64 protein-coding genes, 5 tRNA genes, 1 other RNA gene and 4 pseudogenes (2 of these 74 cut by a window edge) are annotated in these 56,025 nt (G+C 37.8%); 57 read left to right on the forward strand and 17 right to left on the reverse strand.

The genetic code is table 11. The features are described from left to right. The 9 genes from MK805_RS02775 to MK805_RS02815 all read left to right on the forward strand — a co-directional run. On the forward strand, window positions 1–497 hold the end of the coding sequence (locus MK805_RS02775; protein ID WP_240873672.1) for an acyl-CoA dehydrogenase family protein. Its footprint begins 643 nt before the window's first position; the window shows 497 of its 1,140 coding nt (coding positions 644–1,140); the start codon falls outside the window, past its left edge; its stop codon occupies window positions 495–497. 328 nt (window positions 498–825) lie between these two features. Then, window positions 826–1,410, forward strand: coding sequence for a GNAT family N-acetyltransferase (locus MK805_RS02780; RefSeq protein ID WP_240873673.1), 585 nt, complete (start codon window positions 826–828; stop codon window positions 1,408–1,410). Window positions 1,411–1,633: 223 nt separating this feature from the next. Then, window positions 1,634–3,046 carry a M1 family metallopeptidase gene (locus MK805_RS02785; protein ID WP_240873674.1) on the forward strand — a complete coding sequence of 471 codons (1,413 nt, stop codon included), beginning with the start codon at window positions 1,634–1,636 and terminating at the stop codon, window positions 3,044–3,046. Between the two features lie 83 nt (window positions 3,047–3,129). Beyond that, the gene (locus tag MK805_RS02790; protein ID WP_240873675.1) at window positions 3,130–3,861 is read left to right on the forward strand and encodes a tRNA (adenine(22)-N(1))-methyltransferase; all 732 of its coding nucleotides are present in this window, start codon (window positions 3,130–3,132) and stop codon (window positions 3,859–3,861) included. Continuing rightward, window positions 3,834–4,937: a Nif3-like dinuclear metal center hexameric protein gene (locus MK805_RS02795; RefSeq protein ID WP_240873676.1), complete on the forward strand. Its 1,104-nt coding sequence runs from the start codon at window positions 3,834–3,836 to the stop codon at window positions 4,935–4,937. Before MK805_RS02790 ends, MK805_RS02795 begins: the two co-directional genes overlap by 28 nt. A gap of 107 nt (window positions 4,938–5,044) precedes the next feature. After that, an RNA gene (gene rnpB, locus MK805_RS02800) (RNase P RNA component class A) lies at window positions 5,045–5,461 on the forward strand. Window positions 5,462–5,594: 133 nt separating this feature from the next. Next, window positions 5,595–5,882: a hypothetical protein gene (locus MK805_RS02805; RefSeq protein WP_240873677.1), complete on the forward strand. Its 288-nt coding sequence runs from the start codon at window positions 5,595–5,597 to the stop codon at window positions 5,880–5,882. Window positions 5,883–5,884: 2 nt separating this feature from the next. Further along, window positions 5,885–6,952 carry a M42 family metallopeptidase gene (locus tag MK805_RS02810; protein WP_240873678.1) on the forward strand — a complete coding sequence of 356 codons (1,068 nt, stop codon included), beginning with the start codon at window positions 5,885–5,887 and terminating at the stop codon, window positions 6,950–6,952. Window positions 6,953–7,081: 129 nt separating this feature from the next. Then, on the forward strand, window positions 7,082–7,696 hold the full coding sequence (locus MK805_RS02815; protein ID WP_240873679.1) for a DedA family protein: 615 nt from the start codon (window positions 7,082–7,084) through the stop codon (window positions 7,694–7,696). A 56-nt stretch (window positions 7,697–7,752) separates the two neighbouring features. Here MK805_RS02815 and ftsW read toward each other — a convergent pair whose 3' ends face one another. Continuing rightward, window positions 7,753–8,868 carry a putative lipid II flippase FtsW gene (gene ftsW, locus MK805_RS02820; protein WP_240873680.1) on the reverse strand — a complete coding sequence of 372 codons (1,116 nt, stop codon included), beginning with the start codon at window positions 8,866–8,868 and terminating at the stop codon, window positions 7,753–7,755. Here ftsW and MK805_RS18105 point away from each other — a divergent pair. The 12 genes from MK805_RS18105 to MK805_RS02875 all read left to right on the forward strand — a co-directional run bounded on the left by MK805_RS18105 (window position 8,868) and on the right by MK805_RS02875 (window position 16,438). Next, window positions 8,868–8,915, forward strand: a complete 48-nt coding sequence (locus MK805_RS18105; RefSeq protein ID WP_420833048.1) for a hypothetical protein — start codon at window positions 8,868–8,870, stop codon at window positions 8,913–8,915. The genes ftsW and MK805_RS18105 overlap by 1 nt on opposite strands. 183 nt (window positions 8,916–9,098) lie before the next feature. Continuing rightward, window positions 9,099–9,761: a zinc metallopeptidase gene (locus MK805_RS02825; protein ID WP_240873681.1), complete on the forward strand. Its 663-nt coding sequence runs from the start codon at window positions 9,099–9,101 to the stop codon at window positions 9,759–9,761. Between the two features lie 6 nt (window positions 9,762–9,767). After that, window positions 9,768–10,205 carry a YhcN/YlaJ family sporulation lipoprotein gene (locus MK805_RS02830; RefSeq protein WP_240873682.1) on the forward strand — a complete coding sequence of 146 codons (438 nt, stop codon included), beginning with the start codon at window positions 9,768–9,770 and terminating at the stop codon, window positions 10,203–10,205. 203 nt (window positions 10,206–10,408) lie between these two features. Then, on the forward strand, window positions 10,409–10,681 hold the full coding sequence (locus tag MK805_RS02835; RefSeq protein WP_240873683.1) for a DivIVA domain-containing protein: 273 nt from the start codon (window positions 10,409–10,411) through the stop codon (window positions 10,679–10,681). Window positions 10,682–10,768: 87 nt separating this feature from the next. Then, on the forward strand, window positions 10,769–11,086 hold the full coding sequence (locus MK805_RS02840) for a DUF4190 domain-containing protein (protein ID WP_240873684.1): 318 nt from the start codon (window positions 10,769–10,771) through the stop codon (window positions 11,084–11,086). A 129-nt stretch (window positions 11,087–11,215) separates the two neighbouring features. Next, window positions 11,216–11,845: an O-methyltransferase gene (locus MK805_RS02845; protein ID WP_240873685.1), complete on the forward strand. Its 630-nt coding sequence runs from the start codon at window positions 11,216–11,218 to the stop codon at window positions 11,843–11,845. Further along, window positions 11,842–12,078 (forward strand): PGPGW domain-containing protein, encoded by a 237-nt coding sequence (locus MK805_RS02850; protein ID WP_240873686.1) that lies wholly within the window; start codon window positions 11,842–11,844, stop codon window positions 12,076–12,078. The genes MK805_RS02845 and MK805_RS02850 overlap by 4 nt, the downstream gene beginning before the upstream one ends. 50 nt (window positions 12,079–12,128) lie before the next feature. Continuing rightward, window positions 12,129–12,596 (forward strand): DUF6042 family protein, encoded by a 468-nt coding sequence (locus MK805_RS02855; protein WP_240873687.1) that lies wholly within the window; start codon window positions 12,129–12,131, stop codon window positions 12,594–12,596. A 43-nt stretch (window positions 12,597–12,639) separates the two neighbouring features. Continuing rightward, window positions 12,640–13,110 carry a peptide-methionine (S)-S-oxide reductase MsrA gene (gene msrA, locus MK805_RS02860; RefSeq protein ID WP_240873688.1) on the forward strand — a complete coding sequence of 157 codons (471 nt, stop codon included), beginning with the start codon at window positions 12,640–12,642 and terminating at the stop codon, window positions 13,108–13,110. A gap of 166 nt (window positions 13,111–13,276) precedes the next feature. After that, window positions 13,277–14,416: a cysteine desulfurase family protein gene (locus MK805_RS02865; RefSeq protein WP_240873689.1), complete on the forward strand. Its 1,140-nt coding sequence runs from the start codon at window positions 13,277–13,279 to the stop codon at window positions 14,414–14,416. Window positions 14,417–14,423: 7 nt separating this feature from the next. Then, window positions 14,424–15,590 carry a tRNA uracil 4-sulfurtransferase ThiI gene (thiI, locus tag MK805_RS02870; protein ID WP_240873690.1) on the forward strand — a complete coding sequence of 389 codons (1,167 nt, stop codon included), beginning with the start codon at window positions 14,424–14,426 and terminating at the stop codon, window positions 15,588–15,590. A gap of 209 nt (window positions 15,591–15,799) precedes the next feature. Beyond that, window positions 15,800–16,438, forward strand: a complete 639-nt coding sequence (locus tag MK805_RS02875; protein ID WP_240873691.1) for a TerC family protein — start codon at window positions 15,800–15,802, stop codon at window positions 16,436–16,438. A gap of 36 nt (window positions 16,439–16,474) precedes the next feature. On the opposite strand, the gene MK805_RS02880 is transcribed toward MK805_RS02875, so the two are convergent. Both MK805_RS02880 and MK805_RS02885 read right to left on the reverse strand, forming a co-directional pair. Further along, a tRNA-Gln gene (locus MK805_RS02880) sits at window positions 16,475–16,549 on the reverse strand. Window positions 16,550–16,748: 199 nt separating this feature from the next. Further along, window positions 16,749–18,062, reverse strand: coding sequence for a helix-turn-helix domain-containing protein (locus MK805_RS02885; RefSeq protein WP_240873692.1), 1,314 nt, complete (start codon window positions 18,060–18,062; stop codon window positions 16,749–16,751). 297 nt (window positions 18,063–18,359) lie between these two features. Between MK805_RS02885 and MK805_RS02890 the strand changes: the two genes are divergently transcribed. The 15 genes and pseudogenes from MK805_RS02890 (at window position 18,360) to MK805_RS02955 (ending at window position 28,158) form a co-directional block, all read left to right on the forward strand. Beyond that, on the forward strand, window positions 18,360–18,668 hold the full coding sequence (locus tag MK805_RS02890) for a hypothetical protein (protein WP_240873693.1): 309 nt from the start codon (window positions 18,360–18,362) through the stop codon (window positions 18,666–18,668). A 121-nt stretch (window positions 18,669–18,789) separates the two neighbouring features. After that, window positions 18,790–19,878 carry a GspE/PulE family protein gene (locus tag MK805_RS02895; RefSeq protein ID WP_240873694.1) on the forward strand — a complete coding sequence of 363 codons (1,089 nt, stop codon included), beginning with the start codon at window positions 18,790–18,792 and terminating at the stop codon, window positions 19,876–19,878. Continuing rightward, on the forward strand, window positions 19,871–20,878 hold the full coding sequence (locus MK805_RS02900; RefSeq protein WP_240873695.1) for a type II secretion system F family protein: 1,008 nt from the start codon (window positions 19,871–19,873) through the stop codon (window positions 20,876–20,878). The genes MK805_RS02895 and MK805_RS02900 overlap by 8 nt, the downstream gene beginning before the upstream one ends. Before the next feature lie 9 nt (window positions 20,879–20,887). Next, window positions 20,888–21,199 (forward strand): competence type IV pilus major pilin ComGC, encoded by a 312-nt coding sequence (locus MK805_RS02905; RefSeq protein ID WP_240873696.1) that lies wholly within the window; start codon window positions 20,888–20,890, stop codon window positions 21,197–21,199. After that, window positions 21,190–21,630 carry a prepilin-type N-terminal cleavage/methylation domain-containing protein gene (locus MK805_RS02910; protein ID WP_240873697.1) on the forward strand — a complete coding sequence of 147 codons (441 nt, stop codon included), beginning with the start codon at window positions 21,190–21,192 and terminating at the stop codon, window positions 21,628–21,630. Before MK805_RS02905 ends, MK805_RS02910 begins: the two co-directional genes overlap by 10 nt. Continuing rightward, window positions 21,623–21,697: pseudogene (locus MK805_RS18110) on the forward strand (prepilin-type N-terminal cleavage/methylation domain-containing protein); the annotation flags it as partial. The gene MK805_RS02910 and the pseudogene MK805_RS18110, both read left to right, overlap by 8 nt. A 128-nt stretch (window positions 21,698–21,825) precedes the next feature. Then, window positions 21,826–22,410 carry a ComGF family competence protein gene (locus MK805_RS02915; protein WP_240873698.1) on the forward strand — a complete coding sequence of 195 codons (585 nt, stop codon included), beginning with the start codon at window positions 21,826–21,828 and terminating at the stop codon, window positions 22,408–22,410. Further along, window positions 22,403–22,777: a type II secretion system GspH family protein gene (locus tag MK805_RS02920; protein ID WP_240873699.1), complete on the forward strand. Its 375-nt coding sequence runs from the start codon at window positions 22,403–22,405 to the stop codon at window positions 22,775–22,777. Before MK805_RS02915 ends, MK805_RS02920 begins: the two co-directional genes overlap by 8 nt. Then, window positions 22,774–23,337, forward strand: coding sequence for a shikimate kinase (locus MK805_RS02925; protein WP_240873700.1), 564 nt, complete (start codon window positions 22,774–22,776; stop codon window positions 23,335–23,337). The genes MK805_RS02920 and MK805_RS02925 overlap by 4 nt, the downstream gene beginning before the upstream one ends. Before the next feature lie 13 nt (window positions 23,338–23,350). Next, window positions 23,351–23,527 carry a YqzE family protein gene (locus MK805_RS02930; RefSeq protein WP_240873701.1) on the forward strand — a complete coding sequence of 59 codons (177 nt, stop codon included), beginning with the start codon at window positions 23,351–23,353 and terminating at the stop codon, window positions 23,525–23,527. Between the two features lie 226 nt (window positions 23,528–23,753). Continuing rightward, the gene (ispG, locus tag MK805_RS02935) at window positions 23,754–24,854 is read left to right on the forward strand and encodes a flavodoxin-dependent (E)-4-hydroxy-3-methylbut-2-enyl-diphosphate synthase (RefSeq protein ID WP_240873702.1); all 1,101 of its coding nucleotides are present in this window, start codon (window positions 23,754–23,756) and stop codon (window positions 24,852–24,854) included. Window positions 24,855–24,993: 139 nt separating this feature from the next. Beyond that, window positions 24,994–25,206 carry a DUF378 domain-containing protein gene (locus tag MK805_RS02940; protein ID WP_160801029.1) on the forward strand — a complete coding sequence of 71 codons (213 nt, stop codon included), beginning with the start codon at window positions 24,994–24,996 and terminating at the stop codon, window positions 25,204–25,206. Window positions 25,207–25,286: 80 nt separating this feature from the next. After that, entirely contained in the window at window positions 25,287–26,006 is a 720-nt protein-coding gene (locus tag MK805_RS02945) for a gamma-glutamyl-gamma-aminobutyrate hydrolase family protein (protein ID WP_240873703.1), read from the forward strand. A 274-nt stretch (window positions 26,007–26,280) separates the two neighbouring features. Next, complete coding sequence (locus tag MK805_RS02950) at window positions 26,281–27,225, forward strand: hypothetical protein (protein ID WP_240873704.1); 945 nt, start codon at window positions 26,281–26,283, stop codon at window positions 27,223–27,225. 27 nt (window positions 27,226–27,252) lie between these two features. Then, window positions 27,253–28,158 (forward strand): hypothetical protein, encoded by a 906-nt coding sequence (locus tag MK805_RS02955; RefSeq protein WP_240873705.1) that lies wholly within the window; start codon window positions 27,253–27,255, stop codon window positions 28,156–28,158. Window positions 28,159–28,185: 27 nt separating this feature from the next. Here MK805_RS02955 and MK805_RS02960 read toward each other — a convergent pair whose 3' ends face one another. Both MK805_RS02960 and MK805_RS02965 read right to left on the reverse strand, forming a co-directional pair. Further along, window positions 28,186–29,199, reverse strand: a complete 1,014-nt coding sequence (locus tag MK805_RS02960; protein WP_240873706.1) for a cytochrome d ubiquinol oxidase subunit II — start codon at window positions 29,197–29,199, stop codon at window positions 28,186–28,188. Beyond that, window positions 29,199–30,533, reverse strand: a complete 1,335-nt coding sequence (locus tag MK805_RS02965) for a cytochrome ubiquinol oxidase subunit I (RefSeq protein WP_240873707.1) — start codon at window positions 30,531–30,533, stop codon at window positions 29,199–29,201. Before MK805_RS02965 ends, MK805_RS02960 begins: the two co-directional genes overlap by 1 nt. A gap of 184 nt (window positions 30,534–30,717) precedes the next feature. Here MK805_RS02965 and MK805_RS02970 point away from each other — a divergent pair, with 184 nt between their 5' ends. The 12 genes from MK805_RS02970 to MK805_RS03025 all read left to right on the forward strand — a co-directional run bounded on the left by MK805_RS02970 (window position 30,718) and on the right by MK805_RS03025 (window position 37,502). Continuing rightward, complete coding sequence (locus MK805_RS02970) at window positions 30,718–31,029, forward strand: DUF1294 domain-containing protein (RefSeq protein WP_240873708.1); 312 nt, start codon at window positions 30,718–30,720, stop codon at window positions 31,027–31,029. A gap of 58 nt (window positions 31,030–31,087) precedes the next feature. After that, window positions 31,088–31,930 (forward strand): VanW family protein, encoded by an 843-nt coding sequence (locus tag MK805_RS02975; RefSeq protein WP_240873709.1) that lies wholly within the window; start codon window positions 31,088–31,090, stop codon window positions 31,928–31,930. A 206-nt stretch (window positions 31,931–32,136) separates the two neighbouring features. Then, on the forward strand, window positions 32,137–33,135 hold the full coding sequence (locus MK805_RS02980) for a 3D domain-containing protein (RefSeq protein WP_240873710.1): 999 nt from the start codon (window positions 32,137–32,139) through the stop codon (window positions 33,133–33,135). A 168-nt stretch (window positions 33,136–33,303) separates the two neighbouring features. Further along, entirely contained in the window at window positions 33,304–34,758 is a 1,455-nt protein-coding gene (locus MK805_RS02985; RefSeq protein WP_240873711.1) for a YecA family protein, read from the forward strand. Between the two features lie 100 nt (window positions 34,759–34,858). Next, the gene (locus MK805_RS02990) at window positions 34,859–35,026 is read left to right on the forward strand and encodes a hypothetical protein (RefSeq protein WP_240873712.1); all 168 of its coding nucleotides are present in this window, start codon (window positions 34,859–34,861) and stop codon (window positions 35,024–35,026) included. A 68-nt stretch (window positions 35,027–35,094) separates the two neighbouring features. Further along, the gene (locus tag MK805_RS02995; RefSeq protein ID WP_240873713.1) at window positions 35,095–35,934 is read left to right on the forward strand and encodes a PHP domain-containing protein; all 840 of its coding nucleotides are present in this window, start codon (window positions 35,095–35,097) and stop codon (window positions 35,932–35,934) included. Between the two features lie 96 nt (window positions 35,935–36,030). After that, the gene (locus tag MK805_RS03000) at window positions 36,031–36,567 is read left to right on the forward strand and encodes a phosphatidylglycerophosphatase A family protein (protein WP_240873714.1); all 537 of its coding nucleotides are present in this window, start codon (window positions 36,031–36,033) and stop codon (window positions 36,565–36,567) included. Between the two features lie 338 nt (window positions 36,568–36,905). Further along, entirely contained in the window at window positions 36,906–37,088 is a 183-nt protein-coding gene (locus tag MK805_RS03005; protein ID WP_240873715.1) for a hypothetical protein, read from the forward strand. A gap of 55 nt (window positions 37,089–37,143) precedes the next feature. Beyond that, window positions 37,144–37,220, forward strand: a tRNA-Met gene (locus tag MK805_RS03010). A gap of 5 nt (window positions 37,221–37,225) precedes the next feature. After that, window positions 37,226–37,302 (forward strand) — tRNA-Asp (locus MK805_RS03015). Between the two features lie 36 nt (window positions 37,303–37,338). Continuing rightward, a tRNA-Ile gene (locus tag MK805_RS03020) sits at window positions 37,339–37,414 on the forward strand. Window positions 37,415–37,427: 13 nt separating this feature from the next. Further along, a tRNA-Val gene (locus MK805_RS03025) sits at window positions 37,428–37,502 on the forward strand. Window positions 37,503–37,600: 98 nt separating this feature from the next. Here the strand turns inward: MK805_RS03025 and MK805_RS18115 are convergent. The 3 genes and pseudogenes from MK805_RS18115 to MK805_RS03040 form a co-directional block, all read right to left on the reverse strand. Continuing rightward, window positions 37,601–37,747: pseudogene (locus MK805_RS18115) on the reverse strand (site-specific integrase); the annotation flags it as partial. A 262-nt stretch (window positions 37,748–38,009) separates the two neighbouring features. After that, a complete protein-coding gene (locus MK805_RS03035; RefSeq protein WP_240873716.1) occupies window positions 38,010–38,336 on the reverse strand; it encodes a helix-turn-helix domain-containing protein in 327 nt (108 codons plus the stop codon). A 725-nt stretch (window positions 38,337–39,061) separates the two neighbouring features. Then, entirely contained in the window at window positions 39,062–39,484 is a 423-nt protein-coding gene (locus MK805_RS03040; RefSeq protein ID WP_240873717.1) for a GNAT family N-acetyltransferase, read from the reverse strand. A 355-nt stretch (window positions 39,485–39,839) separates the two neighbouring features. On the opposite strand from MK805_RS03040, the pseudogene MK805_RS03045 reads away from it, so the two are divergent. The 5 genes and pseudogenes from MK805_RS03045 to ltrA form a co-directional block, all read left to right on the forward strand. Continuing rightward, window positions 39,840–40,178, forward strand: a pseudogene (locus MK805_RS03045) (phage terminase large subunit family protein); the annotation flags it as partial. A gap of 28 nt (window positions 40,179–40,206) precedes the next feature. Further along, on the forward strand, window positions 40,207–40,638 hold the full coding sequence (locus MK805_RS03050; RefSeq protein WP_240873718.1) for a hypothetical protein: 432 nt from the start codon (window positions 40,207–40,209) through the stop codon (window positions 40,636–40,638). A gap of 67 nt (window positions 40,639–40,705) precedes the next feature. Then, window positions 40,706–41,797 carry an AbrB family transcriptional regulator gene (locus tag MK805_RS03055; protein WP_240873719.1) on the forward strand — a complete coding sequence of 364 codons (1,092 nt, stop codon included), beginning with the start codon at window positions 40,706–40,708 and terminating at the stop codon, window positions 41,795–41,797. Window positions 41,798–42,342: 545 nt separating this feature from the next. Next, on the forward strand, window positions 42,343–42,492 hold the full coding sequence (locus MK805_RS03060; RefSeq protein WP_240873720.1) for a hypothetical protein: 150 nt from the start codon (window positions 42,343–42,345) through the stop codon (window positions 42,490–42,492). A gap of 208 nt (window positions 42,493–42,700) precedes the next feature. Then, a pseudogene (ltrA, locus tag MK805_RS03065) lies at window positions 42,701–43,953 on the forward strand (group II intron reverse transcriptase/maturase). 97 nt (window positions 43,954–44,050) lie between these two features. Here the strand turns inward: ltrA and MK805_RS03070 are convergent. The 4 genes from MK805_RS03070 to MK805_RS03085 all read right to left on the reverse strand — a co-directional run bounded on the left by MK805_RS03070 (window position 44,051) and on the right by MK805_RS03085 (window position 47,901). Then, window positions 44,051–44,845, reverse strand: a complete 795-nt coding sequence (locus tag MK805_RS03070) for a COG4705 family protein (RefSeq protein ID WP_240873721.1) — start codon at window positions 44,843–44,845, stop codon at window positions 44,051–44,053. Window positions 44,846–44,994: 149 nt separating this feature from the next. Continuing rightward, window positions 44,995–45,795, reverse strand: a complete 801-nt coding sequence (locus MK805_RS03075) for a COG4705 family protein (protein ID WP_240873722.1) — start codon at window positions 45,793–45,795, stop codon at window positions 44,995–44,997. A 125-nt stretch (window positions 45,796–45,920) separates the two neighbouring features. Further along, window positions 45,921–47,237, reverse strand: coding sequence for a sensor histidine kinase (locus MK805_RS03080; protein ID WP_240873723.1), 1,317 nt, complete (start codon window positions 47,235–47,237; stop codon window positions 45,921–45,923). Beyond that, on the reverse strand, window positions 47,227–47,901 hold the full coding sequence (locus tag MK805_RS03085; RefSeq protein ID WP_240873724.1) for a response regulator transcription factor: 675 nt from the start codon (window positions 47,899–47,901) through the stop codon (window positions 47,227–47,229). Before MK805_RS03085 ends, MK805_RS03080 begins: the two co-directional genes overlap by 11 nt. A 770-nt stretch (window positions 47,902–48,671) precedes the next feature. Between MK805_RS03085 and mtnK the strand changes: the two genes are divergently transcribed. Then, window positions 48,672–49,886: an S-methyl-5-thioribose kinase gene (gene mtnK / locus MK805_RS03090; protein WP_240873725.1), complete on the forward strand. Its 1,215-nt coding sequence runs from the start codon at window positions 48,672–48,674 to the stop codon at window positions 49,884–49,886. 117 nt (window positions 49,887–50,003) lie between these two features. On the opposite strand, the gene MK805_RS03095 is transcribed toward mtnK, so the two are convergent. From MK805_RS03095 to MK805_RS03115, 5 genes are all read right to left on the reverse strand, one after another. After that, on the reverse strand, window positions 50,004–50,786 hold the full coding sequence (locus MK805_RS03095) for an alpha/beta fold hydrolase (RefSeq protein WP_240873726.1): 783 nt from the start codon (window positions 50,784–50,786) through the stop codon (window positions 50,004–50,006). A 148-nt stretch (window positions 50,787–50,934) separates the two neighbouring features. Beyond that, window positions 50,935–51,243, reverse strand: coding sequence for a hypothetical protein (locus tag MK805_RS03100; RefSeq protein ID WP_240873727.1), 309 nt, complete (start codon window positions 51,241–51,243; stop codon window positions 50,935–50,937). 92 nt (window positions 51,244–51,335) lie between these two features. Further along, entirely contained in the window at window positions 51,336–51,485 is a 150-nt protein-coding gene (locus MK805_RS03105) for a hypothetical protein (RefSeq protein ID WP_240873728.1), read from the reverse strand. Window positions 51,486–51,529: 44 nt separating this feature from the next. Then, on the reverse strand, window positions 51,530–52,045 hold the full coding sequence (locus MK805_RS03110; protein ID WP_240873729.1) for a tetratricopeptide repeat protein: 516 nt from the start codon (window positions 52,043–52,045) through the stop codon (window positions 51,530–51,532). Window positions 52,046–52,221: 176 nt separating this feature from the next. Beyond that, entirely contained in the window at window positions 52,222–53,436 is a 1,215-nt protein-coding gene (locus MK805_RS03115; RefSeq protein ID WP_240873730.1) for a tetratricopeptide repeat protein, read from the reverse strand. 446 nt (window positions 53,437–53,882) lie between these two features. Between MK805_RS03115 and MK805_RS03120 the strand changes: the two genes are divergently transcribed. The 3 genes from MK805_RS03120 to MK805_RS03130 form a co-directional block, all read left to right on the forward strand. Continuing rightward, entirely contained in the window at window positions 53,883–54,113 is a 231-nt protein-coding gene (locus MK805_RS03120; protein ID WP_240873731.1) for a hypothetical protein, read from the forward strand. 154 nt (window positions 54,114–54,267) lie between these two features. Further along, window positions 54,268–55,611, forward strand: coding sequence for a phenylacetate--CoA ligase family protein (locus MK805_RS03125; protein WP_240873732.1), 1,344 nt, complete (start codon window positions 54,268–54,270; stop codon window positions 55,609–55,611). A gap of 34 nt (window positions 55,612–55,645) precedes the next feature. After that, window positions 55,646–56,025: the 5' portion of a phenylacetate--CoA ligase family protein gene (locus MK805_RS03130; RefSeq protein ID WP_240873733.1), read on the forward strand. 856 nt of this gene lie beyond the right edge of the window; the window shows 380 of its 1,236 coding nt (coding positions 1–380); its start codon is at window positions 55,646–55,648; the stop codon falls past the right edge of the window.

The following is a 56,025-nucleotide window of genomic DNA, read 5'->3' on the forward strand; positions in this document are numbered from 1 at the left end:
ACAAGGTTCTAATACCGCTAGAAAATGTATTAGGGGAAGTGGGAAATGGATTTCGCCAATTTTTGGTCACGCTAGATGGCGGAAGAATTGGCATTGGTGCGATGGCTGTAGGTATTGCCCAAGGTGCTTTTGAACTAGCTAAAAAATATGCTGGGCAGCGTATTCAATTTGGACATTCGCTGTCTAAATTACAAGCAATTCAGCATAAACTTGCTGATATGGCAATGGAAATCGAAATAGCGAGAAATTATGTTTATAAGGCAGCTTGGCTAAAAGACAAGGGAAGAAAATTCACGAAAGAGGCTTCTATTTGTAAATTATTTGCTTCAGAAGTTGCAATGCGTGTTTGTAACCAAGCGATTCAAATTCATGGCGGTTGGGGATATATTCATGATTTTAAAGTGGAACGCTTTTTTCGAGATGCCAAGTTGACGGAGATCGGTGAGGGTACTTCTGAAATACAACGAAATATTATTGCCCGGGAAATAGGATGTTAATCAATCCAAGCCACAACTTTTTATAAGTTGTGGCTTTCTCTAAGGATTTTACGGTAGAATTTACTTGTCTGTATATGAGGCAATTTTTTGAAACTCTCAACCCTTTAGGTGATGAGAGTATTCATTTCACTAATAATGTAAAAATAAATTATTTGTTTATGAATAAGTTAAATAGAAGCAAAAGGTAGTAGACTTATTCAATTCTTCTTAATGTATGAAAGTATTCATTCTATAGATAAGAAAACTCTATTTATTTAGGTGGGCGCGGTTGATTGACAATTTCTCCTTGTGTATGTAGAATCACATATGAGGGAGAGAAGTTATCGAGATGTTACCTATATTGGAAAATTTTCCCCATTCATTTGAAACAGAGCGATTATTCATTCGAATGCCGCTGCCAGGTGATGGTGAAGTCGTTCATGAAGCAATGATGGAATCGATGGCTGAGTTGAAAGAGTGGATGCCATGGGCACAATCCTGTCCATCAAAAGAGGAAACAGAGGCGAATGTTAGAAAAGCCCATGCCCAATTTTTAGAACGGACCGATTTACGCTTTCACTTGTTTGAAAAAGATACTAAAAAATTTATTGGCAGCAGTGGATTACATCGTATGGATTGGTCTGCTCGAAAATTTGAAATTGGATATTGGTGCAGAACAGCTTTAACTGGAAAAGGGTATATTACAGAGTCTGTTCGGGGAATTTCTGTTTTTGCTTTCCAGATTTTAAATGCCAATCGAATCGAGATCAACTGTGATGAAAGAAACGTAAGAAGTAGAAAAGTTGCAGAACGTTTGGGTTTTCAATTGGAAGGTATATTACGAAATTATCAATTAGGTGTAGATGGTCAACTGGAAAATGTATGTGTTTATGCCCTAACAGATAATGATTTTAAACAACTGAGTGAAAAATAATAAAATTAATTTGGTCTTCATTATTGAATAGGTTGTTTTTTGTTGTGAATTATTTAAATTATAAGATTATTATAAAAGAGTGCATAGAAGGAAGCTGAAGTCAAGGTTTTTCATAACATAATTGTTAAAACATAATAATGCGCAGGAAGATGTTTCGTTTTCTACATGTTTTTCTTTCTTATTGGTAATCCTAATTTTTAGGTACCAGTGAAGGAGTGGAAAGATGAAACGTGAATTATTAGCTACTGCGCTTTTAGGAACAATAACACTACCTTTTTTATGTAATATAAACCAAACGTTTGCAGTAGAATCAGGAACAAATAGACCTACATATCAGATTGATGCTACTTACTTAGAAAAAAAAGATATAGTAAAAGGACATATGTCTGTGACATTGCCTGAAATTCGAAATGGAATTCAAAATGAAGTATATTTTCGTTTGTACCCAAATGTTTTTCAGGATTGGAAATATAATAAAGAAGCCAAACCATCAAAAGAAGGTCATATTGCCATTTCTCATGTAAAAGTGGATGGTGTAAAACAGAGCGCTACTATTAATGATACTGTAATGAAAGTAAGACTTCCTAAGCCACTACAAAAAGGAAGAAGTGCCAAAATAGAATTAGATTATAAGCTGTATCTGCCACATGGAGGTACACGATTAAACAAATATAAAAATACTGCTTTTCTTGCGCAGTGGTATCCGATGCTTGCTGTTAAAGATAAAGACGGGTGGCATACAGAGCCCTATACAACAACAGGTGATCCGTTTTATAGCACAATGTCTGATTTTGATGTTACATTTCATGTGCCGAAAGGTTATCAAGTTATTTCAACCGCGAAAGATATTCATCAAACAAAAGAAAATGTGCATTTACAACAGTATAATGTAAGAGATTTTGTTGCGGTTCTTACCAAAGACTATCAAGTTTTGAGCAGGGAATCAGGAACCACAAGAGTAAATTTATGGTATACCAATACTACAAAAGACGTTAGTGAGCCGTTATTGAATGCTGCAGTAGATGGATTGCGGTTTTATGGGAATCGATTTGGTCACTACCCGTATCAAGAAGTAGATGTAGTTTTAGGCGAAACTGGATATGGCATTGCAGGAATGGAGTACCCTGGTCTTGTAACTTCACTTCCTAAAGTTCCGACATCAAATGGGATTTCCCCCGCAGTAAATGTAGTGGTCCACGAATTAGCTCACCAGTGGTGGTATGGAGTAGTAGGTAATAATCAAGCAAAGGAACCTTGGTTAGATGAAGGTTTAACTACCTTTTCAGAGTTTCTCTATATGCAAAAGCGTATGAAACAAGATGATGCACCTTGGTTAAAGAGAGTGGCTATCAAAACAGACGAAATACATCGATCAGCAGGAATTACGTCAGCTCAGCGTTTGTATGATTATCCTGACGAACTCTATGGAATTATGGTCTATTTACGTCCAGCGGCGATGATGTTTGCTTTAATGGACGAAATTGGAGAAAAGAAAGTCATGAAAATCTTAAATACGTACTATCATCAATATCAGTTTAAAATCGCAACCACTTCAGATTTTCTGCGCATTGCAAATCAAGTAGCAGGGAAAAATTTAACTCCTTTTTTCGAGAAATGGTTGTATTTCAAAGGATGAGCAAAAAAACGAGCAACTTAAGTTGCTCGTTTTTTCAATAGGGTAAGATATAATAGAGTGAGGCAAATGGGGCAGGTGGAAATGTGAAAGGAAAATTGTCAAAAAGATTAAAGGAAGTAGCTAAGTTTGTACCTGTTGATACTACAGTTGCTGATATAGGTGCAGACCATGGTAAGTTATTGGTTTATTTAGCACAACGCAATAAAATTGCCAGAGGGATAGCGGGCGAATTAAACCGAGGACCATGGGAAAATGCTACTGATTTTGTACATAGAAATGGATTTCAAGAAGTCATCGATGTAAGGTTAGGAGATGGCCTTGATGTCATTCATGAAAAAGTAGATGTTATCGTAATTGCTGGCATGGGTGGTGCTCTCATTACTAGCATTCTAGAAAAAGGCCGTAATAAGTTAAATGGAGTAAGCAGGTTGATTCTCCAACCCAATATTGGTGAAAATCATATTCGCAAATGGCTAGATCAAAATAATTGGTATTTGGTAGATGAAGAAATCGTAGTAGAAGATGGGATCTATTATGAGATTATTGTTGCAGAACAAAATGAATCTGTGTTTGCATATCATCGGCTTCCCCTTCAAAAAGACAGTTTCTTTCAGATAGGGCCACTATTGTGGAGGAAAAAGCACGCCCTTTTGGTTCCAAAATTAAAATTAGAAGTGCAAAGAAAATTGGAAGTTCGCAAGCAGCTCAGTAATGCCAAATCAGAAGATGCAAAAGAAAAATTGGAGGAGATCGATTCTGAAATTAATGATAAGGAGCAGGTGATACGATGGCTATCAATGGACAACAGCTTATAGAAGTTTTCGAGCGGATGGTACCTCCAGATCTTGCATTGGATCAAGATCGAATCGGCTTCCAATTGGGAAGTTTAGAACGTAAAGTTACAGGAATTTTAGTAACATTGGAAATAACGGATGCTGTCGTCAATGAGGCGATTGCTTTAGGAGCCAACTGGATTTTTACGCACCATGCTCTTATTTTCCAGCCGCTTGATTCTGTTCGCATGGATCAGCCGAAGGGAAAATTAATTGAAAAATTGATTACAAACCAGATTCAAGTATATGTAGCCCATACCAATCTAGATACTGTAAAAGATGGTGTAAATGATGTATTAGCAGATGAGATAGGTTTGCTGGAAAAGAAGACATTTCTCGTCCATGGTAGTGATCCGTTATTAAAACTTGTTGTTTTTGTGCCTTCCAGCCATCTAGAAGCAGTAAGAACTGCAATTGGTAATAATGGAGCAGGGGCTATAGGAGCATATAGTCATTGTACATTTGCGGGAAAAGGAACGGGTACATTTTTAGCAGGTAAAGACACCACCCCTTTCGTGGGTATTCAAGGAGAGTTATCAAAAGTAGACGAATACCGATTAGAGACGATTATGCCAAAATCGTTAGAAAAGAGGGTGCTTCAAGCAGTTTTTGACGCTCATCCTTATGAAGAGGTAGCCTACGATATTTATCCACTTGCCCGAAGCGTTCCATATGGAATGGGTAAAGTCGGGAACCTCTTGGGAGAAATGACATTGGAAGATTTTGTCCTGCATCTGAAAAAAGCGTATCAATTGGATCATGTACATGTTGTTGGAAACGGAAATGAAAAAGTAAAAAGAATAGCTCTTCTAGGTGGAGCTGGAAGCCGTTATGTATTGGAGGCAAAAAGACACGGGGCTGATGTTTACCTTACAGGAGATATCGATTATCATACTGCGAAACTTGCTTTAGAGGAAAATATTTCGCTCGTTGATATAGGGCATGCCACTGAACAGCGAGTAGTTCCCCATGTTTGTCGCCAATTGGAAAACCTCTTAGAAGGCAATACTAAAGTTTTTCCTTCTAAAGTCAATCAAAATCCATTTCGAGTATTATAATTTAGATTCATTCTTCTTTCCTATCTATAGGAAATGAATAGAAATTGTTTCCAAGTTATATTTTGCTATTGATTATGTCTATTACTTCTGTTAAAATATCAATTCGTGGAAGTAAACAGAGCAATCGCCGGTGGATAACCGAAAGGTGCCACGGGAGGAAAGTCCGAGCTCCATAGGGCAGGGTGCCGGCTAACGGCCGGTGGGGGCAACCCTAAGGCTAGTGCCACAGAAATGAAGACCGCCGATGGAGGGAAACCTCACAGGCAAGGATGCAACGGTGCGGTAAGAGCGCACCAGCAGCATGGGAACATGCTGGCTAGGTAAACCCCACCTGGTGCAAGACCTGATAGAGAATCCGTATCTTTGGATACAGCTGTTGCCCGCAGTGATTCTGGGTAGGTCGCTTGAGCCAAGTAGCAATACTTGGCCTAGACAGATGATTGCTGCTCCATTTTGTGGGAGATATGACAAGCTATCGATTACCACTTGGAGAACAGAACTCGGCTTATTGGTTGCTTCCTATTAGCTTGTTTTAGATGCTTAGCGTCTTTTTATTATGAAAATACAAAGCAGAGACTAGTTCTTCGGACTAGTCTTTTTTATTAGTATAAAAGGTAAGGAAATGCTTATCCTATATAAAAAAAGGTAGGTACTTATATGGAGGTATTTTCTACATACGAAGCTTATCTTAATCGTTATAAGACATATTATGATGAAGAAGGTGATGAAAGGCCTGGTATGCTTACATCGGAAGAGTTTTATAAGCAGTTTAAACTATTGCGAGAAAGTTACCAAGCTTATCATGATCTGATTCAAATGGGTCAAACTACAGAAGCATCGCTATACTATACACAGATCATTAATCAACTTGAAAATCAGTTAGCAATTGCGGATGCATCTGATAATTTTAGACAGGAAATATACATCGGGTCCAAAGGAGAGTAAACATGCGATTGTTACAACGATTAACCGAAGCAAATGGTGTTTCTGGGTATGAACATGAAGTGCGAGATATAGTAAGGGATGAACTGCAACAGTTTGATGTCCATATTGTTGGAGATGGCTTAGGTAGTATTTTTGGAGAAAAAAAAGGCACATCAGAGAAACCTCGTATTCTGTTAGCAGGTCATTTGGATGAAGTTGGTTTTATGGTTTCAGAGATTACAAAAAGCGGTTATTTGCGCTTTACACCTCTAGGTGGCTGGTGGAGCCAAGTTCTTTTATCTCAACGTGTGATCGTCCTGTCTGGAAACCGTAAATTTACAGGTGTTATTGGTTCTAAAGCCCCTCATGTCTTAACAGTAGAAGAACGAAATAAAGTATATCCAATGAAGGAAATGTATATTGATATAGGAGCGCACAGTGATAGTCAGGTTAAAGAATGGGGAATTCGAGTTGGTGATCCAGTTGTTCCCACCTGTCCTTTTGAAATTTTGCCAGACCAAGACACAATACTAGCAAAAGCGCTGGATAACCGTATGGGTTGTTATGTAGCGTTAGAAGTATTGCGTAGATTACAAGTAGAGGATCATCCAAATACAGTAATAGCAGGTGCAACTGTGCAAGAAGAAGTAGGTCTTCGCGGTGCACAGACAGCAGCGTATGCAGTGGATCCAGACATCGCGTTTGCGATAGATGTAGGGATAGCCGAAGATGCACCAGGACAGGAAAATTTGTTGCATCCTAAAATGGGTGAAGGTCCAGTTATTACTTTTCTAGATGCCACTATGGTACCTAATATTGGTTTACGTGATTTAGTATTGGATACAGCTGCAGAAAATAGAATCCCTATCCAATCTGAAACCATGCTTGGTGGAGGAACTGATGCGGGAAGATTTCATATGAATCAACGTGGGGTTCCTTCTTTGGTAGTCGGAGTTGCCGCTCGTTATATTCATAGCCATGTTTCAATGGTGAGCAAAAAAGATGTTGAAAATGTAGTGGAATTAATGGTAAAAGTAATTCAAAAGATCGATGAGAAAAAATACAGAGAGCTTATATCTTTCTTACATTGAAAGAATGGATAGATGAAATAGTAAATGAAACTTGTCAATTGGCAAGTTTCATTTACTATTTTGTGCAACTGCATCATTTGTGGTATTGTATACTTTAGCTAATAAAGCATTGTTAAACGGGGTTGTACCATGGATCAATGGTTGGTTGAGTTTTTACAACACTATGGATATATAGGAGTTTTTCTTTTTTTTGTACTAGGTATTGTTGGATTACCTCTACCCGATGAGATTATGATGACTTTTTTAGGATACCTCTCTTCCATTGGGCAGCTGCATCTTATCTATACTTTCCTCAGCGCTCTTTTAGGCTCCGCGACAGGTATTACAATCAGCTATATTCTAGGTAGAAAGTTAGGATATCCTTTTTTACGAAAATACGGAAGTAAGATTTTTATCACGAGAAGAAGATTGCGGATTTCTCAGTTGTTGTTTCGTAAATATGGAAGTGCTCTTCTTTCTGTTGGTTATTTTATTCCAGGAGTTCGTCATGTAACAGCTTATCTTGCGGGAATTGCTTGTATGTCTATCACCAGATTTGCCATATTTGCATATACAGGTGCTATTGTCTGGTGTGCAACTTTCATCGGTTTAGGCCATGTACTTGGTTCCAATTGGGAGATGCTATTTGACTATATTCATCGTTTTGGGACGAAGGCACTCTACATCATAGTACCGCTAGCGGCTATTTCATTTGGTTACTACTTTTGGAGCCAAAATCGTTCCGTCAACAAAAAATCATCCTAGATAAATGCTTGCTATCTTAATAAACAAACCTGCTATCCACAAAAAATAGCAGGTTTTTATTTTTCATCCGAGGTTACTTTTTTTCGAGTGGTTTGGTACCGAGATATATTGAGTAGTATTCCAGTTGCAATTAGTTGAAACATTAAGGATGAGCCACCATAGCTAATAAAAGGAAGTGGGACTCCTGTAACAGGTAGTAATGCGGTGACTACACCGAGATTGAAAATCACTTGTATAGCAAAAAGACTAACGATACCAATGCCAAGCAGAGTACCAAAAAGATCTTGTGCACGGGATGCGATTCTTACTCCACGGATGACATATATACCAAATAAAACAATTAATGCTCCAGCTCCAATAAACCCAAGTTCCTCTGCAATAATGGAAAAAATAAAATCTGTATGTGCTTCTGGTAGATATGCCATTTTTTGAATACTGTTACCTAGACCTACGCCTGTTATCCCCCCTGGTCCAATAGCGTACAACGAATAGATAACTTGGTAACCATGATTCTGGGGGTCACTAAATGGATTAAAAAGAGCCATAACTCGATTAACACGATATTGATCTAAGAATAGAACACCAACTAAAATGGGTATTCCCGCACTGGCAAGAAGGAAAAGTTGCCTAAGTTTTGCTCCACCACAAAAAATGATGATCATACACGTGCTAAAAATAATGATTGTTGCACTATAGTGAGGTTGTATTACCAAAAACCCACAAAAAATAGTGATGACGGTAAGTGGAGGAAGGATTGTTTTCTTAAAACTGTCTAATACTTCTTGTTTTTTCACCATGATGGAAGAGGTATATAAGATCATTACAATTTTTACAAATTCAGAAGGTTGAAATGTAAATGATCCGATGCTGATCCATCTTCTTGCACCATTAGTCTCGCTGGCAAATAGCAAAACGAATATTAGCATAAACAAAGACACTAATAATAGCTTTCCTACATGCTTCCGATACCAATGGTATGGAATATTGGAAAAGATAAAAAAAAGAACTAATCCAATTCCAGCAAAAATCAATTGTTTGTTGAAAAAGTAATAGGCGTTTTGGTAATCCAGAATTCCTTTATAATAGCTTGTACTAAAGACCATCACAAGACCATATCCAACTAGAATAAACGTCAATAGGATAAGCCAGAAATCTGGCTTTGTTCGTTGCATTGAAAAACTCCTCATTTGCATGTTCTTGGATATCTTATCAAAAGTAAAACCAAAGCTCTAGTTTTTTGCTTAAAGTTAGGTTAATTCGTGAGGAGAAACGTTAGAAACTGCTCCGTGTTGGGAGTATTCATATACCCATATTTTCCATAAAGCATAAAAATCCTTCACCTGCACAAGATAGAAAGAGAAAGTAGGGGAAGGATATGTTTTTTGTATCGAACATTTTTGTTATGTTTGTTGCGGTTTTGATCACTATTTATGCTCAGATTAAAGTAAAAAGTGCTTTTCACCACTGGTCACAAATACCTGCTAGGTCTGGTTATACAGGCTTAGAGGTTGCCAGACACATATTAGATCGAAATGGACTCCAACATGTCCAAGTAGAACCTATTCGAGGCAGTTTTAGTGATCACTATGACCCAACAAGCAAAATAATACGCCTTTCGGAAGCAGTATATGACAAATCATCAGTTGCTGCGATTTCGGTTGCAGCACATGAATGTGGACATGCTTTGCAACATCAGGAAGATTATCAAGCTCTCGTTATTCGACATCGGTTGGTACCCTTATTAAATTTTACTTCTGGTGCTGCGCCGATTTTGTTACTTATCGGTTTTTTTCTGCAATTATCCAATCTAATTCTTGTCGGTATTTTGTTTTACTTAGTAACAGTATTGTTTCATCTTGTGACATTACCAGTGGAGTTCAATGCTAGTTCGAGAGCCAAACATATTATCTTTTCGGAAGGCATCATTGCCAGAGAAGAAGAAGTAGGAGTTCAAAAAGTGTTGAATGCTGCGGCTTTTACTTATGTTGCAAGTGCGTTAGTAGCAATTATAGAGCTAGCTCGATTTATTCTTTTGTATGTTTTATCTCAAAATAACGAGAGGTGACGGGTAATGCGGCAACTTTTATATGGTTTCCTAGTAATTCTATCTATAGGTGTGATGGGATGTGCGAGATATCATTCTCAGTCACCTGTACAAGAACAAAATATGCTGCCAACAAGATATCAAACAAATATAGATCGTACAAATTCACTGTATACCAGAAATGCCAATTTTGTTACACGAAAAACACCGACTACAGGTGTGAGGATTGAAAATGAAATAGCTAAAAAAATTTTAAAGGTATATCCTCAATTAAAGGCTGTTTCAGTTGTTATCATTAAAAATAGAGCTTATGTTGCCGTTATACCAAATTCTAAAATGTCTTCATTGGGTCATTTGAGAGTTGGTATTCCTGCACTTGTAAAAGATATGGATGCAGCTGTTGAAAAGGTATATGTTTCAGATAATCCTGGATTTCGAAAAATAGTTGAACAACATAAAAAGTAAAATACACGAGATGGCTTTATTAGCCATCTTTTTATACGATTAAAAAAATAATATGAATAACCTGAATTACAGGAAAAAAAGAACTCAAGCTTGATGTTTCAGTATGGTAAGGCTTTTCAATTGACAAGTTTACTTTACGATAACCAAAGAATTCGTATATAATAAAAAAATGAAACGTTGATGTTGATAGGAGTGTCTAGATAGTGAAACGTTTAACACCGATGGAGATTTTTAACAAAGACTTTAAACAATCGATGCGTGGGTATGATGTAAATGAAGTAAATGAATTTCTTGACCTTGTTATCCGAAACTATGAAGAAATACTCAAAGAAAACGAGTATCTAAAGGAACAACTAACAACATCGAAGAAATATAATACAGCTAGACAGAAAGCCATACCTAATATGAGTGAGTATGACGCTGTAATAAATGAAATATTGACAAGATTAGAACGAATTGAGAAAGTTATGCGGTAGGTAATAGATAACAACATAAAACATGCATGATTTCATCCTGATCTATAGAAACTAAGGATAGTTTCCATAAAGATCAGGAGGGTTATGATGGACAAAGAGAAAAAGAATCAAAATAAGAAACACCAAGACACAGAAACTGCCGCTGAATTAACTCCAACTGGGGTAAATCCTGTTGATGCTTCCAGAGAAGAAAGAAAAGAAAATGGTACAGGTATTGGTGTGACAGCATTAGTTCTGTCAATACTAGGATTTTTTCTGTATCCTTTCATCTTATCTGTTTTGGGAATAATACTGGGAATAGTTGGTGGGCTAAGAGGAAGTGCTGCTGGTTGGTGGGCAGTAGGAATTGGTGCTTTTATTCTTCTTATCCGTATACTTGCTTTTCCTATACTAGCTATATTTTAGTAGCCTCTCCATTTGAGAGGCTTTTCTTTCCACTCTAAATAATCTAGTATATAATAGGGAAACGATATAAAGCTATATCTCTATTCCTCTAACTTAGAGTTTAAATTTGTAATTTCTAAGGAGCATCTAATGGATCAAACTAAGTATATCCGTGATCTATTTGTTAACGAAGATGATGTTTTAGCGTCAATTGGTTCACGTTTAACTTCATTAGGAATGCCCCTTATCTCTGTACCATCAGAAGTAGGTAAGTGGTTGACAATGATGGTGCGGATGACTGGTGCAAAAAAGATATTGGAAGTAGGAACATTGGCAGGGTACAGTACCATATGCTTGGTGCGAGGTTTGAATAAGGATGGACACTGTACTACAATCGAACTTAAAGAAGAACACGCTAAATTAGCAAGGTATCATTTTGAGGAAGCGGGACTTCAAGATTGTGTAACGACTCTTGTAGGAGATGCTTCCTTACAATTAGCAAAATTAATTCAAGAAGAGAAAAAGTTCGATTTTATATTTCTTGATGCAGATAAAGTTAATTATCCAACATATTTGGAACAAGTTATTCAGTTATCTTTACCTGGTACTGTAATTGTTATGGATAACTTGCTTTTAGGTGGTAGAGTTCTTGATGGAGAAGATCAACATCCAGCTCCAATTGCTGTTCGAAAAGTAACAAAGATGTTGGCAAGTCATTCTCATTTAGAATCAATGTTGTTACCTGTCGGAGATGGGTTAGGGGTGGCAATAGTCCAATGAATCGATCTGCAAAACAAGTTATGATAATTATTGGTGGGTACTTTTTTTTAATTCTAGGTGTGATAGGAGCAATTTTACCTATTATGCAAGGATGGTTCTTCTTTCTAATTGGTTTAGTGATGTTATCCAAAACAACACCATGGGCGAGAAGGTGGCTTCATAAACTCCGGCTGCGCTTTCCAAAACTAGCGTCAAAAGCGGACAAATTGGTTTCTAAATGGCGAAGAAATTAAAACAGTAACAGAGCACAAGATGAAAGAATAGCGCTGCAAAGGGGAAAAAGATGCGCATTCAGACAATTCTCAGTACGGGCTGGTCAGCAGAATATATTCAAGTACCAGCAGTATTTTTTGAGTTTGGTTGGAACCTCTATCTGCCACAGGGAATGAATTCAGTTGTGCTGAGTGTTGTTGCTTTTATTTATCAAGGGTACTCCAAATCAGAAATATTTTTATATATGGAACAAGAGGCAGAAAAGTTAGCTATTCAACCTTTTCCACTAGCTGAAGCACAAAAAAAACAAATACATCATCACTTGTTTCTTCGTGAACAATGGTGTGAGTCTATATTGGTACGTTCTGATTTGTCTTATCCCACGACAGTAAAGGAAATGATTCAGTTATTAATTGATATCGGTATTTTAATCGAGGTAAAACATCGAGAAAAGACTTATTTAGATCTAATTTTAAAGCCTTTTCCACGTCCGGAAGAGTCTTTGTCACTAACACCTGAAGAAATGATCAAGCAATGAAACAAAAAGAATTTTACCGATTCTCATAAGGAGGATTAAATTCATGGCTAAAGCAACTTTTGGAGCAGGATGTTTTTGGGGAGTAGAAGAACTTTTTCGTAAAATCCCTGGTGTTAAAAGTACTTCAGTAGGATATACAGGCGGAACAACGGAAAATCCTACTTATGAGGATGTTTGTACAGATAAGACTGGTCATGCTGAAGTAGTTGATATCGATTTTGATCCAAGTGAAGTTTCTTTTCAAGACCTGCTAAAAATATTTTTTGAAAACCATAATCCAACTACATTAAACCGTCAAGGTCCAGACAAAGGCACTCAATATCGTTCAGCTATTTTTTACCATTCTGAAGAACAAAAACAACAGGCAGAACAGATGAAGAAAGAACTTGATCAGTCTGGGAAGTTCTCCAAACCAATCGTTACAGAAATTACAGCTGCGAAGCCTTATTACCCTGCTGAGGAGTATCATCAAAAGTATTTGCAAAAACGAGGCAAAGATTCTTGTCATATTTAGGCGAGGAAAATCGCCTTTTTTTTCTAAACAAAAAGATTTGTTTTTATCTGAAGCTATAGACTTGCCAGCAGGCAAGTTTTCTTTCATATAACAGAATCATTTTTTGTTTTTTTATCCTTATCTGATAAGATAGGATTTACTATATTTTTCGGGAAGGGTTAGTTTTATGCATTATCTTGATAACAGTGCTACTACTAAGCCATTTAAAGAAGTTATCGAACTGATGGGCCGGGTGATGGAGCATACTTATGCCAATCCCGCATCTTTACATGGACTTGGGTTTAAAGCAGAAAAAATAGTTGAAAACGCTCGCCATTTGATCGCTAAAGAGCTAAATGCTATTCCTTCAGAAATCGTGTTTACTTCTGGAGGGACAGAAGCAAACAATCTTGCAATTCAAGGAGTTGCAAAAGCCTATCAAAATAGAGGAAGGCATATTATCACAACCAAAATAGAGCATGACTCTGTTTATGAAGTTTTTCGTGACTTAGAAAAGCAAGGTTATTCTGTTACGTACCTGTCTGTAAACGAATCAGGTGAAATATCACTAGAAGAATTACAAGCCTCCCTTACCGATAAAACGATATTGGTATCGATTATGCATGTAAATAATGAAACAGGTTCTATTCAATCTTTGGAGGAAATTGGACAATTACTATCTTCCTTTCCAAAATTATTTTTTCATGTAGATGCTGTTCAATCTTTCGCTAAGTTACCAATTGATGTTAATAAGATGAAGATTGACTTACTCTCTTTATCCGCTCATAAATTTCATGGACCTAAAGGTATTGGAGCTTTATATTTGAAAAAAAATAAACTGATCCAACCATTATTGATTGGTGGCGGTCAAGAACAAGGATTCCGTTCTGGTACGCTTGCTGTTCCATTGATAGTAGGTATGGGGAAAGCTTTAGAAATAGCTTCAAACAACAGAGATGTTTTTTATCAACAAGCGAAATATTGGAAAAAAGATTTGCTTTTTGTTTTATCCAATTTAAACGGGATTGTTCTAAATGGAGCTAAAGGAGTCCCGTATATTTTGAATTTTTCTTGCCCGGGAATAAAATCAGAAGTACTCGTTAGGGCACTCGAAGAAAAAAGGCTATATGTTTCGAGTAAATCTGCTTGTTCTTCCAAAAAAGAAACTCCAAGTCGTGTACTTCTTGCAATGGGTAAAAAAAGAACGGAAGCAATAAGCGGAATACGGATCAGTATGGGTATGTTAACAACGCTCCAAGATATAGAAGCTTGCAGCCAAGCGATATCAAATGTCATACCTACTTTACAACAATGGATAAAGGTGTAGATGATTCATGAATTGGAATGTTATTTTAATACGATATGGTGAACTTTCGCTAAAAGGCAGAAATCAAAAGTTATTTGAAGATCGACTTGTTCAAAACATTAGAAGAAAATTAACAAATTTTGAAAGTGTTCATGTAACACGGGAACATGGGCGTATTTTTGTTGAACTTGGCGATCATCCTGCACCTCCTATTATCGAGACACTGAAAGATATTTTTGGAATCGTCAGTTTTAGCCCAGCTATTCGCATTCATTCTCAAATCGATGAGATAGAGCAGACTGCTGCTAAAGTTTTTGCGTCTTATCCAGGAATTACGACGTTTAAGATAGAAAGTAGACGAGCAGACAAGCGGTTTCCAATACGTACGGGTGAGATAAATCCACGAGTTGGACAATATATTTTGGATAGATTACCGCAAGCAAAAGTCGATGTTCATCACCCAGAATTAGAAATAAAAATAGAAGTTCGTATCAAAGGAACTTATATTTATGGAAAAGAAACTGCAGGTGCTGGTGGATTGCCAGTAGGTACTAGTGGAAAAGTGTTATTATTACTATCAGGTGGTATTGATAGTCCAGTAGCAGGTTATTTGGCTTTAAAACGCGGTGTAGAATTACATGCCATTCATTTCCATAGTTATCCATTTACTAGTGAAAGAGCGAAGCAAAAAGTATTAGATTTATCCAAAATTCTGACACGTTTTGGAGGGAAAATTCGACTTTACGTAGTTCCTTTTACCAATGTTCAGACAGAAATTCGGAAACATTGTTACGATAATTACAGTATTACTATAATGCGACGTATGATGATACGGATCGCTGAGCAAGTTGCACAAAAATTTGATTTAAAAGCACTTATAACTGGTGAATCTCTTGGACAGGTTGCGAGCCAGACATTAGAAAGCCTTCAAGCAATAAACGATGTGACAAATATGCCTATTTTGCGCCCCTTAATTAGCATGGATAAAACGGAAATCATGAAAATTGCCAATAACATTGGTACATATGAAACTTCTATTTTGCCTTATGAAGATTGTTGTACCGTATTTGTACCAGAACAACCAAAAACAAAGCCAACTGTCAAAGTATGTAATCGTGAAGAACAGAAACTAGAAGTTGAATCATTGGTAAATGAAGCAGTAGCAGGTATAGAAATCATTGATTTTCGATTTTAAACTTCTTAAGATCTAGCTGCTTTTGAAGTAGCAAGTTGAAGGGAAAGCTGTATGATGTGCAGCTTTCTTTTTCATTTTACAAAGTCAATAAATTATCCTATATAAAAAGCTTTCATTATTGGTTATACGATTTGAGTAATATACATAAATTGTCCATGAGGACAAACTGGGAAAGGAAGAAACAGATGGAATCTACGTTTTGGATTAGTATGTTTACCATTGTCCTCTCCGATCTCTTATTGAGTGGAGATAATGCTGTTGTAATAGGTATGGCAGCGAGGAGATTACCAAAAGAACAACGCAAACGTGCGATATTAATTGGTTCTGGTATTGCTGTTATCTTGCGTGCGTCTCTTACTACCATTGCAGTATATTTGTTGCACATTCCTTTTTTAATGACAGCTGGAGGATTGTTGTTATTTTTTATCGCAGGTAAATTAGTTGTTGGTGAAAATCATGATATGACGCACGTAGAAGCTGGAGGTACTTTTCGTAGTGCTATTAAAACCATTATTGTGGCGGATGTTGTGATGAGTCTGGATAATGTGATGGCAGTAGCAGGTGCTGCCCATGGAAATGTGTGGTTAGTGCTATTTGGTTTAGCACTTAGTATCCCACTCTTGATGTGGGGAAGTGGATTTGTTGCTCGATTTATTGCGAGATTTCCTTTTATTTTATATATCGGTGGGGCAGTACTCGGTTATATTGCGGGAGATCTAATTATTCATGACCCTTGGGTATTTCAATATGTGAGGGATGTTGAATTTCTAGAAATCTTGCCTTACGCAACTGCTATTCTCATCTTGCTGTCCTCTGTTCCAAAATTGGTTCCTCATGTAAAAAAATAAAAAGGCGCGGAAAACGCCTTTTGTATTACGTGCGAATGGCTGGGGAAGCAGGATTCGAACCTACGCATCACGGAGTCAAAGTCCGTTGCCTTACCACTTGGCCACTCCCCATCACTAAAACTAGTATGAGTTAGATACTTTTTTTTATGCATTTTGTTATAAAAAAAGTTTTTTATTTAAGTTTACTATTTTTTCAATCAGGAATAAAATAAAGCTAGCCCCTAACGGCTAGCTCAAATAATAGCAATTTTTACTTACAAAAAATAGTTCCTTTTAGGTATGGATTGGCTCGCTTGTTGTTTTTCGCATATTAATCACCTCCTCTTTGGAGTTGGATACTCACAGATACCAAGCTGTTAACATAGTTTTGATATTGTTCACTATCCAAGTAGGTCTGGCATTGGCACAGTTTGGTTAGTGATTCTCTTTCTTGTTTATACAGTTTGTGATCTTGAGCAATGTGCAGTGCTTTTTGTAGAGATAGAACAGCTTTCTCCGTATTATCTAATGAAAGATATAGATCACCTAGTGCATTGTATGCATCATATATTTGATCCATCCGACTCCCGTCAGAGGTCTTAACGGCTTCTATTAAATGAGACTCCGCCTTTGAATATTCTTTCATTTGCAGATAAATAAGTCCTAGTTGTAATCGAATATAAGTAAACCAGTTTTCATAACTTACTCTTGGTTTTAACCGTAAAGCAGTTTGGTAGCAGATAAGTGCAACAGAAAATTCTTCCTGTTCAAAAAATATATCGCCTAAGCTACTCCAAAGCTGAAATGATCGATCGTAACTCTGACTGATACGAGCAATCTCAATACCTATCTCGGCACTTTGAATTGCTTGAGTGTAGCATTTATTTTCTATCAAAGCATTTACTTCCACGTTGTAAGGGTAAATAAAACTTAGACCCGTTTCTTGTGATCCAAGGTTATGTTTGCAATTTTTGACCATTTCCAAACTCTCTTCCAATTTATCTTGTTTTAATAAGTAGAGAGAATGATTGGAAAGCAAAATGGCCTTGGTGTATTTTCTTGTGCCTTGTTCTACAAAAGAATCAATTCCTCGTTGATTATAGGCAATGGTTTCGTCATAATTTTTTTCTTGAAAAAAGATACGAGCAAGTTCTCCAAAACAAGATGATTTTAAATTGGTAGACTCCCAAACTCCTAGATTACGATCAATTAACTTGATTGCTTCTAGTAGAACATTTTTGGCTTTATCATAAGATTTTTTTTGATAATAAATCTTACCTCTTAAGAAGTTGACCATTGGTTTGACGTGAATTTTTTCATGCAATCCTGATGCTTTCAGCTGCCTCAAGCCTTCTTTTGCCCCAACCAAATCAATAATGGTCTCTATTGACTTTAATTGAAGATGTTCCACTTGGGCGATACTATTTTCTTCTTCCAGCAATTCTTGCAGTTTTTCTGTACTGTAGCCTAATTTTTCTAAGTAGTAAAACCGCTTGTGCTTGCTGACAGTAGGATCACCTCTTTCGATTTTACTAATCGTACCTTGGGAAATCTCTTTATCTTCAAAAAATTTCATAGGGAGACCGCGAGATGTTCTCAGTTTACGGACAATTTTGCCGAAGTCTAGCGAATTATATCGATCCATCTGGTTGATCCCTGCCTATAGATGTTATTTTGTTTGTTCAAAGATTCGATGTCAAATCCTGTTTTCCTTCTCCGAAACTTGGATTTTTCTGTCATTATTATGGAAAATATTAAATTGTCTCTTTTTGAGTATTTTTGGGCGAAAAATTGTAAATTATTAGCGAATGTACGGATGAAAATAGATTTTAATAATGATTGAGTACCAAGTTGTTGGGCTTTATACTTAATTATGGGAATAAAAAGTTGCGGATAAAATTCACTATTCCGATGATTTAAAAAATAAGGAGTGTCACCTATTATGTTGACGTTGCGAGTATCAGGAAATAAGGATCAGCTACAAGCTTTTATGAAACATTTTTCGGCACAACCCTATTACAAAATTATGTTGGATTCAGAATTAGGCACAGTATCCGTGGAAGAAGAAATGACAACACAATTCGAGTTTTTATCTTCATTACTTAAACCAAAAATACGTAAATCATTAACTGTTTCCCTTACTACTACTAATGGTAAAGAAATTAATATTGATTTGCTCGATGGACAGGTAATCCAAGTAGATGAAGAAACGACTTGCATCTATGGTAAAAACTACGACATATTTGCGTAATAAGGGGCCGAAATTTAGGCCTTTTTATTTTTGACTCAAAAATACTTTTTTTGACAAATAAAGAGGTTTAAGGGATATATAGGTCGAAATAGGTATATACGTTCTGTTTGGAGGTGATGCTTTGGATGTCATTGCATTTGTTAACAATTTATTTTTTGAGGCAACATCGAATCGAGCTAGTGATATTCATATAGAGCCAAGTTGCGAGAATCTGATTATTCGTCAACGTATTGATGGCTACTTAGTAGAGACAAACCGTTTACCGTTAGAAGAAGCAAACGCAGTCATATCTCGCTTGAAAGTGATGGGGCAACTAGATATTGGAGAAAAAAGGCTTCCTCAGGATGGAGCAATGACGGTCGAAATGGGAGAAAAAAAGATAGAAGTTCGTTTAGCTACTATCCCTGTTCTATATGGTGAAAAATTAGTATTACGTTTATTGCCTGGTCAATTGGCAGTAAGTAACTTAACACAACTTGGCATGGAGTTTGAAGAGGTCACACGAGTATCGAATTTATTAAAAAGAACCGGGTTAATAGTTGTTACAGGTCCGACAGGTGCTGGGAAAACAACAACACTTTATACATTACTTCGTCTGCTTGATCATCATCAGCGAAATATTGTCACCCTTGAAGATCCGATTGAGATACAGTTATCTGGCATCAACCAAGTTCAGGTACATCACAAGATCGGTTTTACTTTCGCTAAGGGATTACGGGCTATATTGCGGCAAGACCCGGATGTCATGATGATTGGGGAAATACGCGATCAAGAGTCTGCGGAAATTGCGATCGAAGCAGCACTGACAGGGCATCTTGTCCTTACATCTTTACATACAACGGATGGATCAAGTGTCATTACTCGATTGATTGATATGGGGATACCAGCTTACCTTGTTGCCTCTGCACTCAGTGGAGTAATTGCTCAACGGTTGATTCGATTATCTTGTACGAAGTGTAAGGGGAAAGGTTGTCCTCACTGTAATATGAGTGGCTATTATAATCGATCTGGAATATTTGAAGTGTTGTATTTAGATGAATCAGTGCAGAGTTTAATAATGAAAGAACCTACAGTCGGTCAGATTAGACAACATTTCCAAAGGAAAGGTGTGCATATGTTGGAACATGCACTCCGTAAAAAATATGATCATGGATTGACAACCGAAGAGGAGCTTAATTATTTGGCAATGGATGTGATGAAAAGTGGATAAATGGAGAGACGAAAAGATTGCGATGTTTAGTTACCATTTAAAAACAATGTTGGAAAACGGCATTTCCCTAGTAGAAAGTGTTCAAATGATTACATCCCAACAGATCATTCCAAAGAAGGAAGGTAACTTACTTATTCAGATGATTCAAACGGGGGAGAGTTTCTCAGCTGCATTACAAGCAATCAGGCTTCCAGCAATTTTTTGTGCTTTCATAAAGGCAGCGGAACACCATGGCGATGTTCTTTTTGCTCTAAAACAGTGTCATCGATATTATTTATCAAGATCAAAATGGTTTCGTAAGTTAAAACAAGTCACCTTCTATCCATTCTTTATTTTCTGTTCTTTATGTATAGGGTTAATTTTTTTATCATTGGTTATTTTGCCTACTTTCTCTGAGTTATTTCAATCATTTTCATTTGAGTTACCTTATACTACTAAATTAGTGTTTACCCTATCGCGGATATTTCCATATATTTTTTTATTTGGGTTTATTCTATTGCTTTTTTGTATCTTTGGAAGAAGAAATCCGAGATTTCAACTTGTTATGAAACGGATTCCCATTATAACTACTTATTATCGGTATCGGTATACGCAATATTTATCTTTGCAATTGGGATCATTTATGACAGCAGGAGTACCAATGCTATCTACTATTTCATTACTCGAACAGGTAACACCTTGGCCTGATTTATGCAAGTACTTAGAAAGCACGAAACGAAAACTCATCCATGGGGCTACTTTAAGCAATATTGTTCAAGAAAACTCATCTACTTTACTTCCTATCTTTTCTCAGACTGTTATTTTGGGAGAAGAGACTGGTAAATTAGGGGAGATGTTAGTACAACTTTCTACTACTACAGAAGAGTGGTTAACAGAAAGATTAGAAAGATGGATGGCTTATTTAGAACCGATTTTAACACTTTCTATTGGGTTAATTATGGCAGTCGTTGTTATCTCTTTATTTTTGCCAATGTTCGGTCTCATCCAAGCAGTTCAATAGGAGGAAAAAATGAAGAAAGAAAAAGGTTTTACATTAGTCGAGATGTTAGTCGTTTTATTTATTATAGGTATTATCATTGCGATCGCACTGCCTAATTTTATTGAAGCCAGCAAAAAGGCAAATGTTCAGGCAGATAGAGCAAATCGACGAATGATTGGTATGCAGGTAGATAATTACTACTTGGACCACGGTATCTATCCTAAAAGCATCCAAGATTTAGTTTCTCAAAAATACCTTCGCACTGTCCCAGACTGTCCAGGAGATGCTGGCAAATATAAACTAGTAAAGAAATCGGGAGAAATTCAAGTCGTATGCCAGTAAAAAATACTAAAGAGGCTGGCTATACTTTGGTTGAGTTGCTGTGTACGTTAAGTATTATGGGGATGTTAATCTCATTAGCAGTTCCAAATCTATCTACTGTAATAGCTAAAGCAACATATCTTCAACTTCGATATCAAATTATTTCACAGCTAGAAGATGCACAACTAACAGCTATGGCCAGAGAAATTGAAGTATCTGTTCAGTTTTCCAATAGGACAATAACTACATGGGTAGATGGAAAAACACAATATAAAACGATATTACCCGAAGATGTGAAAATATCCAGTAATTATAAGGAAAATCGAGTTTTATTTCGAAAAACCGGGCAAGTCCGAGGGGGAACGATCCACATAAAGAAGAATGAAAAAAACTGGATGGATGTTGTGATCCAAGTAGCCAGCGGCACAACAAAAGTAATATTTCATGTTTAAAAGAGAAAAAGGATTTACTCTTGTAGAGACACTTGTTGCACTGATGGTAGGAACTACGTTAATTGGTTTTGTTGTGCCATTATACATAACTGGGAAAATGTTTTTCCATGATCGAATGCTAGAAAACAAAGCCAGAATAGTAGCTCAAGAATTATTAGAAGAAAGGCTTAGCAGGTTACAGGTTCGTAATAAAACATGGAAAATGAGTACATATACCATACAGGAAGAGGTGACTTATTCACAACCATTATGGGATTTAAAGATATTTGTCAAATGGAAAAATCACCAGGGACTAAGCCGTATGGTAAAGCTCGAGACTCGTCGATTTCAGAATTAGGATTTACTTACATTGAAATGATTTTGTCTTTTGCAATCGTTACTACTCTATTTCCATTGTTCTTTGGATTATTCTACCAAGTATTCAACAGTATTCATTCTCAGCTTGCAACATATGCATTGTTTACCCAGTTTGATCGTTTTTCTTTACAATTGCAGAAGGACGAAGCCAATGGTGTTAAATTCTTGATCCATCAAAATCAATTAGAGATGATCATGAAAGATGGCTTACGGGTACGATATCAATGGAAACAAGATCAAATAGTGCGAAGTGTAAAGGAATCTTCATCTGCATTTTATCGTGGGAATACAATTTTGTTATATCAAGTAAGGCGGGTTTATTATCAGAATTTAAAAAATGGGGTGAAAATGACAGTTGTCCTCTCCCAGCAGGATGCTACGTTCACAGGATTTTCCTATATTTGGGGGCGTATAAATGAATAAAGAAAAGGGTTTTATTCTACCTGTTGTGATGGTATTGATTGCTTTGATGTCTAGTTTGTTTTTATTTGCTTCTATGGAATGGAGCAAATGGAAGCAGCAAGATCTTCTAAGATTAAAAATGATTCAAGCTGGGTATGCCGCCGAAAGTGGAATAGCAGAAAGACAAGTGGAACTACAAGATAGACCAGATGATTATCGTACAGAACAAACAAAGTATGGAGATTATACAGTAAATATTTCTGTCTGGGAATCAGTACCTGAGAGTATCTTTATTCAAGCCGTTGCCAAAGGAAAAGACAACATTCAACAGACAAAAACAGTGGAGATAGACAAAAAAACGATGCATATCTTGTATTGGTTAGAATGACAATTGTTCGTTATAATAATTTTACTATGAAAAAACATCTCATTATAGTCGGATTTATGGGTACAGGAAAATCAACTATTGGACAGCAAATAGCAGCTTTGACAAAAATGGAGCATATCGATACAGATGATATGGTTCAGCGAGATAGAGGCTGCACTATTCCAGAAATTTTTGCTAATTATGGGGAATTGACTTTTCGAAATGTAGAAACGGGAATTCTTGAACAATATGTACAAAATACGCATTCAAGTATTATTACAACAGGAGGCGGAATCGTATTACGTCCGGAAAACCGAATTACGATGAATAAATACGGGTGGGTTTTTGCGTTGGATGCTAAACCACAAGAGATTATTCGTCGTTTGAAAGAGGATACCACTCGTCCATTATTGCAAGGTGGATCTTTAGAAGAGAAGGTAAATCTATTGTACGGAACTAGAAAACCTTTGTATCAATTTGCAGATTTTCGAATCGATACGAGCCATAAATCAATCAAACTGGTTACTCAGGAAATCATGGATATTTGGTTTAATCTCGTTGAAAGCGGTGATGCTAAGTAACGAGGTGGTAATAATGTCTTTTAAGGATTGGATTACCTATGTAATTGAAAAAATGGTTTGGTTTATGGAAACACCGAAAAAAGATAGAAAAGCGATGAAGTATGCGAGTAGAGAACCATGGGCATATCGTTGGTTTGGTATGATTCCTATGTCGATGAAGATAGCTGCGAAAAAAGTACGAAAGAGATAAGGGTAAATGAAATATCCGTTAAAAAGGGGCATGAGCCCCTTTTTCGTTTGCTCGAATATGATATAATGTTAAACTGAACTTGTAGAAAACTTCCATCTACTAATACTTTTGTTGTAAAGATCAAAGTATGTATTTTTTGTTTTGAGAAATTTACCCATCTGAGTGTAACGTTTTGAGGAGAAATATATCTTCCCATTTGATTTAACTTCTTAAGGAGCGAGTGCTCATGATTCATCGTACGAAAACAAGACCAGTAAAAGTAGGAAACCTCCAGATAGGTGGCAATGATCAGGTTGTTATTCAGAGTATGGCCACTACAAAAACACATGATGTAAAGGCTACAGTAGCAGAAATCAATAGATTAACCGAAGCAGGATGTCAAATAGTACGAGTAGCTGTTCCGGATATGCGGGCTGCTGAAGCTATTCCAGAGATTAAAAAGAGGATTACGATTCCACTAGTAGCAGATATTCATTTTGATTACCGATTAGCTTTAAAAGCAATCGAGGGTGGAATTGATAAAATTCGTATCAATCCCGGAAATATTGGTCGACGTGAAAAAGTTGAAGCAGTTGTCAAAGCTGCTAAAGAACGTGGCATTCCTATTCGTATTGGGGTTAATGCTGGTTCTTTGGAAAAGAGAATTCTAGAAAAGTATGGTTACCCCACTGCTGATGGTATGGTAGAAAGCGCTTTGTACCATATTGGCATACTGGAAGAACTCGATTTCCATGATATTATTGTTTCCCTTAAAGCGTCTGATGTTCGTTTGGCTATCGAAGCCTATCAGAAAGCGTCTGCTGCATTTGACTATCCATTGCACCTTGGTATTACAGAGTCTGGAACATTATTTTCTGGTACAGTCAAAAGTGCAGCAGGATTAGGGGCAATCCTTGCTCAAGGGATAGGTTCAACTTTGCGTATTTCACTTAGTGCGGACCCAGTTGAAGAGGTAAAAGTAGCCAGAGAATTGTTAAAAACATTTGGATTAGCTGCAAATGCTGCTACTTTAATTTCTTGTCCTACTTGTGGAAGAATTGAAATAGACTTAATTTCGATTGCCAATGAAATTGAAGATTATATTTCCACCATTAAAGCACCAATCAAAGTTAGTGTGTTAGGCTGTGCTGTAAATGGTCCTGGAGAAGCAAAAGAAGCAGATATTGGTATTGCTGGAGCAAGAGGTGAGGGACTGCTTTTCCGTCACGGAGAAATTATCCGTAAAATTCCAGAAGCTCAAATGGTAGAAGAGTTGAAAAAGGAAATCGACAAATTAGCCGAAGAATATAAGCAGAAAGAAAATTCTACTACTATAACCTCTTTTTGAGAAAAAAGGTAAGTACAATTATGTGCTTACCTTTTTTGATGAGAACAAAAGCCAAAATAGCCCTCCTAGAGATTCTGTATGAAAAGGGAATTTAAGTACCATACTAACAGAAACAATCTGTCAAAGGAGGACCAAAATTGTGGGTAAAGTTGCTCTTACATTAGTAATTATTGGCGCTCTGAATTGGTTGCTTGTCGGCTTATTCCAATGGGATCTCGTATCTGCTATATTTGGTGGAGATGCAATCCGAGAATCATCTTTACTTAGTCGAATCATTTACACCATAGTCGGGTTATCAGGCATTTATGCGATCAAATATCTGTTTGAAGATCGTTCGCACGCTAGGGAATAAGGCCAAACTCCAGTTCTATAGAGCTGGAGTTTTTTGTTGCATAAGATATATTAAGAATTTTATGTAGCAAAGGAGAGATCATGTTGTACCCCATAATTGGAATTACCCTTGATCAAGATGATCAAAAATTTTTTATCAATCATGATTACGTTCAAGCCGTAATACAAGCCGGTGGAATCCCATTACTTATCCCATTTCTACGGGACCCAATCATGATACAAAAAATGGTCGAACAATGTTCAGGGTTACTTCTTACTGGTGGAAAAGATGTAGATCCATTTTATTATGGTGAAGAACCTTCGCCAAATTTAGGCGAAATTATTCCTGAACGAGATGAAATTGAATTGAAAGTTTTTGAATTATTCTTACAGCAAAATAAACCTATTTTAGCTATTTGTAGAGGATGTCAACTAATGAATATCGCTTTGGGGGGGGACCTTTATCAAGATATAGCTTCACAAATATCCTCAGCACTAAACCATGACCAACATGCACCACGTGGTTATCCAACTCATACGATTGATATTAAAAAAGAAAGCCTGCTTTTTGACATTATTGGAGAAAAGAAAATACGAGTAAACTCCTATCATCATCAATCTGTTAAAAATGTATGCCCTCCATTAACAATCAGTGCTGTTGCATCAGATGGTGTTGTAGAAGCTGTTGAAAGTATCAGTCATCCTTTTTTGCTGGGAGTACAGTGGCATCCTGAAGGGATGTCTGTCTTGCAAGATAAGCATGCAATGCAACTATTTTCTTCTTTTATAAATGCTTGTGATTTAGTAGAAAAAAATTATTAAATGACTAGTATTTCTCCTTTGAACAGTATATTATTTGTATATTCGATTTTTAAATGTCTCTTCATAATTTGATGGAGGGACATTCTTTGTGCGTTTCGTTTTGGATTTCAACTCTAAGGAGGTAAGCGTTTTCGTGATTCAACGCAAATACCTTTGGCGGTATGTTGCAACAAGTAGTTTCTTCCAATATAAAATGCGGAACAACCTAATTTTAATAATGTAACTGCAACTAGACAAATAATGCTAATTGGAGAAGGAATGGAAGGAGATTTGCATGTGTAAACTAAGTATTTATCTGGTGTTATTTATTTGTTTTATGGAAGTATTGGCGGGATGTTCCAATAACTCATCGAAATCAGACAACAGTAACTCTACTGCTAACCATTCGACAGATAATCAAGCAACAACAAATGATCCTTTAGAGATTCTTCAGAAACAAAACAATAATTACAAAAACCTAAAGAGTGTTTCCTATATAAAAAAAATGCATCTGGAGCATACCTTTACGACAGCGGAGTCAGATGGTTTCCGAGTGACACAAACGAATATAAGAAATAGTACTACAAAGACTGATTACGTAAACAATCCATATAAGAGTCATAGTACAACGGATATTGAATCCGCTTTTGTTACCCCTGGTGTAGACGGTCAAGATAAACCAAAACCTGGTGAATGGAACAAATTTAAGGAAGAAGAATATGAAATTGGCAATATGTATTATAGTAAAGTCGATAATCAAGCCTGGCAAAAAGTAAGTCAAAATGTAAATAATACTCCCTTCTCTTCTCAACTAATCGATAAAATCATCGCCAACAAAGATGCAACTGGAATAAAGATGACAGAGGAACATGGTGAATATAAAATTGTCATCTCAAAAAACTATTTTGATAAACATAGCGATCTCTTTGGATTTTATAAAAAGAATTTTCCTTTTATGCATTTGACCGATTACATTGAAAAGAGAATAAAAAGTGAGGCTGGAGAAACGATTCAATATGATCAAGCACAGTTTAAAGATCCAGAAATGATTTTAATTGTGAATAAGAACACCTTACAAAGGAAAGAGTTAATGTTTCATTCCAATCTTCGAATACCAACTGTTTCTTCAAAGTTTGATAAAAAAGGAAAACCTCAAATCTTCCCACCTGTATATATTGATGAAACAAGCACAATAGATTACAAAGGTGAATTTACTGGCACCATTCAAGCTCCACAATAAACTATTTGTTGTTATGAGGTGATTCAAATGAATAAGAAAACAGGAATTTTTATTGGTTCTTTGTTAATAATCAGTTCGATAGTAACGGCATGCTCTGGTGGAGTATCAAATGTTATTTCTACTGGAGGGGATCCAAAAGTTAATGAAATATTGAATAAAGCTCAAACAGTAATGAAAGAAAATTATTTTATGATTGACTATAAACTGCAAGTGAATTCCCCAGATACAAAAGATTTTGTTGATCGTGAATATAAATTGCATTATGTTGATGAAAACAATTTTGAAGCTCAATGGGTGTATGATAAAACTGCGGACCCTAATTTTAAATTTAATAAAGATATTGATGGACAGAAGCATATTTATATCAATGGATATCGATGGTGGTATGATTCAACTTCAGACCAAGTTTACAGTGAAAAAGCAAGTGATATAAAACAAGAGTTAGATGCTTCTTTACCAATGAATGCAGATAAGTTTCTAGTTCCAAAAACATATTTAATTGAAAGAGCAAAAAGTTTTGCTGAGAATTTAAGTGCTACATCAGAAGGCAATAGTAATATTATTGAAGGTGATATACCCATTACCGAAAAACAATTGAAAGGAAACAATGGTCTTTTTTCACACGAGTTTCCATACGCTACAGAATTAAAATTCACAGATGATAAATACGGCTGGAATGGGTTAAAAGAAGGTAGTCTTCACGTTAAACTGTGGATCGATAAATCTTCCAATCTTCTTACCAAGGCAGAATTAAGCGGTTCTTTTACAAATATCTATCCTTTGGAAATGGACAAAGATGGTTATGTTACAAAAGATACGACTCATGTCGTCCATACAAAAGAGATATACATATTTGAAAAATCAACATCAAAGATTCAAAAGCCCAAAAATGAAGTTACCGACTCTGAGAAAAGTGAGGCGGAATATCATTAAAAAATGCTGGGATTATCCCAGCATTTTTTATTTTTCATTCCGTATATATTTCGCATTAAATAAAAACAACCACATTAAGAGTACAAGAGACGGGATCAATAGAACAAGTCCGGCAATAAACGCTAGGACCAAAGCCCATCCCATCGTGGAATTAGTTAAACCGCTCTGCAATGTGATGTAGGGATAGAGTAAATAAGGTAAGTGAGAGTAACCATAACCGAAAAAGGCAAATGCAAATTGCATCATGACCGCGATAAATGAGAATCCAAGAAATTTACGTTTCCATATAAGGTACACGGCTGCTAAAAAACAAAGAAAGGAACAAATAAAAACCCAGCTGATGTTCCATGCCTTTTCAAAATGAATAGGATTATGATGTGATAACCCCCAAAAGACTAGGACACTTGCCAGAATAGTGGGACCACTCCAGAACAAAGAGTATTTCCTCAATTGTTCGCTCGCAGGTACATCACCAGCCTTATTAGCATAGTAAGTTAAAAAACTAGCACTGATATATAAGATACTTACAATTGCTAAGAATACTACTGTCCATGAATATGGACTACGAAATAATGCCCCACCTAAAAATTCGATTTTTTCTCCGTTTTTTACAATAAAACCACCTTCTGAAATTGTCAGACCAGTAGAGAGAGCCGCAGGAATAAACAATCCAGTCATGCCATAGAGAAATAAGAAAAATTTACTATCTCTTCCGCCATAATTAGCAAATGCATAAAAGGAGCCTCGAATGGTGAGCAGAATTAACGCAATGCCACCAGGGATAAGTAATGCAGTCCCATAATAATATGCAGTGTCAGGGAAAAAGCCGACGATACCAACAATGAAAAAAATGAGAAATACATTGGTAACTTCCCAAACAGGAGACAGATAGCGGTCAATTATTTTATTTACGACATGCTCTTTTTTCGTAAGATAGCTGTAATAGGAGAAAAAACCAGCTCCAAAATCGATCGATGCAACGATGATATACCCATAAAGAAATGTCCACAGTACACTTATACCTATCCATTCAAGTGGCACTAGGAGATACCTCCTTCAAAAGCTTTGAGTTCAGCTTCGGCAGGTTTTCCTTTGAATAATCGATACAGTACGATACAAGCAACAATTGCCAGTAAAAGGTAAAGTCCTGAAAATAAGAAATACATCAATTTCACATTTGCTGCTGTAGTCGCTGCTTCCCCGACTTTCATAATACCTGTAATGATCCATGGAAGACGTCCAGCCTCCGCGAATACCCAACCCAATTCCATCGCGATGAAAGAAAGTGGGGCTGCGATAACTACTCCACATAAGACAATGGGATGGAAAGGATTTCCCTTTTTCCACATCCAAAGGATTAAGAATACAGCAGTGATGAACAATAAATAAAAGCCTATACTTACTTTTGTATCAAATAAGTAATGAATATATAAAGGCGGCCACAAATTTTTTGGTATACTATCCAAACCAATCACTGTTCCATTTGGGTTATTTGTTGCTAAAATACTCAATGCTTTTGGAATTTCAATCGCATATTTTACTTCATTTGTTTTTGGATCTAATGATCCGAATAAGACGAGAGGTGCACCTTCCTTGGTTTCAAAATGCCACTCTGCAGCTGCTAATTTTGCTGGTTGGTGCTCCGCTAAAAATTTTGCAGATATATCTCCCATTAAAATGGTTGTTATGGACAGAATGAATGTGGTGACCATAGTTAATTTTAATGCTTTTTTATAGTAGATATGTTGTCTTCCACGCAATATAAAAAATGCTGCTAGACCTGCTAACAATAGACCTGATATCAAATACGATGAGGAAACAACATGTCCTACTTTTGAGGGCGTTGCAGGATTCAACATTGCGCCTATTGGGTCAATATCTATTACCTTTCCAGCTGCATCTAATTTAAAACCAGCAGGAGTGTTCATGAATGAATTTACTGTAGTTATAAATACAGCGGAGAGGGTAGAACCAATAATGACAGGGATAGAAGTTAACCAATGCCAATACGGATTTTTAAACCGATCCCAAGTATACAGATATATTCCCAAAAATATTGCTTCGAAGAAGAACGCGAATGTTTCCAAAAATAATGGCAGACTGATGACATTTCCAACTAACTGCATAAAAGTCGGCCAAAGCAAGGATAACAGTACCCCAATACATGTACCTGTTACTACTCCAACTGCAACCGTGATTACGAATCCACGTGTCCAGCGCTTGGCCATCATCGTGTAGTGCACGTCTTTCTTCTGGATACCTATAAATTCTGCTAAACTAATAAATATGGGAACTCCGACTCCAATGGCAGCCCAGATAATGTGAAAAGCAAGTGTCTCTTCAGTAAGCATTCGACTCCAAAAGACAGAATCCATTTTTAAGTCCTCCTTCATCAATGTCTAAATTGTATACAATTATCTTACTCTCTGTGAATAACTTTGTACACTGTTTCACATACTTATTATGGGTTTATATAGTGAAACGTCATTAATTGATCATAATTTGTTAAATGATTCACAATGTCTTGATGCGAGTTTATCTATCTGATAAAATAACTTTATGAATATTTTCGTTATCGTTTATATCTTGGCTGCCAATATTTTTGGATTTTCTCAAATGCTCTATGATAAAAAGCAAGCAAAGCTGAGTCAACAAAGAATTCCTGAAAAGAGACTTTTTCTCGTTGCTGCGCTAGGGGGAGCGCTTGGTTCATTTATAGGTATGCAAGTTGCCCGGCATAAGACGAAACATTGGAATTTTTTAATCTTTATTCCTTTCTTATTCGTATTGAATCTTGTAATTATTTACCCGATGGCGATTTTTGGAATAAATTATTGGATCACCTATGTAATTCATTTTCTAATTGCATAAATTTGTTTTGGTAAGTCCCGCCTTCTTTGTACAAACTATAACGGAAGGGGGGATTTTTTTGTTCACTTATTTATATGCTTGTTTTCTTCTCCTTTTACCCCCGATTTTTCAAAATGGGTCTCCTAATCCAGTCATGCATGTAACATATGGAGAAAAACAGTGGTATTTAGATTTACGTCATGCTGGCTTTGATGGCATTGATCCAACGACTTTAGATCGTCAGAAGTTACATCGTTGGTTTGCTAAAATAGCGAAACAAATCAATCACAACCCCACATCAGCACACTATGAAGATCGACAAATTGTACCGGAAAAATCGGGGAGAAAAGTCATCCTATCCGAAATGGATAGTTGGATGGATTTAATTCACTTATATATAGGGAAAAAAGTAAAAATTCCTGTTGAGATACAACGTCCAAAACTTACCATAAAAGAACTTCGCAAATTAAAACGAAAATTATTAGCATCATATACTACCTTTTATAATAATAGTATGGATAATCGATCTCACAATGTCGAACTTTCCGCTAAAGCTATTGATCATATTGTGGTGATGCCAGGAGAAATTTTTTCTTTCAATCAAACTGTCGGCAGGCGCACAATAGCCAGAGGATATCGAGAAGCCAAAATAATTGTAAAAGGCGAGTACAGTGAAGGAATTGGAGGAGGGATATGCCAAACATCTTCCACCTTGTTCAACAGTGTAGATCAGGCAAAGCTCACCATAATTGAACGTAAAAGTCACAGCAGGGATGTTCCATATGTTCCCAAAAATAAAGATGCAACTGTTTCGTGGGGAGGACCTGATTTTAAGTTTAAAAATCTCCGAAACAGCCCTATTCTCATCGTTTCTGAAGCGAAAAAAGGATATGTGACGGTGCAAATTTTTACCAGTAAATAAGAACTAGAAAAAAGAAAAAAAAAGGAACATTTTTCATTTGAATAGAATATCTCCAAAAGTCCTGTTATAATGGGCAACAACATAATAGGTACACCTAACAAGGAGGTGCGAAGCTGTTACTGAAAACTTCAGACAGTCTAGACGATACGAATTAAGTGTGCCTTTTCTTAAAAAATGAATTTTAAGTTTTTCGGTAGCAGTGGTCAATGAAGAAATTCCTAATATTAGGAGTAATAGCAATAGTACTTTTATCTGGTTCTTTTGTCGCTTACGCCGCAATGGAGACAAAAGTGACAGTGAACTTTAGTGATGGAAGAACTACAGTTGTGAGTGAGGGTTTACATAACACACTTGAAGAGGCTTTATCTGGTGCAGGTCAAAACGTGCAACAGTTAAAAGCTAATTATCAGCCGTCTATCCCATGGAATAAATCATTAGATGGAGATATAACAGTAGATCTAAAATGCAAATGTAAAGTAAATCTTGAGTTGGGCGGCAAAAATCTTGGTACTTTCATCACTACACAAACAACAGTTGGTTCCTTTCTGGAGGAAAGAAAGATTCAATTATCTGCTTGGGATGAACCAAATGTTTCGATGAATGAAGCTATTACCCAAAATATGAGGATCGTTGTGGACAAAGTAGAACAACGTGTAAAAAAAGAAACAAAAACCATTAAATTCACAACCAAAGAAGTAAAAGATGACAAGTTGGAAAAAGGAAAGAAAGAAGTAACAACCAAAGGAAGACCAGGAAAAGAAGAATATCAAATCGTAGCTCTTTATAAAAACGGAAAACTATTGATAAAAGATGGAAAACCTGTCCTCACCAAAACATTAATCAATAAAGTTGCTCCTGTTATGGAAGTGGTAAAACTAGGAACCAAAGAACCAGAAAAACAAGATGAAGGTTCTACTCCTGCATCTGGAATCCTTTCTGGCCAAGCAATGACCTTTGAATCAACTGCTTATACTTCTTATGGAAGTAAAACAGCAACTGGTACTGCCCCTCATAAAGGAACTGTTGCTGTTGATCCTGATGTAATCCCGCTTGGTACCAAACTTTATATCGAAGGATATGGATATGGTGTAGCAGAAGATACAGGCGGAAGAATCAAAGGGCATATCATTGATCTTTATTTTTCTAGTGAAGCTGATTGTGTAAAATGGGGCAGACGAAATGTGAAAGTCCATATTTTGAAATAATGGAAAAACCTTGCAATGAAATTTTATTGCAGGGTTTTTTGGTTTTTTATCGAACCTGATACATAACACAAATATTTTGTCTGTGGACTTTTTTTGAAATTTTCTTTGTCTTATATGCTTATTTCCGATATACTGGATTACAAGGAATTTTCCATCCGAGGTGTTAGTATGGTAGGTCGAAATCAACCCTGCACTTGCGGCAGTGGTAAAAAGTATAAAAAATGTTGTGAACGTGTAATCGTTTTTCACCAAGCTGAATTGACTAGAGAAAATCGAGAAAGAGGGCAAAAAGGGGAATTGCTCTCTGATCTAGATAAATGGTTTCATCGATATGCCAAAGTAGAAGATCAAGATAAATGGGCTACCAGATTTAAAGAACTATTGCAGTTACCTTTAGATCAACCTATTCCCAAAAGCTTTGCTTTCTCGTTTCATTATTATTTGCTATTTGATGCACCGTGCATGAACGGAAGACGGCCAGTAGAACTTTGGGCATCCACTATTCGACATCATCGAATGGATGGAGAAAGAGTGATTCAAAGCCTATCTGAATTAACCTTTTCTTGTTTTGAAATGTTGGACTCTGACCAAGAAACGATGACATTTCGCTCGCTCCAGACGAATAAAGACTATGAGGTGATGAAACAAGATGTTATACCAAGAGACAAGCTGGTGTTCGCCAGGCTCATACGGATAGGAAATCGCTATGAACTATTTGGCCCTTATACATCGTTTGTGCATGAGATGAGAGGGGAGATACTCGTGCAGCTAGAGAAATACAACCACCATGAAGAAGAACAACAAGAACTTACGATTCGAGAAACCAGCTGGAGAGTACTCGGTTGGTCAATCCAAAGAGCAAATGAATTAGAAACAATGGAGCAACAATTGACGAGTGCTCCAACTGAAATGCGTATAGAAAGTAATAAAGACTTCTTTTTATCTGCCATGGAACATCAAGCAGAAAGACCTGGACTACCAGTATCTGTCTTGAATCAATTAGAGCATTTCTACGTCTCAGAAGTTACCAAACTACAAAAAGGTACACAGGCTTGGTACTCACGTTCGTTAGAAACGCTATTCCAATATCTCTCCCTGCGTTTTGGACAATCATTTGAATGGTCTCTCCTAAATGAAGATGTATTAGCACGATTTTTCAGTGTCTGGTATATGGACCATCATCAATCTACTCCAATATCAGCGCGTATATTTTTAAACACATGTAAACATTTATTTCGTTGGTTGGAGACTGCCGGTCATGCCAATGTATTTCAAGCATTTAAGAAGGTATATGCACCATTCATTCGATTGATCCCAGAGACGATTGAAGCTCGTACTTGGATGATGGAAAACGGCGTTACGAAAAAAAATCAAGATGAAGCAGAACAACGTAATATGTTTTTGCTCCATGTCACCTCGGCTGGCCCTGTAATTTTAATTGGTGAGCAGTGGAGACCAATTCAACTGAGAAGTTTCCCCCGTATGTGGACGGAAAAAAGATTTTGGATCAAAGGAACCATCCAATCGGATAACAATCAGTATGCGTTTACACAGGTGGAGAATATGTATCCTGTTGTTTCTCTGGAAGAAAACGAGCATATCGAAGTTTTACTCCAAAAATAAAAAAGCAATCTCTCTCATTCAGAAGGGGTTGCTTTTTATGTTTAATTTTTGGATATTCCACACATACTAACCTTACACTCAGCAAAAGGGGGCGTTTTTCGTGGATAAGCAAAATCGTGTCGAACAAACCAAGAAAAACGATAATGTAGAACAATTAATGGTTGAAGCAGCAAATGAACTAGGAGTATCAGCAGATACACGTAATATTCAAGAAAACCCCGAAAAATTTGCTTCTAGATTAAAACGATTAATCCGTGCAGTGAAGTAGGTTGAAGTTGAGTGTAGGCACCCTTTCATGGGTGCCTTTTTTGGTATGATAGATGATGAGGTGATAGGATGAAAAGAGCAGATTTACATTCTCATACGATAATGTCAGATGGAACCCAAACTCCAACCGCAGTGGTGGAACTTGCAGCCAAACTGGGTTTAGAAGCAATAGCAATTACTGATCATGATACGGCAGGTGGATATCAAGAAGCGTTAATAGCTGGGCAAAAATTAGGAGTAGAAATTGTGCCCGCAGTGGAAATGAGTACAGTATTGGATGGACAAGCAATCGACATATTAGCATATTTTATTGATCCTAATCATCCTACTTTTCAAGGCCTTTTGGATAGACAAAGAAATATGAGAAAAGAGCGTAATCGCTTGGTTTTAGAGAAGTTAGAACAATTAGGAATCTCAATTACGATCGATGAAGTGGAGTCCAAACAAGAAAGTAACGCTGAACAAAAAAATGTAGGTCGAGTGCATATTGGTCAAATACTTGTTGAAAGGGGACTGGTCGGAGATCTAAATGAAGCATTTGATAAATATTTAGGTACAGATGGTGAAGCATTTGTTCGGCTAAATAATACATCCCCAGATGAAGCCATTCAAGCAATTAAAGAAGCTGGAGGGGTTGCGGTAATGGCTCATCCCGGTCTATATCATCGCGATGATCTCATCCCAACCATTGTCGAGATGGGACTTACAGGTATAGAAGTGAATCATCCCGATCATACGGAAGAAGATAAAATTCGGTATGAGGCATTTGCTGAACAATTTAATCTTATTCCAACTGCAGGTTCGGATTATCATGGTGTACGTAATGGTCAAATGCATCATGCTAATTTAGGTACATGCACCACACCTTATAGTACAGTAGAAAGACTCAGGGCAGCAGCGAATAAGTAAGTTTGGTATTCTCCTCCAGATGCAGCATTATTTTAATTTTTGGGTTTTCTTTCTAAAGTATTTCGTTTATGATTTGAAAACAGGGGGAGTAGGAAAATGAGAAAAGTTTTAAACAAGGAAATTAAAATGGCAGTGATGCAAAAGCTAAAAGATCGTGGTGTTACGATAGCCGCCATCGCAGATATTGTGTATCAGATGCAGAAACCTTATGCTCCAAACCTACAGTTGGAAGCTTGTGTGGAAAGTGTCCTTGCGGTTTTGAAAAAACGTGAAATTCAGCATGCTATTTTAGTAGGAATCGAATTGGACATTTTAGCTGAACAAAATATGCTGTCTGAACCATTGTTATCACTGGTTCGCTCTGATGAAGGATTATTTGGGTGTGATGAAACACTGGCTCTAGGTTCTGTTTTTGGATATGGAAGTATTGCAGTTACTACTTTCGGACACCTAGATAAACATAAAATTGGAATTATAAAACAATTGGACACAACAAAAAATGGACCAGTAAATACCTTTATCGACGATTTAGTTGCCAGCATTGCAGCAGCAGCTTCAGGGCGAATAGCTCATAGACTGCGGGATGAAGAAGAAGGCGAAGAAGAAATGGAAGATTTAGATGCTTATCTGTAGCAAACGAATGTAGAGGTTCCATCCATCTATCTAAATGGAACCTCTTTTTTATACAGAAAAACCGAGTGTCTAAACTCGGTTAAATGGAGGAGGGAACAGCTAACAAGCATCTGCCTGTAATAATAATGTATGAAAATAAAAATTTTTTGTATGTGCAGGAGTGGATCATGCTATCCATTTTATAAAAAATAGAAGTAGATAAAAAACAAATGAAATATATTTGTGTTTTTAACCTTGCATTTTTTTAATAAGAAATCATACATCCGAATCAGGATTACTCATAAAGCATGAAACGGACTGCAATTAGGTACACTAGAAGTAAGAGGTGATCTATCCAAATGTCAACAAATTGGGTTTATTGGCTTAAGTTGTATGAGACAAGATTTCAAGCGAGATGTTTGGCTGCACGTATGGAAGAAGACTGGTGGCTTTATGGATACGACAGCCCAGATCGTGTAGAAGTTTTTCGTTCTCGTAAGGGTCGATTCGGTGTAAAATATATATGGAGAAAAAATTTATAAATTTATACTTGCATGTTAGATGTGCCCGTAGTATAATAACAAATGTCGCCACTGACGCGGGGTGGAGCAGCTCGGTAGCTCGTTGGGCTCATAACCCAAAGGTCGCAGGTTCAAATCCTGCCCCCGCAACCAAATATGGGGCTGTGGTGTAGAGGCCTAACATGCCTGCCTGTCACGCAGGAGACCGCGGGTTCGAATCCCGTCAGCCCCGCCATTTTGTTTTACATTTATTAATTATTGCAAATATTCCGGGCCTATAGCTCAGTTGGTAGAGCAGTCGGCTCATAACCGATCGGTCACAGGTTCGAGTCCTGTTGGGCCCACCATACAGTTGCATAAGGGCGGTTAGCTCAGGGGGAGAGCGCTTCCTTGACACGGAAGAGGTCGGAGGTTCGATTCCTCTACTGCCCACCAATCAAACTCCTTAGAAATAGGGAGTTTTTTTGTTGTAGGCGGATGGGGTTTTAGCGGAGAAAATGCAGATTGCAAACAAATTGCAAACCTTTATTACACTAAAGTAATTTTGTCTTCGTTCGGCTATTTTCTAGGAACATTTTTTCAAACTTATCGACAGCTTCTTCTTGCATAGAAGGAAGGACATGGCTGTATATATCCATGGTTATTCTAGTGTTGGAATGTCCTAGTCGTTCCGACACTATTGTGTTTAGAAAAATAAAAGGATTTCCGTCGCTTTCGATGTACATTCCTTCGTAACCACAAATTTTGGGTATGCTTAAATAAACGACTTTAATACCTTCTTGAATCGCTAGTTGGTGTAGTTTATCTGTCATTGGAAAGTTCGCTCCAGTTTTATATCAAGTAGAAGTATTATTTGAGATAGAAAGCTGTATTGGCAGGTTCTATAATTTTAATATAAAAAAGCGAATATATGTTTCTGTAAACTAGCGTTTTCCATTTCCTTTATTTTCTTCCTTTTAATCTCCTTTCAATTTCTTTTTCCACAATTGGTTCAATCACCTTTTTAAAAAATTCTAATCCCTCTTCAGATAAATCACTCATGGGATCATTTGTCCGGTGAGCCGCTATGGTGTCTGTTCTACCTAGTAAATAGTCTGCTGAGCACTCAAACAAATCACACATTTTGATCAAGTATACATAGTCTGGTTGGTTTACATCTGCTTCCCATTTTGACACTGCTGTATTGTTGATCCCCATTATTTCAGCTAGTTCTTGTTGGGTTAGTTTTTTCTTTTTCCTCTCAGAACGTATTCTCTGTCCTATAGTCATCGTTTTCACCGCTTCTATTTGATTATAAATCAAAATATAGCATAGTTGTTTGGAAAAAGAAAGAAAGGAAATAAAAATAAATAGATCATATGTATGTATATTAGACTTATCGTCAAATATACAGTACTAGATTTGTTTTGCCAATAGGTAAAATGAATATTGTTGATTTTAGTGGGATATTAGTTGTTTATTTCTATAGGAGTGAGAAATAAATCGGAATTTATTGACTAAAAGGGGAAATAACGGTAGTCTAAGCGTAGTGGTAGTTTACTAAACATCAACTTGATCAAAAGGGAAAAAGGAGTGTGGATCGGTAAATGGCATTTCACCAGTTGCAATCTATATCGAACAAAGAAACTCACTTGTATCAGATGTTTTGTCGTCTGGTCGAACTATTAGAAGAAGAAAAAGAGGAGAACAGCCACTAGTTCTTACTAAGTCCGGGCGACACAATAGGTGTTCTCGAAGTGTCGGTAAAGCAAGGTATTTTGATCAAAACGATCCCATTGACTATGCTGTCTGTCAGCAATTGGGCTGGAGCCGGTCCGATTACTACCGAGTGAAAAAACGGGCAATTCAAAAGTTGGCATTGGCGATGAATATAATTTGATAATTGGGTGCTAGTTTAAGAATTGATTAGGTAAAAAGAAAGTGCTTTTGCATAGGAAGTTTTTCCTTATAATGCAGGTCGCACTTTCTTTTTGAAGGGATTTTCTTGTAAGAGATTAAACAAACAATTTCTTTTCTAAATAATACAGGTTGTATCCTTTTGGGTGATCTTCTACTATTCCAACAACTTTATATCCAAGTTTTTGATAAAAATCTGGTGCTTGGAAGCTAAAAGTATCTAGTAGTATTAGTCTGCACTTATGTTCTCTTGCCGTATTTTCCATATGATTTAATAACTCTTTACCATAACCTTCTCCTCTGAGAGAATCATCAACCCACAGATAATCAATATGTAGATGATACCAAACTATCGTTCCAGTAATCCCGCCAACAATTTCCTCATCATCATTTCTAAGCACATGGCTAACGTTTTTGGATGGTTGTTTTACTTCATCAGGTAGTAGCGAAAGGTTGTAATCTACTACTTTTTTACGAATATAATCACTATCTTTTTGAATCCATTGCTTAGAAATTTTCATATATTTACTCCTCTGATATATATTAATAATAATTACAATATAAATACTTAATAGGGGTAAGTCAATTGATATTCCCTCTCAGGTTAATTTTGAAATTATATGTGATTTTCTCATTTATAGTTGTTTTCTTTCAAAGAATATATTAACTAGAACCACAGGTTTTGATACTTTTGTGATACGAAACAGAGACTTATATGATCCCATTTGTTCTGGTTTATCAGATAAAATAGTAAGTGGAAAAGAATATTCATTTGTCGAATAGCGGGCAGAGCTCGCTAATTTTTATGCGTAAAAATAGGAGCGAGAAACATGGAGATTCAAGTAATTCCATCTTTCCCTCCATGCTTCTCCGGATGGTTGGGCACGTACTGCTGTCACTGCCTACTATGATTTTGAAGCGGATCGAATAGTTGCAAAAACGAATAATGGTGGGGATATGGTGGAGCATACGATTCGAACCGTAGACAAAACGGTGTCATACAAGAAGGTACATGCCAGCAGAGGAAAACTTACGCGAGCAGAACCTATCGCTGCGTTATATGAACAGAGGAAGGTACACCATGTGGGATGCTTTGGAACGTTAGAAGATCAGATGTGTACATGGGCTCCCGGTCAAATGCAGTCTCCGGACCGGATGGATGCACTGGTGTGGGCGTTTACCGAGCTTATGCTAAGAAAGACGAACCAACTGTAAAAGCAAGAGTGGTCTAGGAGGTGAACAAATGGACAAGCCAGCAGTTAAAGCCTATGTATTAAAGAGTGGAGATGTACTATCCACCAACTATCTGCAACAATATGCAGTGAAGCAATCCAAGCAAATACCAGAAGATGTATTTGGCTCAGAGTATGGTGAAACAGGGATCATTGCTCCTCTCTATCATCCAGAAGCTCTTGCGAAACTGATGGAAATGAACACCTATCATTATCGAACTGTCAAGACGAAAACACGAGATACCGTAGGGCTTGGGTGGAATTTGGTTCCCACATCAGAGAAACCAAATGAAACACAAAAAGAAAAAGTGTTATCTTTTCTTCAATCTTCTCATCCAGAAGAAACCTTGGAAGAAATCTTAACCAAGTGGATGGAAGATTACGAAGCGACAGGGCTAAGAGCTGATAAACAGTTCATATTTTTGCTAAAAAAAGAAAGATAAATCAAAAAAATATCAAATAGTATGATGTATAATTTATTTCCAATTTTTAAATAGAGGAGATTTAAATATGAAATTAGCTATGAGAGAATCTACCCTTTTTTTGTTCCTAGCTGGTTTAACGGGAGGGTATATCGGTTCTTGTACAGGATTGTCTGTTGGATGGCTTGTCGGTGCATTTATTGGTTCCATGCTATTTTCGTTTTGGGGCTCAAATAAATCATTCATTCAAAAAAATGAAAAAGGTGCATCCCAGATTTTTCGAGAGTTAGGGCAGTGGATGTTAGGGATACAATTGGGGCAAAAGATTACATTTGCGATTTTGGATACCATTGAAGATAATTCTTACATAATCGGTTCGGTGTTTCTTTTTTCGATATCACTTGCATTAATTTCAAGTTGGTTTTTAAAGCGATATGGCAATGTTAATTTAATTACAAGTTTATTTGCGACAACACCTGGCGGTACTACTGCGATGGCTTCTATAGCAGATGAAGCTGGGGCAAATACTATGATCGTTAGTATCATTCAATTGATGCGCATGTTATGTGTTATTGCTGTGATTCCAATCATGCTTCAATTTTTTCCGTCGGCAAATTTTCCTATCCCTACTCACCAAGTGAGTAGTTTTTCTCAGTCATCTTTATGGTTTACACTTTTGATGTTTGGTTTGGCTTGGATAGGAGGGAAATATGGACGGAAGGTATATCTGCCTGCTCCGTGGTTATTTGGGAGTATGTTAACCGTTGCTACGGTTGTCTCTATGTCAACCTTTTTGCATTTTCACTTTGTCATTTGGTATCCATTGTGGTTCTCTATACTTGCTCAAGTGTTGATCGGAATCAGTATCGGTTCCAAAATAAAAAAAGGGATGTTTTATGGAATAAAGAAACCTGCATTAATAGGAAGTATACTATCCTTTTGTTTTGTTCTTCTCATGAGCCTATGTTCCTTTCTATTATCAAAAGTTACAGGTATACCAATAGCAACTGCTTTATTAGCCTTTGCTCCAGGTGGTGTTGCTGAAATGGCTAGTACTTCTTTAGCTGTCCATGCGGATGTTATGTTTGTAGTTTCCGCACAGATCATGCGTCTAGTTGTTTCGTTGCTTCTACTTCCTCCTCTATTACGATTATTTGGGAGACAAAGTGCCCTAAAATGATACATATTGAGTAAATTACTGAAACATAAACAGAAAGCTGCTACAGGTAAAATTAAACCTCGTAGCTTTTTTGTATTTCTATTATTCTATTGTATTAATAATACTTTTCATGAGGGAACTCTTCATGAGTGTGATTTCCAAACGTTTTTTCTTATCTTTCATACAATCTTTATCCCAACAATAATGGTAATGTCAAAGTGATGTACCTTTTACAATAGAAATTACAGCGAAAAGAAATAAATTAGGTTGAGAGGATTAAAAGTCTCGAAGAGGAATAGGGTAAGGGAACTGAAGAAGAAATTTGTTGTTTCTTCTTCAGTTAGTGCGCCCGGCATGGGCCTATTCTATAGGGTGAAAGTCCCGAACGACGAAGGTAGCAGTAGTCGTTAGCTTAAGGCATCGGTGTCCACCGCGAGGTGGAATCGGAAGGAAGCCGGCGGCAAATCTCTGGCCTGAGGAACACGAATCTCATAGAAGGCTACCATTCCTTGGATGAGCCTGCTAACCAAGGTAAAGTCCCTGCTACCAAAGAGGAATGGGAGTAAATGAGACAGGTAGATGGGGAGAAAGAATACGCTCTTACCCGGGGAGATCTGCGTGGTAAGCCGTACACATATGGTAACCTTTCCCCTAAAGGGAAAGCTGAACATGCAGAAGTCAGCAGAAGCCATAGTACCAAAGTAAGGGACGCCTGAAATGGGAAGGGCTGAACATCGAAGGAGAATGGATCACTGGGAGTTCGACTCTTTATGCAGAAACAGACAACCCCAAGTTTTTTCAAAGTTTTCTTTTTTTCGGGGCTTACCTAGAGGAGGAAGTGGTGAATCCCACAAGGGACTCTAGGAGGGTGGAGTAAAGAGCGGTACAAACAGAGGAAACCATTCACGAGGAAGGTTGTAACGCATGGTAATGGAACAGTTATTGTCACGGAAAAACTTATTGGATGCCCTCCACCAAATGGAGAAAAACAAGGGAAGCCATGGGGTGGACGAAATGCCCGTAACATCCCTGCGTAGGCATATCCATGAAAACTGGCACACCCTTCGGGAATCCATCTTAACGGGAACCTATAAACCAATGCCTGTCCGCCGAGTCGAAATCCCGAAACCAAGCGGGGGTATTCGGTTATTAGGAATTCCTACTGTGACGGACCGTTTCATTCAGCAAGCCATTTCGCAAGTATTAACACCATTATTCGATCCAAGTTTTTCGGAACATAGTTATGGATTTCGTCCTAGAAGAAGAGGACATGACGCGGTACGAAAAGCAAAGGAATACATCGAAAGTGGTCTTCGTTGGACAGTGGACATCGATTTGGAGAATTTCTTTAACCGAGTCAACCACGACAAACTGATGAACCTAGTGGCGAAGAAAGTAAAAGACAAAGCAATCCTTCGTATGATTCGAAGATACCTAGAGTCAGGTGTGATGGTAAACGGAGTAAAGAGGGATAGCGAAGAAGGGGTTCCCCAAGGGAGTCCGCTCAGTCCGTTATTATCCAACATTCTCTTGGATGAACTGGATAAGGAACTAGAGAAAAGAGGGCACAAATTCGTCCGCTATGCGGACGATTGTAACGTCTATGTGAAGACCAAAAAAGCAGGTATTCGTGTACTACGCTCCATTACGAGGTTTTTAGAAAAGAAACTGCGGTTAAAGGTGAACCAAGAGAAAAGTGCAGTCGATCGTCCATGGAAACGGAAGTTTCTAGGTTTTAGCTTTACCTTTCATTCCTCGCCAAAAGTGAGAATAGCAAAAGAAAGTCTGAAACGAGTGAAAGAGAAGATACGTAAGATCACTTCTCGATCGAAACCCACCCCAATGGAGCAGAGGATAGAAGAGTTGAACCGGCTACTAGTGGGCTGGTGCAACTACTTTGCCTTAGCAGACACGAAAACCGCCTTTCAGGATTTAGATGGGTGGATACGAAGAAGGCTGAGGATGTGCCTATGGAAACAGTGGAAGAAACCCCAAACAAAAGTAAGAAGGCTTCTTGCCTTGGGAATACCAAAGCAAAAAGCCTATGAATGGGGAAATTCCCGTAAGAATACTGGCGAATAGCTGGAAGTCCTGTGCTGCATCGAGCACTAGGGAATTCCTATTGGAAATCCTTAGGACTAAAAAGTGTGGTACAACGTTACGATTTTCATCGTTAGACTAAGATGAACCGCCGTATACCGAACGGTACGTACGGTGGTGTGAGAGGTCAGGAGTTAGTCACTCCCTCCTACTCGATTCATGATTTATATTTTTTTAGTTAATGACAGAAGAAGCAATTTCGTTTTTTATATCTTTACGAGTGATGGACAGGAATCCAACAAGGACAATGATAATAATGGTCATTGCAAGACTGACTATATCTTCTCCCCATCCCAAACCTCCACGGCTTGGTGACACGGAAATCCAATCTGAAAACGAAGCGCCTACAGGACGCGTCATAATATAGGCAAACCAAAAGGCAAATATCTCATTAAAACCAAATAACCAATAGCCTACAGCTGGTATAATCAGAAAGACAGTGAACAGTACTCCTGAGGAAAAGTAGCCTAAGTGCATAGTAGACGCGGTCATATCTCCTGCGGCGGTACCAAGTGCAAATGTGATGAGTATGGTAGCCCAGTAAAAGACTTCACGTCGACGGGTATAGATACTGTGTATAGAGAGAGTTCTCTCTTTTGCATACCAGATGGAAAAAAGAGCGACCATCGCAACGATAAAAAAGATAGTGGATACCACATATGGTATGCCTATGACAACATGGACAACATCAGCGGCCATCGTCCCAAAAATACTTACCATCACAACAACTAACCAATAAATCCATGCTACATATTTTTTTACCGAAAACTGTAGGATCAAAGAAGCGACTAAGGCAATTCCTGTTAGCCCAACTGCAATCATAGGATCAATACTTTTGACTAGATAATCAGAGAACACTTCACCCATGCCGGTGGTCAACACTTTGGTTATCCAGAAGTAAGCTGTAATTTCGGGAACCTTCGTAAAGATTTCTACCTGATGTATGTTGTTAGATACAGACTTATTCATTTGTAACTTTTTCCTCCAAATCCATTTCTTGCATAACGAAATATAACATTGCAACTCAACATATAAAATATTTGTCCGTAAATTGTTGTTGAGAAATAAAGATGCAAGGTCGAGTATACCCTCTCCTGATGGACTGTATAGTCAACTGGTTAATGAGTTAGAAGTTGTTCTGTTTCATTGGAGTCATCTATTTTCGTCTTGGTTAGGTAGATGACTAAGATCAAGATGATAACAAGAAAGATGGCACTAGTTCCCGTTGTACCCAAACCAAGTCCACCGTCGCTTCGAGGCTGGGATAAAAAATCACCAACAGAAGCACCAAAGGGGCGGGTCAAGATGTACGCGATCCAGAAGGCTAACACTGCATTTAATTTAAAGGCATAGTGTGCAATGGTTACCACTAGAATTACAGCAGCGAACATCAGAGCTGATACCCAGTAACCTAGATCCAATCCTTCAGATATTAAATCACCAGCTGCAGTACCTAAAGCAAAAGTGAATAAAACAGCTAACCAATAAAATGCTTCGCGTTTCGTTGTATTTATGGAGTGAATGGATAGAGTCCTCTCACTCGCATACCAAATGATAAAAGTTGCTATCATGAGGACGAAGAAGAAGATTGTTGTTGTTTGTAGCGAGACTCCATAATTATCTGTGAGATTATCCGAACCCAGCGTACCAACGACACTGATCAATACGACAGTAAGCCAATAAATACTCGGTATATATTTTTTTGCTCGAAACTGAAAGAACAGGGTGATGAGTAATAACCCACCCATAACAAAAGTGGTGTTTGTCAAGCCAAAACCAAGAGTATCATTCAGGAAGTCTGCTGCAGTCTCACCAACGGTAGTGGCCATGATTTTTATAATCCAGAAGAAAATCGTAACTTCTGGAACCTTGTTCAACATCTGCTTCATTCGTAAGTTCGGTTGTATATCATTGGACATATTGTGTTATCCTCCTTTTTCCATCACATAATGCTGGTTCCTACTTGAGAGACTATAAAATACAAGTCTGAAAAACACATGAAAAAAAGTTAGACAAGACTGCTTGTCCAACTTTTTTTAAAATATTACCGATTTGGGAGTGGAATCATGATGAAAAATTTACTTCCAGCATTTAATTTGCTCGATACTTTAATTGTGCCATGCAGGGATTCGATAATCGATTTTCCAATGGATAGTCCTAAACCTGAACTTCCCGTTTGACGGGAACGGCTTTTATCTGCTCGATAAAAACGATCAAAAATATGTTGCTGTTGCTCTGAAGAAATGCCAATTCCATTATCTTGAACGACAATAGTTAGGATTTCATCTTTTTGTTCGTACGAGATACATACATTACCACCATTTGGCGTATACTTTAACGCATTGTCAATAAGAATATAGAGCAGTTGTTTTATATTTTCTTTGTCTGTATAAATGGGTAAAGGATGTAAGGTGAGTAAATCTAATTTTATATCTTTGGATTCTGACAAACGTTGGAAGGAACGGATGATCTGTTGCAACAGGATGAGGAGATCAAAGTTCTCTTTTTTCGTTGGTTGTTCACCAGAATCAGAACGGATTAAATAGAGTAAATGGTTCACTAGTTGTGTTGTGCTTCTCACTTCTTCTTGCAAATCGGATAAGATATTTTTAGCAATGGGAGAGAAGTGTTTGCCTTCTTCGAAATCGATTGCTTCGAGTCCCGATTGCAATACACTTAATGGTGTTCTCAGCTCATGAGAAACATTAGCAATAAATTCGGATTGAAGTGTATACGCTTTTATGATTGGCTTTATTGCTTGTTTGGTCATCGTGTGGCCGACAAGAAGGGCGATAACAAAAAAGATAAGTGAAATACCTAATAAGATAAATAGAAAATGGAAGTACATCGTGATCAAATAAGTAATATCTTTTCCTATGTATATGGTTCCTTTACGTTTGCCATTTTGGTAAATATTTTGTGAGACAAGAAATAGATAGTGAGAATCCTTTTCGGACAATTCTATCCTCAAAAATTTAAATCCCATTTTATCTGGTTTCCAATTTTTAACGTTTTTGAAGATAGGCTCACGGATTTTTGAGGAATATTCATCAATGATGATGAGTCTATGGTTGGGTTTAAGAAAATAGGTTAGAAAGATCCCTTTTGTTTTATTAATACTAGGAACTAGGGGATTTTCTTGGTTTTGTCCTCCGGGATATTCATCTATATCCATATTTAGTTCATTAATTTCTTGCTTCCCTATATCAAATAATTCCATTCGCTGTTCATGGTACGTGATAAGAAAGAGAACGAGACTTATCACAATATTAAAAAGTAATAAGAAAATAATCAGCATCCCACTATTATAGTGTGTAAGCTGTTTTCTAGTGGAGGCAAATAGATTCATATTATGTTTCAATTGAGTATCCTACTCCCCGAATATTACTAATCATTGTTTGCTTTCCAGGTTCATCGATTTTTTTTCGTAGTAACTTGATATAGGCATCAACTGAGTTACTTCCCACATTTGCATGATATCCCCATACACGATCAAGAATTACTTCACGGGTTAAAACTTGACCTTTGTTACGAATTAATAAATCTAGTAAATCGAACTCACGAGGAGTTAGTGGAGTTTCTATTCCATTTCGATATATTGTGCGCTTTGTGCGGTCGATTTTGATATTTCCTACTGTCACTGTGTCCTTATATAACGGTGCATAGTTTCTTCTGATCAGGACACGAATACGGGCAAAAAGTTCCTCAAATTCAAATGGTTTCGTCAGATAATCATCCGCACCTGAATCAAGCCCTTCTATACGATCCAGAACATCATCTTTAGCAGTTAACATCAATATCGCTCCGGAATAGTCATTTTGCCTAAGTTTTTGGCATACAGAGATCCCATCAATTTTAGGTAGCATCCAATCCAAAATGACAAGATCATAGTGAGAGGCAAGGGCATATTCGTAAGCTTCCAAGCCATTTGTATACCATTCTACGGTATACCCCTCCTTCTCTTTTAGCATATGTTCTAATATTTTGCCTAGACGAAGATCATCTTCAGCTAATAGGATTTTCATTAAGGACTCTCCAATCTTTGGATAAAGAGAAAGACAAGTGTAAGAAAGGTTGATTGATCATATCCAAATTACGAATTGTATTTACCATCCATTCTAGACTAAAAAAGAAACTTGCACATACTCATACCACTATAATCACACGTTTTTCTTTGATACGGAAGAGGTCAAAGGTTCGATTCCTCTTCTGCCCACTAAATTCACTTCTTAGAAATAGGGAGATTTTTTAATTGGGAAATAACAGAAAAAATGCAAACCTTTATTATATCCAGGAAATATTGTCTGCCATTTCAAGGAACATATACAGTCGACAATTTCTTGTTCTGAATGTTAGCCCTCTTCTCCTCAAAGTGAATATCTTTCCATTGAAGACTAAAATTTCCCTGTCTTTTCTGATTTTAATATCAGTTAGCTGTAAAACGAACTCGATCCTTTCTTCTGCTACAGTGAAATGATTAACTAATCAAAGCAAGATGTATTACAGATTGAATGCTGAGAGCAATTTTTCAAGTGGAGTGAGGAATCTCGCTGCCCATGCTTAAACAAGCATCCATCGAAAATGTTTTAAGCTAATGTCTAGGTAATCGAGAACACTATGCATATATTTTCAGCATAATAATATATTAACGAATTTACACTGCTTTCCATAGCGGGCTGTCGCCAAGCCACTTGTATTATGGTACGTCAATACGTTCTTGCTTCATGGAACAATTCCTGCCTGTGATTGATATAATGCCAGGCTAAATAGAATCGGTATTCGGAGGGATGTGGAAATGACAAATTATCACGCCTTAACGCAAGCGGAAGCGGTCGAGTATGTACACGGAATCGAGGGTGTATTTTCGGATGATGCGCAGCTGAAGTCACGTGAGATCGGTGACGGTAATCTTAATCTTGTGTTTCAAATATTGGACCCAGCATCAGGACGATCCTTAATTTTGAAGCAGGCGCTTCCATACGCAAAGGTAATCGGCGAATCGGTTCCCTTGACGCTGGACAGAGTAGGCATTGAATGCGAAGCATTGCGCATTCAAAGGGAGCTTTGTCCAGATCTGACGCCGAAGGTATATGCATATGATCCGGATTTGGCGTTGATGGTCATGGAGGATTTGGGCGATCACATTGTCATGCGCCACGGAATGATCGAGCGGGGCCGTTATCCGTTGTTCGCCGGGCATATCGGATCATTTTTGGCTCGGACATTATTTTTCACCTCAGATCTGACCATGGACCAACACGAGAAGAAACTGCGGGTGAAATCGTTCATCAATCCGGAGCTTTGCAATATTACCGAGGAGCTCATTTTATGCGCTCCTTATACAAGGTCCCGGATGAATATCGTGGAACCTTATATCCGTGATGCCGTTGAACGTATTTGGTCAGATAAGGAGCTGCATCTCGAGGTCATGCTGCTGAGGGAGAAATTTCTGACGAAAGCACAGGCTCTGTTGCATGGTGATTTGCATACAGATAATATCTTCATTAAGCAGGATTCTACGAAGGTCATTGATCCCGAATTTGCTTTTTACGGTCCGATGGGTTTTGATATCGGGACGGTTATCGCCAATCTTCTGCTGAACTATTCAGGCCAAGAGGGTTGGAGTACGGATGCGCTGGAGCGCACGGATTACCGTGGCTACCTGCTGAATACTGTGTACGACTTATGGACACAATTCGAGCTTCAGTTCCGCGATCTTTGGAACGGGCATGTCGTTGACCGGATGGCGAAGACCCCAGGATATCAGGATTTGTATGTGGCAAGACTGTTGCAGGACACAATCGGATTTGCCGGGGTGATAATGTTGTGCCGTGTTTATGGTTTTATCCATGTTGCGGACATCGATAACATCGAAGATGCAGATGCCCGTGAACGAGCACAGCGAATTGCGCTGAAGATCGGCGTGGCGCTGATCAAACAGAACCGCTCTGCCCGCTCTATTGAGGAAGTATTGGATATCGCTTTAAAAGCTGTAAACTGCGAAGATTGACTTAAATTATTAAGGTCGTGTAAATGCTCTTATGTGGTATACAAGGTTGGACTGAATGAAAAGACGACTACTCATTCAAAACGAATAAGAGTCGTTTTTTGTTTTGTTATTTGCTAATCAATTTAAGAAACGGTGGATTTCCTCCAACACCTTGCGATGCTCCTGTGAAAAGACACCGTGACCCGCATGGGGAAATAGAATCAGCTTGGAATTTGGAATACGATGGTCTAGAATTTTGGCATGCTTTGGACTGAAAACCCAATCATCCTTGCCATGAATAATAAGCGTTGGTGCTGAAATTCGCCCTAACCGATGATACGAATCGAAATTCTTGCTCGCTTCACGCTGAATTTCCATGGTTCTAGGGTTCAAAGGAGTGATTTGCATCCGTTTCACAAATGAATTGATCAAATCCGGATTTTTTTGGATATAGTCTTTGGAGTAAAGCATATTTAGCGTGTCTTGAGGGGAATATGCAGCGTTCTTTAACATTAGCCACTTAATCATCCGAAAAGAAGGAGGCACCCGTTTTACCCCGCAGGTTGTGGAACATAAGATTAATTTCGACACGCGGCTAGGGTCTTCGATTGCAATCTCCTGCGCAATCATTCCCCCCATGGATTGGCCTAAAATATGTGCCTTTTCGATGTCGAGCGCGTTCATTAGCTCGATGACATCCTTGGCCATATCCGAGATGTCATACGCTTCTGACGGAGCATCGCTTCGACCTGTACCCCGATAATCGAGCATGATGAAGCTGTTCCTTTCGCTTAACGCGGTCTTGATTGCCGGGCTCCACCAGTCCATATTGCTGTCTTTTCCTGAAAGTCCGATCAAAGGGAATCCTTTCCCGATCCATTCATAACAAATATTAATGCCGTTGACGAATACTCTCTTCAAAATTACCCACTCTCCAGTTTCGAAATCTCTGTTCGCGAATGAAAGATATCCTAGATCAATATATTCTACGAAAGGGAATAGAGTGAGGATGGAAGGAAAGGCCCTCAGTCCATTGACGGTTTGAGCCTTTCCATGTCGAGCTTCTGTTTTATTTTTCTTCTGCCGATTCTTTCGTCAACGTGGATTCCTCGGAAACTTTCGAATTCTGTTCCTGTGAAGTGCTTACCTTTAGGCGTTCTAGTCCTATTGCCATTAATTCTTCGCCAGTTCCTATGATACCGGTCTTCAAAGCATTGACGAATGTTTGGAATTGTATACTGGATGGTTGCTTTTCATCGCTTGTCACATTCACAAGTTGTTTGCCGACGTTGGCAGCACCACTTCTCAAAGCAGTAAAGGAGAAATCAATGATCCCTTTCTTTACCTCCCTAAAGACTCCTTTTATGGAATCTGACATATGTTTCACCTCCTTTCCAATCTGGGTTTATCAGGATAAGGGGATGATTTTTGCTCTAATGTCCTATTTTCTTTTTGATCTTACAGAGACTCTTATAGGAAGCTTCTTGTTTCTTCGCATCGGTAAGAGGGTTGTCCGGATAATTGAGGCTGATCTAACAGCTGATTCGTTTCCTGAACAGCGGTTACATTGTCTTTTGCCTCTTTCTTATACAGCGAAGAAAATCTTGTCGAGTCTCTCATTTAAATGTCAATTTTCTCCGCCTTCTCTTTTCTTATGATTTTCTTTAATTCCCAAATTGATCAAGACGTTGTAGGACCAAATTTGCTTCGTCGGGTTTGCCTGCATTTTGGTAAGCTGCACTTAGATTTCGCAGTACTTCCTGTATTTGCTTTGGAGTAAGGTAGTTGGAATTCACTTTATAGTGATCAAGCAGAAAGGTGAAGTCTTCGATTGCCGTTTCCGAGCAATGGAAAAAGGATTCCGGCAGCCTCAGGCAAATATTCCCGCGTAACAACCGAATTTCTTTATGGTTTGGGTCTAAAGAAACGGCTCGATTCAATACGTCTAATCCCTCTTGCGCCTTATCCGCTTTTTCCAGAATTTTAACGGCATCCCGTCCTAATAGAACAAGAGTACTGCCGAAATAGGCTTCAAACAGTGCATTCTCAGGCTCGGCCTCACAAAGCTTTAAGAGCATCTCGTTTGCTTTTATCACTGCTTTTTTGTCTCCGTCCACACCTTTATTATGGAGTGTTTTGGCTTCCTCGAATTGTTTCATATGGACGCTTTGATCTGCCATTCCTATCGACCTCCAATATGGTAAAACTTGGTGTTCCTCCAACCTGTAAAAGTAACACAGATAAACTCGCTTCTTGTATTTCCAATTTACTAGTAGGATTTGTGGTCCTTTGGAGTTCGATGAAATATTCACTTTATTAAATGATCAGCGAGTCTGGGTCATTCAAATAAGGACTTCTATTTCTTTTTCTTTTGCTGCTTCGCTAAGCTTTGGAGTTCACTTCCGACGGCTCGAACGGCTCTTCTTATCAAAATTGATTTGAGGCTTTCGGAGTTTGGTATATGCTTAACAGCTGGTTTCCCTTCTAAAGACTTAAGTTTCAACTTGAGGAGATACAGAAAATCAGGATCTTTCGTTTTGTACTGCAGTATTTTCCAGCACATAAGAGCATCTTGATTTCGACCAATTCGGCAATATACTTCGCCAAGTTCGTAGATAAGCTGTAAGTAATTTTCGGTTTCAAGGTGGCCTTCTCCAAGCATTCCCCGATCGATGAGAAAAGTGTAATCTTCAATTATTGTTTCGGCTAAGTTGAAATGCTTTTTAGGCAACCGATATGCGGTCCTGCCTCGCAGCAGTCTGATCCTGCCATCCTGAGGGGCGGCACTAACCGCTCCATCAAGAAGCTTCAATCCCGCTTTTGACCATCTCAATTTATTCAATAGTGATGTCGTATCCCGAGCCATTAGTAATCTAGTGATACCATAGTATGCATCCGTAATTGGGTGACTTGGATAGTCGGATCTCACTTGCTCCAACAACTGATGCATGTCTTGTACAGCCTTTTTATTGCCATCCAGGGCGTCCTTGTGTAGTGGAACAAGCTGATCTAGTAAAATCTCGATATCCTTCTCACTTACATTTATCAATTTTCTATTCAATTGGGGTAATTGCTGCAATACTTCATTTGCTTCTTTCAATTTTCCTGCATTTCGGTAAGCAACACTAAGATCCTCTATAATTTTCCTGAATTGCTCATCAGTAAGGTAGCTGGAGTCTTCTTTGTAACGATCCAGTAGAAAGGAGAAGTCTTCAATCGCCGTTTGTGAGCAATAGAAAAAGGATTCTGGCAGTCGCAAACATACATTTGCACGCAACAACCGAATTTCTTTATGATTTGAGTCTAGAGAAACGGCCCGATTTAATGAATTTAGTCCTTCTTGCGCTTTGTCCGCTTTTTCCAGAGGCTGAACAGCATCTCGCCCTAATAGTGCAAGAACAGTGCCGTAATAGGCTTCAATAAGAGCATTGTCAGGCTCGGTTTTGCGAAGCTCTGAGAATATCTCACAGGCGATTTTTACCGCATCTTTATCTCCATCTAAGCCTTTTGTAAGAACCCTTTTTCCTTTCTCGAATTGCTTTAAATGAGTATTGTTTTTTTCCTTTTCCATTTCCATTTCCCCCTCCCAACGAAAAATTCGGATTAAGAACAAGAATTTGAAACACCTGTTGTGCTAGTAATGTTACAAATCGAGAGATTCTAAATTCGGAATTGTAGGCATAAATTCCGCCATCCAAGTAGCAATCCGAGAATTCGTGAGGAATATCGTTGAACGATATGAATAATCAATCTTTAACCAATATCATTCCTGAACAACTGATGGTGAAAAGCTCCTCCAAAACGTTATTTATAAGTTAAGACTTGATTATTTTTCAATTCGAATAACAAGACGGATTGACCCCCTCCTTAAAATAAACGATTTATGCTAGATACGATATGTATGGTTTATATGAACGGTTTGGATGGTATACTCTTTTTTTTTAATATGTGTGTTTGTCTGAATCATGTCTGACTTTCCTTGCATTTCATAAAGAGTAAATGGGAGGAGGGCAGAACATGAGTGATAGAAAGCTAAATAAAGAAGAGAAAAGAGCAGAGAAAGCAAAAAAAAGAGAAGAGAAGTTGGCAAAAAAAATGGAAGATAAGCAAGTTAAAGATAAACGGAAAGAAGAAAAAAAAGCGGAGAAAGCAAAAAAAAGAAAAGAGAAGCAAATTAAAGATAAGAGGAAACAAGAAAAGAATGAAGCAAAAAAAGTTGAAGAAAAAAATAGTGATGGATCAAAATAGTTTAAGGAAACAATTCGAGAGTTATAACCGAGGTTGCAAAAGCTGTTTATAGATGGGGGATGGTTACGCTTTTTCGCGTGGATCATGCCCTCGCTCATTCTTTACTTCAGGTAGATTCTAAGAATACTAAGAATACATGGAATGGAGGATTTAGATGAAGTTTCAAACTCATAAGATGACAGTCTCCATTGATAATCATTCATCCCATCTAGAACAATTCAAGGAATTTTATAAGCAATTGCATGATGAAGAAAAAACCATTGAGAAACTCCCTCATCAAAATATAGAAGATTATCAGCTAAAGGCTGTTAATGCCACTCTTGCTCATGTGTGGAATCGAAATGAATACTACCATTCGACATTGAAGAAAGCAGGCTTCACAGAGCCCAAAATCGATAGTTTAGAACAATTAGCTGCCATACCGATGCTGAAGAAAGATGTCATAAGAGGTGATAAACAAAAGATATTATGTGTCGATCCGAAAGAAATAGGTCAGGTTCACCTCACTAGCGGTACATCGGGTAAGCCAATATATACCTCTTATACATTAGCTGATCAATATGTATACGATTTATTGCCGAAATACTTGGAGCTGTTTAAGGAGTCAGAAGATGATGTCGCGGCAATTGCCCTACCTTATGAATTTGCGTTGCCCGGTCTCGGATTTCAGCGGTTATTTCAATTTGCATTTGGTACAGGGGTTCTTTCGCTTGGCAAAGGTGGTTATATGGCTCCTATCGATAAGTCGTTGGAATTAATGAAGGAATATCAAGCCACGATTCTTACTACAACCCCGTCTTATGCAGCACTCCTAGCAGTGGAAAGTGAGAAGTTTGGTATAAAAATTGGTGAAGATATTCGTCTAAAGAAAATTTGGCTCACCGGCGAAGGATGCTCCTCCACCTTCCGCGAACGTTTGGAAAAGTTGTGGGGATGCGAGGTCTCGTTCTTCTACGGCTCAACCGAGTGCGGAGTTGTCGGTGTAGAATGCAGTAAGCATAGAGGGTATCACGTCATGGAAGGGCATGTGAAAGTCGAAATCGTTGATCCGGTTTCGGAGGAAGTGCTTCCGTACGGTCGAACGGGAGAAATCATTGTGACTACGCTGCTTCGTGAAGGAATGCCGATGGTACGCTATCGGACTGGGGATCTTGGTAACTTGCAAAAATCCAAATGCGACTGTGGAATTACAATGGACGTCTTGCAGCTAAGAGGCCGAATGGAGAACATGCTGCGCTTGGGTACTGAAGACTTTTCTCCATTCTTGATCGAGCACTTTCTCATGGAGATTCCCGAAGTAGGTTTATGGTATCACCTTAAGCTGAATCAAGGATTGCTCACAATTGAAGCCGAGAAGTACCAGACGGAACTTAGTGATGAGCAATTGGCGGCAAAAATTCAAAAGCATATGGCTGATAGGATGGGGATACATTGCGAAGCCTTAATCAGAGACGATATCCCTCGTACGTTCGGCAAGGCAATCAGAGTATTCAACTAACTATATTACAAAAAACGAGATAGGAGGTGCATGAATGAATGACATCGATAGAGAGAGGGAGCGAAAATTTCAGGAGATGTATGTTCGCATTTTAAAATCCCCTCTGTATAAGACGAAATTATCGGAACATGCTTTAAACAGTATTAAATTGAGTAACATCCAGACGCTTCCGTTAACGACAAAGGAAGATCTGCGGAAAGCCGGCATCTTTGGTCACCTCGCCGTCGATATGAAGGAAATTGCTCAATACCATGAATCGACCGGAACGACCGGGGAGCCTTCGGCTGCCTGGTTTACGCAAAAAGATTTGCTGGTTGGTGGAAGACAATTGAAGGAATGCGGTGTGCGTTTGACTTCTGAAGATCTGGTGTTGATCCGCTTTCCTTACGCAATGGCGCTGCCTGCATTCTTAAT

Origin of the sequence: Shimazuella soli (assembly GCF_022511585.1) — a bacterium.
Classification (GTDB): Bacteria; Bacillota; Bacilli; order Thermoactinomycetales; family Thermoactinomycetaceae; genus Shimazuella; species Shimazuella soli.

What these genes read in the sequence shown, in the direction of transcription:
- MK805_RS02780 (WP_240873673.1), top strand. Translation starts at nt 826, where the DNA reads ATGTTACCTATATTGGAAAATTTTCCCCATTCATTTGAAACAGAGCGA.
- MK805_RS02785 (WP_240873674.1), top strand. Translation starts at nt 1,634, where the DNA reads ATGAAACGTGAATTATTAGCTACTGCGCTTTTAGGAACAATAACACTA.
- MK805_RS02795 (WP_240873676.1), top strand. Translation starts at nt 3,834, where the DNA reads ATGGCTATCAATGGACAACAGCTTATAGAAGTTTTCGAGCGGATGGTA.
- MK805_RS02805 (WP_240873677.1), top strand. Translation starts at nt 5,595, where the DNA reads ATGGAGGTATTTTCTACATACGAAGCTTATCTTAATCGTTATAAGACA.
- MK805_RS02810 (WP_240873678.1), top strand. Translation starts at nt 5,885, where the DNA reads ATGCGATTGTTACAACGATTAACCGAAGCAAATGGTGTTTCTGGGTAT.
- MK805_RS02815 (WP_240873679.1), top strand. Translation starts at nt 7,082, where the DNA reads ATGGATCAATGGTTGGTTGAGTTTTTACAACACTATGGATATATAGGA.
- ftsW (WP_240873680.1), bottom strand. Translation starts at nt 8,868, where the DNA reads ATGCAACGAACAAAGCCAGATTTCTGGCTTATCCTATTGACGTTTATT.
- MK805_RS02825 (WP_240873681.1), top strand. Translation starts at nt 9,099, where the DNA reads ATGTTTGTTGCGGTTTTGATCACTATTTATGCTCAGATTAAAGTAAAA.
- MK805_RS02830 (WP_240873682.1), top strand. Translation starts at nt 9,768, where the DNA reads ATGCGGCAACTTTTATATGGTTTCCTAGTAATTCTATCTATAGGTGTG.
- MK805_RS02840 (WP_240873684.1), top strand. Translation starts at nt 10,769, where the DNA reads ATGGACAAAGAGAAAAAGAATCAAAATAAGAAACACCAAGACACAGAA.
- MK805_RS02845 (WP_240873685.1), top strand. Translation starts at nt 11,216, where the DNA reads ATGGATCAAACTAAGTATATCCGTGATCTATTTGTTAACGAAGATGAT.
- MK805_RS02850 (WP_240873686.1), top strand. Translation starts at nt 11,842, where the DNA reads ATGAATCGATCTGCAAAACAAGTTATGATAATTATTGGTGGGTACTTT.
- MK805_RS02855 (WP_240873687.1), top strand. Translation starts at nt 12,129, where the DNA reads ATGCGCATTCAGACAATTCTCAGTACGGGCTGGTCAGCAGAATATATT.
- msrA (WP_240873688.1), top strand. Translation starts at nt 12,640, where the DNA reads ATGGCTAAAGCAACTTTTGGAGCAGGATGTTTTTGGGGAGTAGAAGAA.
- MK805_RS02865 (WP_240873689.1), top strand. Translation starts at nt 13,277, where the DNA reads ATGCATTATCTTGATAACAGTGCTACTACTAAGCCATTTAAAGAAGTT.
- thiI (WP_240873690.1), top strand. Translation starts at nt 14,424, where the DNA reads ATGAATTGGAATGTTATTTTAATACGATATGGTGAACTTTCGCTAAAA.
- MK805_RS02875 (WP_240873691.1), top strand. Translation starts at nt 15,800, where the DNA reads ATGTTTACCATTGTCCTCTCCGATCTCTTATTGAGTGGAGATAATGCT.
- MK805_RS02885 (WP_240873692.1), bottom strand. Translation starts at nt 18,062, where the DNA reads ATGGATCGATATAATTCGCTAGACTTCGGCAAAATTGTCCGTAAACTG.
- MK805_RS02890 (WP_240873693.1), top strand. Translation starts at nt 18,360, where the DNA reads ATGTTGACGTTGCGAGTATCAGGAAATAAGGATCAGCTACAAGCTTTT.
- MK805_RS02905 (WP_240873696.1), top strand. Translation starts at nt 20,888, where the DNA reads ATGAAGAAAGAAAAAGGTTTTACATTAGTCGAGATGTTAGTCGTTTTA.
- MK805_RS02910 (WP_240873697.1), top strand. Translation starts at nt 21,190, where the DNA reads ATGCCAGTAAAAAATACTAAAGAGGCTGGCTATACTTTGGTTGAGTTG.
- MK805_RS02915 (WP_240873698.1), top strand. Translation starts at nt 21,826, where the DNA reads ATGGAAAATGAGTACATATACCATACAGGAAGAGGTGACTTATTCACA.
- MK805_RS02920 (WP_240873699.1), top strand. Translation starts at nt 22,403, where the DNA reads ATGAATAAAGAAAAGGGTTTTATTCTACCTGTTGTGATGGTATTGATT.
- MK805_RS02925 (WP_240873700.1), top strand. Translation starts at nt 22,774, where the DNA reads ATGACAATTGTTCGTTATAATAATTTTACTATGAAAAAACATCTCATT.
- MK805_RS02930 (WP_240873701.1), top strand. Translation starts at nt 23,351, where the DNA reads ATGTCTTTTAAGGATTGGATTACCTATGTAATTGAAAAAATGGTTTGG.
- ispG (WP_240873702.1), top strand. Translation starts at nt 23,754, where the DNA reads ATGATTCATCGTACGAAAACAAGACCAGTAAAAGTAGGAAACCTCCAG.
- MK805_RS02945 (WP_240873703.1), top strand. Translation starts at nt 25,287, where the DNA reads ATGTTGTACCCCATAATTGGAATTACCCTTGATCAAGATGATCAAAAA.
- MK805_RS02950 (WP_240873704.1), top strand. Translation starts at nt 26,281, where the DNA reads ATGTGTAAACTAAGTATTTATCTGGTGTTATTTATTTGTTTTATGGAA.
- MK805_RS02955 (WP_240873705.1), top strand. Translation starts at nt 27,253, where the DNA reads ATGAATAAGAAAACAGGAATTTTTATTGGTTCTTTGTTAATAATCAGT.
- MK805_RS02965 (WP_240873707.1), bottom strand. Translation starts at nt 30,533, where the DNA reads ATGGATTCTGTCTTTTGGAGTCGAATGCTTACTGAAGAGACACTTGCT.
- MK805_RS02970 (WP_240873708.1), top strand. Translation starts at nt 30,718, where the DNA reads ATGAATATTTTCGTTATCGTTTATATCTTGGCTGCCAATATTTTTGGA.
- MK805_RS02980 (WP_240873710.1), top strand. Translation starts at nt 32,137, where the DNA reads ATGAAGAAATTCCTAATATTAGGAGTAATAGCAATAGTACTTTTATCT.
- MK805_RS02985 (WP_240873711.1), top strand. Translation starts at nt 33,304, where the DNA reads ATGGTAGGTCGAAATCAACCCTGCACTTGCGGCAGTGGTAAAAAGTAT.
- MK805_RS02995 (WP_240873713.1), top strand. Translation starts at nt 35,095, where the DNA reads ATGAAAAGAGCAGATTTACATTCTCATACGATAATGTCAGATGGAACC.
- MK805_RS03000 (WP_240873714.1), top strand. Translation starts at nt 36,031, where the DNA reads ATGAGAAAAGTTTTAAACAAGGAAATTAAAATGGCAGTGATGCAAAAG.
- MK805_RS03005 (WP_240873715.1), top strand. Translation starts at nt 36,906, where the DNA reads ATGTCAACAAATTGGGTTTATTGGCTTAAGTTGTATGAGACAAGATTT.
- MK805_RS03035 (WP_240873716.1), bottom strand. Translation starts at nt 38,336, where the DNA reads ATGACTATAGGACAGAGAATACGTTCTGAGAGGAAAAAGAAAAAACTA.
- MK805_RS03040 (WP_240873717.1), bottom strand. Translation starts at nt 39,484, where the DNA reads ATGAAAATTTCTAAGCAATGGATTCAAAAAGATAGTGATTATATTCGT.
- MK805_RS03050 (WP_240873718.1), top strand. Translation starts at nt 40,207, where the DNA reads ATGGACAAGCCAGCAGTTAAAGCCTATGTATTAAAGAGTGGAGATGTA.
- MK805_RS03055 (WP_240873719.1), top strand. Translation starts at nt 40,706, where the DNA reads ATGAAATTAGCTATGAGAGAATCTACCCTTTTTTTGTTCCTAGCTGGT.
- MK805_RS03060 (WP_240873720.1), top strand. Translation starts at nt 42,343, where the DNA reads ATGAGACAGGTAGATGGGGAGAAAGAATACGCTCTTACCCGGGGAGAT.
- MK805_RS03070 (WP_240873721.1), bottom strand. Translation starts at nt 44,845, where the DNA reads ATGAATAAGTCTGTATCTAACAACATACATCAGGTAGAAATCTTTACG.
- MK805_RS03075 (WP_240873722.1), bottom strand. Translation starts at nt 45,795, where the DNA reads ATGTCCAATGATATACAACCGAACTTACGAATGAAGCAGATGTTGAAC.
- MK805_RS03085 (WP_240873724.1), bottom strand. Translation starts at nt 47,901, where the DNA reads ATGAAAATCCTATTAGCTGAAGATGATCTTCGTCTAGGCAAAATATTA.
- mtnK (WP_240873725.1), top strand. Translation starts at nt 48,672, where the DNA reads ATGACAAATTATCACGCCTTAACGCAAGCGGAAGCGGTCGAGTATGTA.
- MK805_RS03100 (WP_240873727.1), bottom strand. Translation starts at nt 51,243, where the DNA reads ATGTCAGATTCCATAAAAGGAGTCTTTAGGGAGGTAAAGAAAGGGATC.
- MK805_RS03105 (WP_240873728.1), bottom strand. Translation starts at nt 51,485, where the DNA reads ATGAGAGACTCGACAAGATTTTCTTCGCTGTATAAGAAAGAGGCAAAA.
- MK805_RS03110 (WP_240873729.1), bottom strand. Translation starts at nt 52,045, where the DNA reads ATGGCAGATCAAAGCGTCCATATGAAACAATTCGAGGAAGCCAAAACA.
- MK805_RS03115 (WP_240873730.1), bottom strand. Translation starts at nt 53,436, where the DNA reads ATGGAAAAGGAAAAAAACAATACTCATTTAAAGCAATTCGAGAAAGGA.
- MK805_RS03120 (WP_240873731.1), top strand. Translation starts at nt 53,883, where the DNA reads ATGAGTGATAGAAAGCTAAATAAAGAAGAGAAAAGAGCAGAGAAAGCA.
- MK805_RS03125 (WP_240873732.1), top strand. Translation starts at nt 54,268, where the DNA reads ATGAAGTTTCAAACTCATAAGATGACAGTCTCCATTGATAATCATTCA.